This is a genomic window from Sphingomonas sp. S-NIH.Pt15_0812 (assembly GCF_003951315.1).
Taxonomy (GTDB): Bacteria; Pseudomonadota; Alphaproteobacteria; order Sphingomonadales; family Sphingomonadaceae; genus Sphingomonas.
In genome coordinates this window covers 1-56,557 of sequence record NZ_QLJH01000006.1, presented here as the reverse complement: position 1 = coordinate 56,557, position 56,557 = coordinate 1, and the positions used below count along the sequence as shown (strand labels likewise).

The window sequence follows — 56,557 nt, the reverse complement described above, 5'->3', positions numbered from 1 at the left end:
GATCGCGCCGCGCTGGCGATCATCGAGGATGCCGAGGAGCGCGGCGCGCTGTTGCCCGGCGGCACGATCGTCGAGGGCACGGCCGGCAATACCGGCATCGGCCTGGCCCTGGTCGCCAATGCCAAGGGCTATCGCACCGTCATCGTCATGCCGGAGACGCAGAGCCGCGAGAAGATGGACACGTTGCGCGCCCTGGGCGCGGAGCTGGTGCTGGTGCCGGCCGCGCCCTATTCCTCGCCCTGCCATTTCGTCCACACCTCGCGCCGGCTGGCGGAGGAGACGCCGGGTGCGATCTGGGCCAACCAGTTCGACAATATCGCCAATCGTCGCGCCCATATCACCGGCACTGCCGAGGAGATCTGGACGCAGATGGAGGGCCGCGTCGACGGCTTCACCTGCGCGGCGGGCACCGGCGGCACGCTGGCCGGCGTCGGCATGGGGCTGAAGGCGCATGACGAGGGTATCCGCATCGCGCTGACCGACCCGCATGGCGCCGCGCTCTACGAATATTACGCGTGCGGGGAGTTGAAGGCGGAGGGCGCGTCGGTGGCGGAGGGGATCGGGCAGGGCCGGATCACCGCCAATCTGGAAGGCGCGCCGATCGACACGCAGTTCCGCGTCTCCGACGCCGAGGGCTATCATTGGGTGCGGCGATTGCTGGACGAGGAGGGGCTGTGCCTGGGCCTGTCGTCGGGCATCAACGTCGCCGGTGCGATCCTGCTCGCCAGACAGATCGGGCCGGGCGCGCGAGTCGCGACGATCCTGTGCGACACCGGCTTCCGCTACCTGTCGACGCTCCACAACCCGGAGTGGCGCGCGGCCAAGGGTCTGGCTTAGGACGGAAACGGGGCATCCGGTCGCGGCGGGTTGAGAATTGTCGCGTGAGACACTAGGTTGCACCCACACGATGAATGGTGCTCCCGAACCCTCGCAGACGGTGCAGCGCGTCAAGGTCGGCATGATCGGCCTCGCTGCCGTCGTCCTGCTCATTGCGCTGGCCAGTGCGATCATCGGCTCGGTGACGCGCGAGCGGCCGGTGCCCGGTGCGGCGCAGGCCAATCTGGTCGCCGAGATGGCCGCCGGCAACAGCGTGCCGCCGGCGTCCTCGACGGGCGAGCCGCTTGCCGAAATGGGCGTCGCGCCGCCGACCGCCAATAGTCAGGCGACCGCACAATAGCTTAGGCCGGACGATCCCGACCGGGTCGTTTGGGGATTTTACGGGAACGCCCGCTCCGGCCAGACCGGAGCGGGCGTTTTGACATGGATTTCGCTGCGCCGCAGCGACCTACGCATTTTCCCGTAGTTCGTTTTATTTCAACGATATGCGGGTAGCTTCCCCGGATTTCCCCAAAAATCCCGTTGCGGCCCCGCCACCGGCTTGGTACGTCAAGGCTCATTCAGGGGCATGCTCACCGCCGATGCGGAAGCACTGGAAGAGGAAGTCGATCTTCCCCTTTCGGCGCGGCGGGGTCGTGCGCGCCAGAAGTGCGGAGTTGGCGTGTTGGACAGGGGGCGTTATCAGGGCGATGGCATCGGCCTTGTCGATGACAAGGGACGGGTAGCCATACCCGCCGCGCTCCGCGCCACGCTCGCCGCCAACGCGCCCAAGGCGGACGGCAAGACCGGCGGCACCGTCATCATCGGCGCCCATCAGAAGAACCGCTGCCTCGTCGCCTATGATCCGGGCTATGTCGACATCCTCGCCGCGCGCCTTGATGCGCGCGAGGCGGCGAATACCGGCCCCGACGGCGAATATGACTATAACATCAAGCGTCGCGCCGCCGCCGGCGAGGCCGTTCCGTTCGACGGCTCGGGCCGCTTCATCATGCCGGCCTTTCCGCGCTTCTATGCCGGCATCGGCGAACATGCCTTTTTCTATGGCGTGCTCGACTATATCGAGATCTGGGACCCCAAGACGCTGATCGACACCGAGGACATGCCCCCCGTCGTCAAGGAAATGGCGCGCTTCTACATGATGCAGAAGGGGGTGACGCTGTGACCGACGCCCCGCACATCCCCGTCCTGCTCGACGAGGTGCTCGCGGCGCTCGCCCCCGCGCCGGGCGATACGATGGTCGACGCGACCTTCGGGGCGGGCGGCTATACGCGCGCGCTGCTGGCGCAGGGGGCGAGCGTGATCGCCTTCGACCGCGACCCCGATGCGATCGCCGCCGGTCGCGCCTCTGCCATCGACGGGCTGACCCTGGTCCATGCCGACTTCTCGACCATGGAACAGGCGATCGAGACGCCGGTCGACGGCGTGACGATGGATATCGGCGTGTCGTCGATGCAGCTCGACCAGGCGGGGCGCGGCTTCTCCTTCCAGTCGGACGGTCCGCTCGACATGCGGATGAGCCAGGACGGGATGAGCGCGGCCGACTTCCTCAACACCGCCGAGGAGGACGCGATCGCCGACGTCATCTATCGCTATGGCGACGAGCCCAAGTCGCGCCGGGTCGCGCGGGCGATCGTCGCGGCGCGGCCCCTGTCGCGCACGGCGGAGCTGGCGACGGTGGTGCGCCGCGCGCTGGGCCACAAGCCGCACGACAAGAAGGACCCCGCCACGCGGACCTTCCAGGCGATCCGCATCCATGTGAACCGCGAGCTGCACGAGCTGGTCGAGGGACTGGCGGCGGCGGAGCGGATCCTGAAGCCCGGTGGCCGGCTGGCGGTCGTGACCTTCCACAGCCTGGAGGACCGGCTGGTCAAGCGCTTCCTGCGCGATCGGTCGGGCGGCGCGCCCGCGGGCTCGCGGCACCTGCCGCAGGCGGCGGCGGGGGCGGCGCCGAGCTTCGAGGCGGTCGGCCGCGCGATCCGTGCGGGCGAAGATGAATTGGCGCGCAACCCGCGCGCCCGATCGGCAACATTGCGGATAGCCAGGCGGACGGCGGCGCCCGCCTGGAAAGAGGAGATGAGCGTATGACGGCGGCCTATCGGTTGAAGGGCTTCGCCTGGTTCGGGGTCTCGGTCGCCGTGGTCCTGGGCTTCTACCTCGTGTCGCTGCAGGTGGCGAACGAGCGCAAGAAGCTGGAGCAGGTGAACCGCCGCATCGCCTCGGCCGAGCGGGACATCCGCGCGCTGGAGACCGAGTTCGACACGCGCGCCAATCTGGCGCAGCTCGAACGCTGGAACGGCGATACGCTGGCCCTGTCCGCGCCGACCGCGCAGCAGTTCGTCGGCGACGAGGCCGCGCTCGCCTCGATCGACGTCCATTCCGCGCCGGCGCCGGGCCCGGACGGCGCGCCGGTCCGCACCGCCGCGTTGCTCGTCCCCTCGGGCATGCCGCCGCAGCCGGCGATGACCCTGGTCGCCGCCAATGCGCCGGCCCCGGTCGCGCCCGCCGCCGCGCCGGTCCGCGCGACCGTCCGTACCGCGAGCGCCGGCAAGGGGCTGGACGTCGGCCTGGTCCGCACCGCGGCCGTGACCGCAGCGACCAGCGCCGCCGCCAAGGTGAAGCCGGACGCGGTGGCGCTGCTCGACCGCAAGCTGCTGTCCGAGCGGACGCTGGGTGACATCCTGTCGCGCGCACGCACCGAGGCGAGCGGCAAACGGTGACGGCACTGGTCGCCCGGACGTCGGCGCAACGCCGCAGCGCCAAGCAACGCCACCAGTTGGTGGCGACCGCGCATACGCGGCTGATGATGTTGCTGTTCCTGTTCGGGGCGGCGGTGCTGCTGGTGATCGGCCGGCTGGGAATGCTCGCCGCCTTCTCGGGGAGCGAGGCGCGCGCCGCCGTCGCCTCGCTGGCGGCGCGGGGGGATATCGTCGACCGCAACGGCGCGCCGCTCGCCCGGACGATCGACGCCTGGACGATCGGCGTCCATCCCAAGAAGATCATGGGCGACCGGATGGAGATCGCCGCGCGGCTCGCCGCGCTGATGCCGGATCGCGGCGACCAGGCCTGGTTCTACGCGCAGCTGACCAAGAACGCCTCCTTCGCCTATCTCCAGCGCCGCGCCTCGCCGGCGCTGGTCGAGCAGGTCAATGCGATCGGCGAGCCGGCCCTGGTCTTCGCGCGCGAGACGCAGCGGCTCTATCCGCAATCGACCATGGCGGCCCATGCGCTCGGCTTCCTGTCGACCGACGGCCATGGCATGAGCGGCATGGAGCGCGTGCTCGACACGCGGCTGACCGACCCGACGCTGGCCAAGACGCCGGTGGCGCTGTCGATCGACGCGCGGGTCCAGGCCGCGATGGAGAGCGAGCTGGGTCGCGCGATGACCACCTTCTCCGCGCGCGGCGGCGGCGGCATCGTGCTGGACGTCGCGACGGGCGAGGTGATCGCGATGGTGTCGCTGCCCACATTCAACCCCAACCGCGTCGGCATGGCGGGCAGCGAGGAGCTGCGCAACATCACCACGCAGAGCGTGTTCGAGCTGGGATCGACCTTTAAGCCGATCACCATGGCGACCGCGATCGATACGGGCGTCGTCACCTCGATGAACCGCCGGTTCGACGCGACGCATCCGCTGAAGGTCGGCGGCTATACGATCCATGACGAGCGCGGCGATCCCAAGCGCTGGCTGAACATGGCGGAGACGCTGATCTATTCGTCGAACATCGCTACCGCCCGCGTCGCCGACGAGGTCGGGCCGCAGCGGATGCAGGCGATGTTCAAGAAGCTCGGCTTCGACACCAAGCCCGATATCGAGCTGCGCGAAAAGGGCCGGCCGCTGCTGCCGACCTATTGGGCGCGGACCACGACGATGACGACCGCCTATGGCCATGGCATCGCGGTGACGCCGCTGCATCTGGCCAGCGCCTATGCCGCGCTGGTCAATGGCGGCATCTGGCGGCCGGCGACGCTCCTCAAGGTGGAGCCCGGCCATGCGGCCATCGGCCGCCGCGTCATCAGCGAGGCGACCAGCGCGCGGATGCGTCAGATGCTGCGGCTGATCGTGCTGCGCGGCACCGGCCGCAAGGGCGATGCGCCGGGCTATCGCGTCGGCGGCAAGACGGGTACGGCGGAGGCGGCGGTCGCGGGCGGCTATGACCATAGCCGCAACGTTGCCACCTTCGCCGCGGCCTTCCCGATGGATGCGCCGCGCTATGTCGTCCTGGCGATGCTCGATTCGCCGCTCGGTACCAAGGAGACCTACGGTTGGAAGACCGCTGCCTGGAACACTGCCCCGGTCGTCGGCCGCACGATCGCGCGCGTCGGGTCGATGCTGGGCGTGGTGCCCGACGAGCATCGGGATATCGACGTGTCCGATATCATACCGACGCTGTGGCAGGACCCGTCCGTGAAGACCGCGAGCGGCGGGCATTGAGGATCGGCCGATGAAGCTGGGCCAGTTGACCGGCGGGACGGAAGAGACGAGCGTCACCGGCTTCGCGATCGATCATCGCAAAGTGGCGCCGGGCACCATATTCGGCGCGTTCCAGGGCGCACGGGTGAATGGCGAGGATTATATCGCCGACGCGATCCGCTCGGGCGCGGTCGCGGTCGTCACCCGGCCGGGCGTCATCGTCGAGGGCGCGGTGCATATCGTCCATGAGGAGCCGCGCGCCTGTTTCGCGCGGCTGGCGGCGCGCTTCTTCGGGCCGTTCCCGGACGTCGTGGTCGCGGTCACGGGCACCAACGGCAAGACGTCGGTGGTGGAGATGACGCGGCAATTGTGGCGGATGGCGGGCGAACATGCCGCGTCGATCGGCACGCTGGGCGTCACCACGGCCGACGACCGCACCCATACCGGCCTGACCACGCCCGATGTCGTCACCTTCCTGTCGAACGTCGCCGGGCTGGCGCGCGAGGGGGTGACGCATGTCGCGTTCGAGGCGTCGAGCCACGGCCTCACCCAATATCGGACCGAGGGGCTGCGCGTGGCGGCGGCGGCCTTCACCAACTTGTCGCGCGACCATCTCGATTATCATGGCGACATGGCGGCCTATCTGACCGCCAAGCTGCGCCTCTTCTCCGAAGTGCTGTCGCCTGACGGCACGGCAGTGGTCTGGGCCGACGATCCCGAAAGCGCGCGGGTGATCGATCTGGCGCGCGAGCGGGGCAATGCGCTGATCACGGTCGGCGAACGCGGCGCGACGCTGCGGCTGGTCGGGCGCGACCCGACATTGCTGGGCCAGGGGCTGACGATCGAGGCGGAGGGGCAGGTCCACCACGTTCAGTTGCCGTTGATCGGCGGCTATCAGGCCGCGAACGCGCTGGTCGCGGCCGGGCTGATGATCGCCACCGGTGCGCCGGTCGGGCCGACGCTCCAGGCGCTGGCGCGGCTGCAGCCGGTGCGTGGGCGGCTGGAGCGGGCGGTGATCGCGCGCAGCGGCGCGCCCGTCTATGTCGATTATGCGCACACGCCCGACGCGCTGGAGGCGGCGATCGCCGCGCTCAAGCCCCATGCCGGCGGCCGCCTGATCGTGGTGTTCGGCGCGGGCGGGGACCGCGACATCGGCAAGCGCGAGCCGATGGGGCAGGTGGCGCAGCTCTATGCCGATCGCGTCATCGTGACCGACGACAATCCGCGAACCGAGGACCCGACGGCGATCCGTCGCGCGGTGCTGGCCGGCGCGCCGGGAGCGACCGAGATCGGTGACCGCCGCGCCGCCATCGCCGCCGCCATCGCCGAGGCCGGACCGGAGGACATCGTGCTGATCGCGGGCAAGGGCCATGAACAGGGCCAGATCGTCGGCGAGATGGAATTGCCGTTCGACGACGTGACGGTGGCGCGGGAGTGCGCGGCATGAAGCGTCGCATCGTGATCCCGCCGGAAAAGCGCTCCGTCGCACCCGGCCCCGCCGAAACGGCACCGCGCGAGCGGCGCAAGCTCGGCCTGAACTATGGTGGAGCGGGGCCGGCGACACCGCTCGAGGAGCATGCCTCGTGAGCCTGTGGACCGCAAGCGAGATCGCCGCCGCGACCGGCGGGACGACCAGCACCGATTTCGACGTGACGGGTGTCGCGTTCGACAGCCGCGAGGTCGGCTCCGGCGACCTGTTCGTGGCGCTGTCGGGCGAGGCGACGGATGGTCACCGCTTCCTCGACCAGGCCTATGCGCAGGGCGCGGCCGGAGCGCTGGTGTCCCGCGCCGAGGAACGATCCAGCGTCCGCGTCGCCGATACCTTCGCGGCGCTGGAGGATCTCGGCCGTGCGGCGCGGGCACGAACCGACGCGCGGATCGTCGGCGTCACCGGCTCGGTCGGCAAGACCAGCGCCAAGGAGGCGCTCTACGCCTGTCTGGAGCGCGGCTGGCGCGATGCGGTGCATCGTTCGGTCAAGAGCTACAACAACCATACCGGCGTGCCGCTCAGCCTGGCGCGGATGCCGCGCGCGGTGCGGGCCGGCGTGTTCGAGATGGGGATGAACCATGCGGGCGAGCTGGCGCATCTGACGACGCTGGTCCGCCCGCATGTCGCGCTGATCACCGCCATCGCGCCCGCGCATACCGAATTCTTCCCCGATGAGTCGGCGATCGCCGATGCCAAGGGCGAGATCTTCCAGGGCCTGGAGCCGGGCGGGGTGGCGATCGTCCCCCATGACAGCCCGCATCGCGACCGGCTGATCGCGGCGGCCCGACCCTATGCCGATCGGATCGTCACCTTCGGGCTCGACAAGGGCGCGGACGTCCAGGCGCTGGAGATGATGCGCGTCGCCGCCGGCACCTATGTCACCGCGCGGCTCGGCACGCGCGAGTTGAGCTTCACCCTGTCGCAACCGGGCCTCCACTGGGTGTCCAACGCGTTGGGCGTGCTGGCGGCGGTGGAGGCGGTCGGCGGCGACCTGGGGCTGGCGGGGCTGGCGCTTGCGGATCTGGGCGGCCTTGCGGGGCGCGGCGCGCGTTTCGACGTCGCGGCGGGCGAGGGCCACGCGCGCGTCATCGACGAAAGCTACAATGCCAACCCTGCCTCGATGCGGGCTACGCTGGCGGTGCTGGCGCAGGAGCCGGGCCGGCATCTGGCGGTGCTGGGCGAGATGCGCGAGCTGGGCGAAGGATCGGCCGACTATCATGCCGGGCTGGCCGAGCCGGTGCTGGCGGCGAAGGTCGAAACGGCCATATTGGTCGGCGAAGCGATGCGGCCGCTGGCCCAGGCCCTTGCCGCACAGGTTAACATCGTTCATGTGCCGGACGCTTCGACGGCCCTCGACACGCTGCGCGCGACGATCGCGCCGGGCGATGTGGTGCTGGTCAAGGGTTCCAACGGCGTAGGGCTGTCGCGACTGGTCGCGGCGCTCAGGGGCGGCTGAATGCTATACTGGCTTGCGGAGCAGCTTGGATTTCCCGGGCTGCTCAATCTTATCCGTTACCAGTCGTTCCGGACGGGCGCGACGGTGGCGACGGCGCTGTTCATCGGCCTGCTGATCGGCCCGCGCTTCATCGGCTGGCTCCGCGTCCGCCAGGGCAAGGGACAGCCGATCCGCGCCGACGGGCCGCAGACGCACCTCGCCAAGCGCGGCACCCCGACCATGGGCGGGCTGATGATCCTGACCAGCATGGTGCTGGCGGTCGTCATCTGGATGAACGTGTTCAACCCCTATGTCTGGGCGTGCCTGTTCGTGACCCTGGGCTTCGGCGCGATCGGTTTCCTCGACGATTACGACAAGGTGCGGAAGGCATCCACGGCGGGCGTCTCCGGGCGCACCCGGCTGCTGCTGGAGTTCGCCATCGCCGGCATCGCCGCCTGGATCATCATGGGGCAGAACGGGCCGCATCTCTACCTGCCCTTCACGTCGCGCATGTATATCGACCTGGGCTATTTCTATCCGGTCTTCGCCGCGTTCACGATCGTCGCCTTCGGCAATGCGGTGAACCTGACCGACGGGCTGGACGGCCTGGCGACGATGCCGGTCATCATCGCCAGCGTCGCGTTCATGGTGATCGTCTACCTGGTCGGCAATTTCAAATTCGCCGAATATCTGGGCATCGCGCACGTGCCGGGCGCCGGCGAGCTGGCGATCTTCTGCGGCGCGGTGGTCGGCGCGGGTCTCGCCTTCCTGTGGTTCAACGCGCCGCCGGCGGCGGTGTTCATGGGCGATACGGGCAGCCTGGCGCTGGGCGGCGCGCTCGGCACCATCGCGGTCGTCGCGCATCACGAGATCGTGCTGGGCATCATCGGCGGCCTGTTCGTGGTCGAGGCGATGTCGGTCATCATCCAGGTGTTCTTCTACAAGCGCACCGGCAAGCGGGTATTTCGCATGGCCCCCATCCATCACCATTTCGAACAGCTCGGCTGGTCGGAGCCGACCGTCGTGATCCGCTTCTGGATCATCGCCTTCGTGCTGGCGCTGGCCGGCCTGTCGACGTTGAAGCTGCGATGATCGTCGCGCGCGCCTGGGGCGGGAAGCGCTATGCGGTGCTGGGGCTGGCCCGGTCCGGCCTGGCGACCGTGCGGGCGCTGGCGGCGGCCGGCGCCCATGTCGTCGCCTGGGACCATGACGAAGCGGCGCGAGACGCGGCGGCGGCGATCGACGGCGTCATCGTCCACGACCCGATGCTGCTCGACCTGACCGGCGCGGCCGGGCTGGTCGTGTCGCCGGGCGTGCCGCTCAACGCCCATCCCCTGGTCGCACGCGCGCGCGAAGCGAACGTGCCGGTGATCGGCGATATCGAGCTGTTCGCCGAGGCGCGCGCCGAGCTGCCGCCGCACCGGGTCGTCGGCATCACCGGCACCAACGGCAAGTCGACCACCACCGCGCTGGTCCGCCATCTCTGCGAGACGGCGGGGCGGCCCAACCTGATGGGCGGCAATATCGGCCTGCCGATCCTGGGCCAGGCCCCGCTGCCGGACGGCGGCGTCTATGTGCTGGAACTGTCCAGCTACCAGATCGACCTGACGCTGAGCCTCGACTGCGACGTGGCGGTGCTGCTCAACATCACCCCCGACCATCTCGACCGGTATGACGGGTTCGAGGGCTATGCCGCGTCCAAGGCGCGGCTGTTCGCGATGCAGTCGGCCGGGCACGACGCGGTGATCGGTATCGGCGACGCGCCCTCGGCGGCGATCGCGCGGAGCCTGTCGGCCAGGGCTGAGCATCTGACCAAGATCGCGCCCGGCGTCTGCATGGACCAGTCGCGCTGGCCGTCGCTGCAAGGCCCGCACAACGCACAGAATGCGCTCGCCGCGATCGCGGTCGCGCGGTCGCTGGGGATCGGCGAGGCGGAGATCGATCGCGGGCTAGAGAGCTTCGCCGGACTGCCGCATCGCATGGAGCGGGTGGCGGAGCGCCACGGCGTCGCCTTTATCGACGACAGCAAGGCGACCAATCCCGAAAGCGCCGCACCGGCCCTGGGCGCATTCCCGCGCATCCACTGGATCGTCGGCGGCCGGGCCAAGGGCGACGAGCTCGACGCGTGTGCGCCGTGGTTCGGCCATGTCGTCCGCGCCTATACGATCGGCGAGGCGGGACCGCGTTTCGCGCAGGTGCTGGACGGCAAGGTCCCGGTCGAGGAGGCCGGGACGCTGGACGTGGCGGTCGCCCGGGCGGCGGCCCATGCGGAGGCCGGCGACGTCGTGCTGCTGTCGCCCGCCTGCGCCAGCTTCGACCAGTTTCGCGACTATGAGGATCGCGGCCGGGCCTTCCGCCGCGCAGTGGAGGCACTGGCATGACCGATGCCCGGGCGACCGAGGCGGGGGACGCCAAACGCTCCGCCAAGCTGATCGCGCAGATGAAGAAGCGGGGCGGGCGTGGCGACCGGTCGCCGCTCGGCACCTGGTTCTGGGACATCGACCGGATGCTGCTGCTGCTGACGCTGTGCCTGATCGCGATCGGGCTGATCGCGGTCGCGGCCGCCAGCCCGGCGACGGCGGTCCGCTATTCGGGCGAGCATCACAAGCTCACCCCGCTCTATTATTTCTGGCGGCAGGTGATGTGGGTCGGCGTGTCACTGCCCGTGCTGTTCGGCGTGTCGATGCTGCCGGTGCCGGTGGCGCGTCGGATGGCGCTGACCGGTGCGGCGGTGCTGGTCGTGCTGCTGGCGCTGACGCCGCTGATCGGCGTCAACGTCAATGGCGCGAAACGCTGGATCGGCTATGGCTTCGCGCAGTTCCAGCCGTCCGAGTTCCTCAAGCCCATGTTCATCGTGACGGTCGCCTGGCTGTTGTCGCTGAAGAGCAAGGACGAGAGCCTGCCGACCGTGCTGATCACCGGCGCGCTGACCGGCGGCATCGCGGTGCTGTTGATGCTGCAACCCGATTTCGGGCAGACGGTGATCTTCTGCACCGTCTGGATGGCGCTGCTGATGATCGCGGGCACGCCGATGCGCGTGCTGCTCGGGATCGTCGGCATGGTGCCGGTGGGGCTGGTCGCGGCCTATCTCTTCTACGGCACGGCGCGGGCGCGGATCGACGCCTTCCTGTTCCCCGATGTCGAGGGCGAGGGCGCGGCCGACCATTTCCAGGTCGACGCCGCGCACCGCACGCTGACCGCCGGCGGCTGGACCGGCACCGGTCCCGGCGGCGGTTCGGCCAAGTTCGGCCTGCCGGAAGCGCATACCGACTATATCTTCTCGGTGATCGGCGAGGAATTCGGCCTGATCGCCTGCATGATCATCGCGCTCGTCTTCCTGGCGATTGTGGTGCGGGTGTTCGTCAAGCTGCTCGACGAGCAGGACGAGTTCAAGCTGCTCGCCGCGTCCGGCCTGGCGGTGCAGTTCGGCGCGCAGGCGCTGGTGTCGATGGCGGTCAACACCGGCCTCGCCCCGTCCAAGGGGATGACGCTGCCGTTCATCAGCTATGGCGGATCGTCGATGATCGCCTTGTCGATCGGCATGGGCTTGCTCCTGGCGTTCACGCGGCGCAATCCGTTCCTGACGCGGAGCCCCTACGTCGTCCGCTGGAGCGGTGAGTGATGAAACATTACGTCCTGGCGGCCGGCGGCACCGGCGGCCATATGGTGCCCGCCGCCGCGCTGGCGGCCGAGCTGATGCGACGCGGCCACCGGGTCGCGTTGGTGTCGGATGCGCGCGGCGTGCGGTTTCCCGGCCTGTTCGACGGGGTGCAGACGCATGTCCTGCCCGCCGGCCGCTTCCAGGCGAAGAAGCCGCAGGGCTGGGTGCCGGCGGTGCGCGAGATGTGGCGGGGCCGGGCGATGGCGCGGCAGCTCTATCGCACCTTCAAGCCGGCGGCGGTGATCGGCTTCGGCGGTTACCCCGCCTTTCCGGCGCTGCTCGCCGCCTTCGCCGACCAGATCCCGACGGCGGTGCACGAACAGAATGCGGTGCTGGGCCGGGTCAATCGCGTCGTGGCGCGGCGGGTCGATGCGATCGCCACCTCCTATGACGAGACGGCGCGGCTGTCGCCGCGCCATGCCGGGAAGACGCATCTGGTCGGCAATCCGGTGCGCGAGGCGGTGCTGGCGCTGCGTGCGCGGCCCTATCCGCTGCTGGAGGAGGACGGCATCTTCCGCGTGCTGGTCACCGGCGGCAGCCAGGGCGCGAACATCCTGAGCCGCGTGGTGCCCGATGGCCTGGCGATGCTGCCTCCCAATTTCCGCCGCCGCCTGCAGGTGACGCATCAGGCGCGGGTCGAGGATATCGACGCGGCACGCGCGCAATATGCCGCGCACGACATTCCGGCCGAATTGGCCACCTATCTGCCCGACATGCCCGAGCAACTCGCCTGGGCACATCTGGTGATCGGCCGGGCCGGGGCCTCGACCATCGCCGAGCTGACCGCCGCCGGCCGCCCCGCGATCCTGGTGCCGCTGCCCAGCGCGACCGACGATCACCAGACGGCGAACGCGCGCGAGATGACCCGGGCGGGCGGCGCGCGGACGATCGCGCAGGCGGATTTCACCGCGGTCGAGCTCGCCAAGCAGATGCAGAAGCTGGGTCTCGACCCGGCGGCGATGGAGAATGCGGCGGGCCGCGCGCGCAGCGTCGGCCGGCCCAACGCGGTCAGCGACCTCGCCGATCTGGTCGAGAGCCTGGATGCGCCGCGCGTCCGCCTGCCCAAGGTGCAGAAGGCGCACAAACCGGCATTCGCATGACGATGAAGAGGGATTACCGCGCATGAAGGGTGTGGCCACCGATATCGGCACGATCCATTTCGTCGGCATCGGCGGGATCGGCATGTCGGGCATCGCCGAGGTGATGAAGAATCTGGGCTACCGGGTACAGGGCTCCGACGTGGCGGAGGGCTATGTCGTGCAGGGTCTGCGCGACAAGGGCATTCCGGTCGCGATCGGCCATGCGGCGGCCAATATCGGCGACGCGGCGGTGGTCGTCGTCTCGACCGCGATCACCCGCACCAATCCCGAGGTCGAGGCGGCGCTGGAGCGGCGCGTGCCGGTGGTGCGCCGCGCCGAGATGCTGGCCGAACTGATGCGGTTGAAATCGACCGTCGCGGTGGCGGGCACGCATGGCAAGACGACGACGACCTCGATGGTCGCGGCGCTGCTGGATGCCGGCGGGGTCGACCCCACCGTCATCAATGGCGGCATCATCAACAGCTACGGCTCCAATGCGCGGCTGGGGGCCAGCGACTGGATGGTCGTGGAGGCCGACGAGAGCGACGGCAGCTTCCTGCGGCTGGACGGGACGATCGCCGTCGTCACCAATATCGATCCCGAGCATCTCGACCATTACGGATCGTTCGAGGCGGTGAAGGATGCGTTCGTCGAGTTCGTCGAGAATGTGCCCTTCTACGGTGCGGCGCTGCTCTGCCTCGACCATCCGGAGGTGCAGAACGTCCTGCCGCGCGTGCGCGACCGGCGCGTCGTCACCTATGGCTTCTCGGCGCAGGCCGATGTGCGCGGCGTCAACGTCACGCCGATCCCCGGCGGCAATCGGTTCGAGTGCATCGTCCGCCAGCGCGACGGCGCGATCCGGTCGATCGAGGGGATCGAACTGCCGATGCCCGGCCGCCACAATGTCCAGAACGCGCTGGCCGCGATCGGCGTGGCGCTGGAACTGGGCATCCCGGACGTCACGATCCAGAAGGGGTTCGAGGCGTTCGGCGGCGTCAAGCGGCGCTTCACCAAGGTGGGCGAGGCGCCGGTCGAGGGCGGCGCGGCGACGATCATCGACGATTACGGCCATCACCCGGTCGAGATCCGTGCGGTGCTGGCGGCGGCGCGCGAGGGCGCGCGGGGGCGGGTGATCGCCGTCGTCCAGCCGCATCGCTATTCGCGGCTGGGCAATCTGATGGAGGATTTCCAGACCGCCTTCAACGATGCCGACCGGGTGCTGGTCACGCCGGTCTATGCGGCGGGCGAAGCGCCGGTCGAGGGCGTCGATGCGGATGCGCTGGTCGCCGGGCTCAAGCGGCGGGGCCATCGCCACGCGGCAACGGTCGCCGATGCCGGTGCGTTGGCGCAGGAGCTGGCCGGCGATCTGCGGCCGGACGACATGGTGGTCTGCCTGGGCGCGGGCGATATCACCAAATGGGCCGCCGGCCTGGCCAGCGCCATCGGAGAGGCACGATGACCGATTGGTTCAAGAGCTCGATCGATCTCCAGAAGCAGATGCTCGACGCGCAGCGCCAGGCGCTCGGCGTCGGCCAGAAGATGGTCGACTCGGGCGAGGCCTTCGCCAAGGCGCAGGACGCCTCGCTCAAGGCGGCGCAGGCCAATGCGGAGGCGTGGCAGGCCTGGATGCGGATCTGGGGCGTCGGTCCATGGTGACGGCGCCGGTCCTGGCCGGGATGCCGGCGGTGCGCGGACGGCTGACCCCGGCCGCGCCGCTGGCGCCCCTGGTCTGGTTCAAGAGCGGCGGCGCGGCGGAATGGCTGTTCGAGCCGGCCGATCGCGACGACCTGTCCGCCTTTCTGGCGGCGCTCGATCCCGCGATGCCGGTCTATCCGCTGGGGCTGGGCTCCAATCTGATCGTGCGCGACGGCGGGATGCCGGGCGTGGTGATCCGGCTGGGCAAGCCCTTCGCCAAGGTCGAGCGGGTGGACGACGTCACCTTGCGCTGCGGTGGCGGGGCGAGCGGCATCCTGGTCTCTTCCACGGCGCGTGACGCGGGGATAGCCGGGACCGAGTTCCTGCGTTCCATTCCCGGCACGGTCGGCGGCTTCGTGCGGATGAACGGCGGGGCCTACGGCCGCGAAGTACGCGACATCCTGGTCGAGGCGACGGTGGTGCGCCGCGACGGCAGCGTCGAGATCTGGCCGGCGGAGCGGCTGAACTATCGCTATCGCCATTCCGACCTGCCCGAGGGCGTGGTGGTGATCGAGGCGCTGTTCCGTGGCCGTCCCGGCGACTCCGCCGCGATCGGTGCGGAGATGGACCGGATCGCCGCCGAACGCGAGGCATCGCAGCCATTGCGCAGCCGCACCGGCGGCTCGACCTTCAAGAACCCGGAGGGGCACAAGGCCTGGGCGCTGGTCGATGCGGCGGGCTGTCGCGGCCTGACCCGGGGCGACGCGCAGGTGTCGGAGAAGCATTGCAATTTCCTGCTCAACCTGGGGCAGGCGACCAGCGCCGAGATCGAGGCGCTGGGGGAAGAGGTGAGAACGAGAGTGAAGGCGCAATCGGGCGTGACCCTGGAATGGGAAATCCAGCGCGTGGGAGTGGCGAAGTGACCGAGGCGATGACGCCGCTGCATATCGCGGTGCTGATGGGCGGGTGGTCGGCGGAGCGACCGGTGTCGCTGATGTCGGGCGCGGGCGTCGCGGACGCGCTCGAGTCGCTCGGCCACCGGGTGACGCGGATCGACATGGACCGCGACGTCGCCGCGCGGCTGGCGGCGGCGCGGCCGGACCTGGTGTTCAACGCGCTCCACGGCTCGCCCGGCGAGGATGGCACCGTGCAGGGGCTGATGGACCTGATGGGCCTGCGCTACACGCATAGCGGCCTCGCCACTTCGGTCATCGCGATCGACAAGGTGCTGACCAAGCAGGCGCTGGTGCCGCACGGCGTGCCGATGCCGGGGGGCCGCATCGTCCGCTCCGCCGACATTCATCAGGCGGACCCGCTGGCCCGCCCTTATGTGCTGAAGCCGGTCAACGAAGGATCGTCGGTCGGCGTCGCCATCGTCACCGAGGACGGCAATTACGGCAATCCGATCGCGCCCGATGCCAAGGGGCCGTGGCAGGAATTCGCGGAATTGCTCGCCGAACCCTATATCCGCGGGCGCGAGCTGACCACGGCGGTGCTGGGCGACCGGGCGCTGGGCGTGACCGAGCTGATCCCGAAGAACGGCTGGTATGATTTCGACGCCAAATATACCGACGGCCTGACCGAGCATGTCTGCCCGGCGCGCATCCCGGATGAGATCGCCGACGCGTGCAAGACGCTGGCGCTGGAGGCGCACCGGCTGCTGGGCTGCGAGGGGACCAGCCGTTCCGACTTCCGCTGGGACGACGAGCGCGGCGTCGACGGGCTGTTCCTGCTGGAGGTCAACACCCAGCCGGGCATGACCCCGCTCAGCCTGGTGCCCGAACAGGCGCGCCATATCGGCATGAGCTATGCCGAACTGGTCCAGGCGATCGTCGACGAGGCGATGCGGCGTCCGCATGGCGAGCGGCCGGGATGAGCCGCACGATCAAGCGCGGTCCGCCGCCCAAGCGACCGGCCCCGCGCCGCCGCCAGCCGGTCAAGTCGGTATCGCTCGGCGAACGCCTGGTCGCGCGGCTGCCGGTCAGCGAGGCGACGGTCAAGAAGGCGGTGACCTGGTCGATCACCGGGCTGGCGGGCGCGGCGATCATCGGCATCGCCACCTGGATCGGCGTGCCCGGCATGATCGGCGCGGCGGTGGCCAGCACGGCGGGCCAGGCGGGCCTGCGCGTCGAGCAGGTCGAGATCACCGGGCTGAAGCGGATGGACCGGATGACGGTCTATGCGATCGCCCTGGAGGACAAGCAGAACCGCACCTCGATGCTGGCGGTCGACCTGCCCGCGATCCGCGACCGGCTGCTCCGCTATGGCTGGATCGCCGATGCGCATGTCTCGCGCCGGCTGCCTGATACGCTGCTGATCGACATTGTCGAGCGCACGCCGGCGGCGGTGTGGCAGGATCGCGGCGAGCTGACGCTGATCGACAAGGACGGCGTGCTGCTGGAGCCGGTCCAGCCCAATGCCATCCCGAACCTGCCGCTGGTGATCGGGCCGGGCGCCGACCGGCAGGAGGCTGGCTATCAGGCGCTGCTCGCCGCCGCGCCCCAGCTTCGCCCGAAGATCAAGGCGGCGACCTGGATCGGCAATCGCCGCTGGGACCTGACCTTCGCCAGTGGGGAGGTGCTGGCTTTGCCCGAGGACGGGGCGGGCCGGGCGCTGGCGCGCTTCGCCGAACTGGATGCCAATCGGCCGCTCCTGGGGCGGGGCTGGATGCGGTTCGACATGCGCGACCCCGCGAAGCTGGTTGCGCGCAAGCCCGGCATGAACCAGAACCATGCACTGGCCGATCCCGCGCAGGTCGGGACGGCGACCGCGCCGGACACGGACGGCGCGGCGAACGCGGCGGCGGTCGACGGCGGCACGGGGTCCGAGAGCGGAGCCGATAACGCGCCGGCCGGGGGCGAGGGGTGAGATAATGGCGAAAGTGGCACCGGAAGGTCTGATCACCGCGCTCGACATCGGGTCGTCCAAGGTGTCGGCGATGATCGCGCAAAAGGGCGATGGCGGCGAGTTGATCGTGCTCGGCACCGGTCAGCGCGAGAGCCGGGGCGTGAAGCGCGGCTATATCGCCGATATGGGGGCGACCGAGGCGGCGGTGCGCGAGGCGGTGGAACAGGCCGAGCGGATCGCCGGGCTGAACATCGAGAATGTCTGGGTCGGCTTCTCGGCCGGCGGGCTGGTGTCCGACGTGGCGGAGGTCGAGTTCGAACTGGGCGGCCATCAGGTCGAGCAGCAGGATATCGACGCATTGCTGGCGGCGGGCCGCCAGTCGATCGATCCCCAGGGGCGGATGGTGCTGCACGCGCAGCCGGCGCTCTACACGCTGGACGGGCTGACCGGCGTGAAGAAGCCGCTCGGCCTCCATGCCGACAAATTGGGCGTGCACATCCATGTCGTCGCGGCCGATGGCTCGCCGGTGCGCAATCTGGACCTGTGCGTCCGTTCCGCGCATCTGGAGGTGAAATCGATCATCGCCGCGCCGGTCGCCACGGGCCTGGCCTGCCTGTCGGAGGAGGAGCGCGAGCTGGGCGTCGCGCTGGTCGAGATCGGCGCGGGCATCACCAATGTCTCGCTGTTCGCGGGCGGGATGCTGGTCGGCCTCTGCTCGATCCCCGTGGGGGCGCAGGACATCACCGACGACATCGCCTCCGCCTTCGGGACGCGACGCGCGCTGGCGGAGCGGATGAAATGCTTCCACGGATCGGCCAATGCATCGCCGCGTGATAATCACGATATGATCCCGGTCACGCCAGTCGGCGCGGAAGACGATGTCCATGGCGGCACCCAGATCACCAAGGCGCAATTGATCGCGGTGATTCGCCAAAGACTGGAACATCAAATGAACGAAGTCCGTAAGGCCTTGACGCATTTGAAGTTTGAAGGTCCGGTCGGGCGACAGGTCGTGCTGACAGGCGGCGGGGCCGAGTTGAAGGGGATTGCGGACTATGCGCAGCAGGCTCTAGGGCGGTCGGTAAGGCTTGGAAGACCACGCGGGCTGACGGGCTTGCCCGAGGCCCATTCCGGTCCGGCGTTCGCAACGCTGGCAGGACTGGCCTTCTATGCCGCGACCGATCCCATCGACCTGCGCGCCGTCGCCCCCAGCGGGCAAACGGTCCACCGGCCGAGCGGTCTGGGGCTGTTTCGCAAGCTTCTCCAGGCGGCGCGGGCAAACTATTGACGTTTTTAAGTGGCGGTCGGCGGATCGTCGCGTACATAACAATAATCGATACCTGGGCGGGCGGACACATGGCTCGGGTGCGGCGGAGTAAGAGTGGCGATGAGCATCGAATTTCTGGCACCCGAGGTGGATGAGCTGACCCCGCGAATCGCGGTGATCGGCGTGGGCGGCGCCGGCGGCAACGCCATCGCCAACATGATGCGGGCCGACGTGCAGGGCGTCGACTTCCTGGTCGCCAATACCGACGCGCAGGCGTTGAAGCAGTCGACCGCACCCAACCGCATCCAGCTGGGTGCGAAGATCACGCAAGGACTGGGCGCCGGCGCCCGGCCGGAGATCGGCCGCGCCGCCGCCGAAGAGACGATCGAGAGCCTCGCCAAGCAGCTTGAGGGCTGCCACATGGTGTTCATCGCCGCCGGCATGGGCGGCGGCACCGGCACCGGCGCCGCGCCCGTCATCGCCAAGGCCGCGCGCGACATGGGCATCCTGACCGTCGGCGTCGTCACCAAGCCCTTCGCTTTCGAGGGTAATCGCCGATCCAAGGCGGCCGATGGCGGTATCGAGGAACTGCAGAAGTTCGTCGACACGCTGATCGTGATCCCGAACCAGAACCTGTTCCTGATCGCCAATGCCAACACGACCTTCAAGGAAGCGTTCGCGATGGCGGACGAGGTGTTGCAGCAGGGCGTGCGCGGCATCACCGACCTGATGGTCATGCCCGGCCTCATCAATCTCGACTTCGCCGACGTCCGTTCGGTGATGCAGGAGATGGGCAAGGCGATGATGGGCACCGGCGAGGCGTCGGGCGACAATCGCGCGCTGGAAGCGGCGCAGAAGGCGATCGCCAACCCGCTGCTCGACGGCGTGTCGATGCAGGGCGCCAAGGGCGTCATCATCTCGATCACCGGCGGCGACGACATGCGCCTGCTGGAGGTGGACGAGGCGGCGAACCACATTCGCGACCTGGTCGATCCCGACGCCAACATCATCTGGGGTTCGGCGTTCAACCCGGAGCTGGAGGGCCGCATCCGCGTGTCGGTGGTCGCGACCGGTATAGAGGCGGTCGAGCGCGTGGTGCCCAGCCCGTCGCAAGGCGGTGATTCGGCGCGTTCCTTCTCCTTCGGCCTAGGTCGCAAGACCGACGACACCACGTCGTTCCGCCCGAGCGAGGCGCCCGCCGCTCAGCCCGCCCCGGCCGCCGCGCCGCAACAGGCGGCCCCCGCCGCGCCGCCCGTCGCCGCGCCGCAATATGTCGCGCCGCAGCCGGCCCCTCACCCGGTCGCCTCCGCGCCCGTCCCGCCGCAGGCGGCGGTGCCGCCGGCTCCCGCGTCCCATCCCGCCGATGACGAGCTGGTGCTCGGCGCGGACACGATGGTGAGCCCGCCGGCCGCACCGCGCGCGCCGGCACCGGCACAGCCGGCCGCCTATGCCGCGCCGACGCCCGCCCCCGCACCGGCGGCGGACGAAGGCGGTGCGCGTCGTCGCTGGCTGGCCCCGGGCAGCGACACCGGCGCGATCGAGCCGCCGGCTCCGGCCCCGCGCGTCAAGCTGGGCGGTACGCTGTTCGAGCGCATGTCGAACGCCGCGCGTGGCACGCCGCGCGAGGAGGAGGCCAAGCCGGCCGATCCGCTCGACATCCCGCGCTTCCTGCACCGCCAGAACAACCAGTAAGCACGGTCCACGGGGAGGGGGCGATCCTCTCCCCGTGCGGCCTTCTGCCCGTCGGGACGGTCCGTTCGCCCGGCCGGACCCATGGCCGGCGAGTTGTGCGTCGTCGGCTCATTGCCGCCCGCCCGTTGCCACCCGTCTTGTCGTCATCCCGGCCCGTTTGGTCGCACCGGCGGGCCTTGTGACATTGCCGGTTCATCCCGGCTGGGCTGTAGCCGGATCTATCCCATGAAGCCGCTTTTCCTCTCGACCGCCGCGCTCGCGCTTGTTGCCGCCCTGGCGCCCCTTCCTCTGGCCGCGCAGGCGGTGGTGCAGCCGCTCCACCGTACGCTCGCGGACGATCTCGGCGATGTGATGCGCCGGCTCGCCAGCAATCCGCGCGACCTGAACGCGCTGGTCGAGGCGGGCGACCTCTCGATCCGCATGGGCGACCTGTCCGCCGCCGCGTCGCTGTTCGCCCGCGCCGACAAGATCGCTCCGCGCGACGGTCGGGTGAAGGCGGGCATGGGATCGGTGCTGGTCCGCTCTGAACGGCCGGGCGAGGCGCTGCGCTTCTTCCAGCAGGCGGAAAGCTTCGGCGTCGCGCCGTCGCGATTCGCGGCGGATCGCGGGCTCGCCTATGACCTGATCGGCGAACAGGCGCGCGCGCAGGCGGATTACCGGCTGGCGCTGGCGCAGGACCGCGACGACGAGACGCTGCGCCGCTATGCGCTGTCGCTCGGCATTTCGGGCCAGCAGGCGCAGGCGCTGGAGCAGCTCGATCCGCTGGTCCGCCGGCAGGACCGCGCCGCCTGGCGCGCCCGCGCCTTCGTCATGGCGATGAGCGGCGACACGGCCGGCGCGAACAAGATCGCGACCACGATGATGCCGACGACGATGGCGCAGGGGCTGGGTGCGTTCTTCCAGCGCCTGCCGACGCTGTCGGCCGCCGACCGCGCCTTCGCGGTGCATTTCGGCGAGATCTTCGCGACGCCGGAGCGGGTCGCCGATGCGCGCCTGATCCCGCCGCTGCCGCCGCTGGCGCGCCAAGCCAGTGCGCCGGTGCAGGTCGCCGCCTCCAGCACGATCCAGCCGGTCGAGAACAGCCGCAGGCCGACCCGCCGCCGCGAACCCGTCGCTACCCGGCCGGTGGCCAGCCGCCCCGTCCAGGTCGCCGCCGCGCCGGTCGTGACCATGGCCCCGTCGCGCGAGGTGGTGCAGCCCGTGCCCGCACAGCCGGTCGCCACGCCTGCACCCACGGCGGTGGCGTCGGTTCAGCCGGTTACGGCTCCGGTGCCGAGGTTCGCGCCGCCGTCGCCGGTGGTGCAGCCGGTGCCGGTCCAGCCCTACCGCGTCGAGACGGCCGAGACGCCGCCCGCCCGCGTCGCACCGGTCGAATCCAGCGCATCGACGCGGCGGACCGATGCGGTGCTGGCGCGGATCGTCGCCAGCCTGTCGATCCCGGCGTCCGAACTGGGCGTCGAGGAGCCGGTCCGCGCCGTCACCCAGTCGCCGCGTCCGGAGGAGCCCGCCGGCCTCGCCACCGCGCCGGCTTCGGATATCGGGCACCGCGTCGTCACCGAGGCCACGGCCAAGGAAGCCCGCGATACCGCCGTCCGCCGCGTCGTCGCGGCGCGGCTGACCGGCGATGCCGCCGCGGATGACGCTGTCCCGGCCAAGCCGCGTACGGCGGCCGAACGCCGTGCCGCCGAGCGTCTTGCCAAGGCCGAGGCCGCGCCCAAGACCGCTGCCGAGCGCCGGGCGGCGGCGCGCCTCGCCAAGGCGGAGGCCGCAGCGGAGGCCGCGCCCAAGACGCCGGCCGAACGCCATGCGGCGGCCCGCAAGGCGGAGGCGGAGAAGAAGGCCGCCGCCGAGAAGAAGGCCTTGGCCGACAAGGAAGCGGCGGAGAAGAAGGCGGCCCGCGCCCACCCGTCGCGGATCTGGGTGCAGGTGGCGGGCGGCGCGAATGCCGACGACCTGCCCAAGGCGTGGAAGGGGGCGCAGGGCAAGGCGTCGGCGCTCAAGAGCCGGTCTGCCTATGCGACCAAGAATCGTGCCTCCAACCGCGTGCTGACCGGCCCCTTCAAGACCGATGCGGAGGCACGCGCCTTCGTCAATCAGCTTGCCAAGGAGGGCGTCTCGGCCTTCTCCTTCACCAGCGATGCCGGTCAGCCGGTGACCAAGCTGCCGGCGAAATAAGCGCCGATATCCAACGGGGGAATGGCAGAGTGACGATCGCACCCTGGGCGTCGGACCCGGCGCGAAGCCGGGGGCGGCGGCATGACGAGCAGCGTGACGGCCAGGTCCGGGGGCCGCGCGACGCGTTCCAGCGCGACCGCGACCGGATCATCCACTCGATCAGCTTCCGTCGCTTGCGCCACAAGACGCAGGTCTTCATGGCGCCGGACGGCGACCATTTCCGCGTCCGCCTGACCCATAGCATCGAAGTGGCGCAGATCGGCCGGACCATCGCGCGCGCGCTGGGCCTGAACGAGGACCTGACCGAGGCTTTGTGCCTGGCGCATGACATCGGCCATCCCCCCTTCGGCCATGCCGGCGAGGATGCGCTGAAGGCGGCGATGTCCGAAGCCGGCGGCTTCGACCATAATGGCCATACGCTCAGGGTGCTGACCGAGCTGGAAAGCCCCTATCCGCTGTGGAACGGGCTCAACCTCAGCTGGGAGACGCTGGAGGGGCTGGCCAAGCATAACGGCCCGGTCCGTCATCCCGGCTGGGCGCTGGCGCAGGCGGATGCGGAGTTTCCGCTCGAACTGGGGCACCATGCCTCGCTGGAGGCGCAGGTCGCGGCGATCGCCGACGATATCGCCTATGACAATCACGATATCGACGACGGCTTGCGCGCGGGCCTGTTGACGCTGGACCAGTTGCTGGCGGTGCCGGTGGTGGCGCAGACCTGGGACGGGGTGCGGCGGCGCTTCCCGGACGGCCATCCGGTGCGGCTGGCGCGCGAGCTGGTGCGGACGCAGATCGGGGCGATGGTCACCGACCTGCTCGCGGAAACGCAGGCGCGGATCGCCGATGGCGGGGTTCGGGATGCGGCCGATGTCCGGGCCGCCGGCCGGACCCTGGTCGGCTTTTCCGAGGAGATGCGGACGGCGGAGCGCGACCTCAAGCGCTTCATGTATGCCAATCTCTATCATCACCCGGTCCAGCTCGCGGCGGCGGACGCGGCGCGGGACGTGGTGAGCGGGCTGTTCGCGACCTATTCGGCCGATCCCGCCGCCATGCCGGTCGAATGGCGGGAGCGCCTGCCGCAGGCGGAGCCGGCGCGCAGCCGGCACATCGCGGATTTCATCGCGGGGATGACGGATCGCTATGCGATCACCCGGTACCGCGAACTGGTGGGGCCGATCGACTTGCCCGAAGGTTTCTGAGCGTTTCTTCGTTCATACGAGTCGGCGAAGAGAAAACGGATTTTAGGCGCAGGCGATGCCGAGGCCGTCCGTCCGGCGGCTCGCCGGTTTCCCTTATCGCTAGCTTGGAGCAGGACGAAATTGGCTTGGACCAAGCCGTTATTGCGAGCGCAGCGAAGCAATCCATGGCCGCGCGTGACGCCCTGAACTGCTTCGTTGCGCTCGCAATGACGATCCCAAGTCAAGGTTATGTCAGCGGGTTCCAAATGATGATTCCGCGCTAATGCCCGCCGGCTGTCCCTGCGCCTCTCCACGAACCCGATCCTCTTCGCGATCTCTCACGAACACAATCGTCCAGGCAAAAAAAGAGGCCGCCGGTCACCCGGCAGCCCCCTGTTACCCACGCCACCAGATAGGCTGGCGGCATGCAATATGAGATCGCGAAGATCAGAGGGCCGAATTGGCGTCCTTTGCCGCGCCCGCCGCATCGGCGACGCGGAAGGCGACCGGGGCTTCGCCCGAACGGCCGGTCACGCGACCGTTGCGCACGACCAGGCGGAACGACTTGCCGTCCTCGACGCGGTGGCCGGAGATGACCTTCGCGCCATGATCCTCGTCGGCGGTGTAGACATAGGTCTGACCCTCATGCGTGAAGCGGTGCTCCTGCGGCGCGGCGAAGGCGGCCGACGCGGTGAAGGTAGCCGCAACCGCGGCGAAGATGCTGATCTTGCGCATGATGTCTGTCCCGTTGGAGAAGGGCGGAAGAGCGTTTCGTCCGCCGCGTGACCGTTGAAGGCCAAATTATTGCAACGCAGCATATCCGCAACTGCAAAGGCTCCGCGCTTGGATGCAGGAAATGCAACAGCGTTTGAGCCTGCCGGGCTTTGGCGTTAAGGGCTTGGGCTCCACCCAGTATCGGACGACCATGACGCTCTACACCCGCTTCGCCGCCCATATCGATGCCGCGCTCGACACCCTGACCGCTGCTGGCGTGCTGCCGGGCGGGATCGACCGCCGCAACGTGACGGTGGAGCCGCCGCGCGACGCCTCGCATGGCGATCTCGCGACCAATGCGGCGATGGTGCTGGCCAAGGCGGCGGGCGCGAAGCCGCGCGACCTGGCGGAGGCGCTGGCGACCGCGCTGCGCAAGCTGCCCGAGGTGGCCCGCGTCGACATCGCCGGGCCGGGCTTCATCAACATGGTGCTGACCGACGACAGCTGGCGCGACGAACTCGCCGCCGTCCATGCGGGGGGCGCGGACTATGGCCGCTCGACCACGGGCGATGGCGTCACCGTCAATATCGAATATGTCTCCGCCAACCCGACCGGGCCGATGCACATGGGCCATTGCCGCGGCGCGGTGGTGGGCGACGCGCTTGCCAGCCTGCTGGAGTTCGCCGGGCATAAGGTGATCCGCGAATATTATGTCAACGATGCCGGCGGCCAGGTCGATGTGCTCGCCCGCTCGGTGCATTGCCGCTACCTGGAGGCACTGGGGCAGTCGGTGACGATCCCCGAAGGGCTTTATCCGGGCGACTATCTGGTCCCGGTCGGCGAGGCGTTGGCCGTCAAATTCGGCGATCGCTATGCCGCCGCGCCCGAGGGGGAATGGCTGGCGCTGTTCCGCACCCGCGCCGTCGCGGCAATGATGGACCTGATCAAGGCCGATCTGGCCTTGCTCGGCATCCATCACGACCTGTTCTCCTCCGAGGCCGAGTTGCAGGCCGCCGGCAAGCCCGAGGCGGCGGAGGCCGAGCTGCGCGCGCGCGATCTCGTCTATGACGGCGTGCTGGAAGCGCCCAAGGGCGAGACGCCCGAGGATTGGGAGCCGGTGGAACTGCCGCTGTTCCGCTCGACCGCGTTCGGCGACGACCAGGACCGGCCCATCAAGAAGTCGAACGGCAGCTGGACCTATTTCGGCGCCGACCTGGCCTATCATTATCAGAAGGCGCAATCCGCCGACCAGCTGATCGACATCTGGGGCGCGGACCATGCCGGCACCGTCAAGCGCATCCAGGCGGCGGTCGCGGCGCTGACCGGCGGGCAGACCCGCTTCGACGTCAAGCTGATCCAGATGGTGCGGCTGCTGCGCGGCGGCGAGCCGGTCAAGATGTCCAAGCGCGCCGGCAATTTCGTCACGCTCGCCGATGTGGTGCGCGAGGTCGGCAAGGACGTGGTGCGCTTCACCATGCTGACCCGGCGCGCCGATGCGCAGATGGACTTCGACTTCGCCAAGGTGGTCGAGGCGTCGAAGGACAATCCGGTCTTCTACGTGCAATATGCCCATGCCCGCATCGCCTCGTTGCATCGCCGCGCCGCCGAGGCGGGGATCACCGGCGGCGAAGCCGATCTTTCGCGGCTCGACGCGGAGGAACTGGCCCTGGTCAAGCTGGCCGCGCAATTCCCCCGCATCGTCGAGACGGCGGCGGCGACTCGCGAGCCGCACCGCATCGCCTTCTACCTCTACGACCTCGCCGCCGCCTTCCACGCGGCGTGGAATGTCGGCAACGATCGGCCGGACCGCCGCTTCCTGGTGGTGGAGGATGCCGAGGCGACGCGCGCGCGGCTTTTCCTGGCGGCCGGAATCGGGCAGATCATCCATAATGGCCTGGCGATCATGGGCGTCGAAGCCGTGTCGGAGATGAACTGATTTATGGTCGACCACTTATCGCTGCGCGACGAGGACCGGCTGCCCTGGCTGGAGACCGTCGATCCCGACGAGGAAGAGGGATCGTCGATCCTGCGCTTCGTCGCCTATGTGGTGCTGGTGCTGGTGGTGGTCGCGGGCATCGCCTTCGCCGTGGTCAATATCTGGCACCGCACGGCCGGCGGCAATGGCGAGCTGATCGCGGCCGAGCCCAATCCCTATAAGGTCAAGCCGGTCGAACCCGGCGGCCTGAAGGTGGAAGGCGAGGGCGATGCCGCGGTCGCGACCAGCGACGGCAAGGCGGCCGGCACCGGCGCGATCGACCTGAGCGCGATCCCCGAGGCCCCGGTGACGGCGACGCCCGCCGCGTCGGCAAGCCCGACCCAGGGCGTGGCAGCGGGTCGCAGCGCCAGCGCCGCCATTCCCGCGCCTGCCGGCAAGCTGGTCGCCGCCACGCCGATGAGCGAGCGTCCGGCCCCCGCCGGCCCCGTGCCGGGCGGATCGCTGGTGCAGCTCGGCGCCTATCCCTCGGAAAGCCTGACCAACGCAGCCTGGGACCGCTTCACCAAGCGGTTCAGCTATCTGGCGCCCCTGGGCAAGGTGGTGCAGCCGGTCGCGAAGGACGGCAAGACGCTCTATCGCCTGCGCGTCAATGCGGGCAGCGCCAACCAGGCGGCGCAGCTCTGCGGCCGGTTGAAGGTCGCGGGCGAAAGCTGCTTCGTCGCGAGCTGATCGGGGCCGGAGCGATGACGCCGATCATCGTCGGCTTGGCCGGTCCGCAGGTGACGCCGGCGGAGCGCGCGGCCGTCCGCCGGGTCGCGCCGGCCGGATTCATCCTGTTCGCGCGCAACATCGTCGATCCCGTGCAGCTTCGCGCGCTGACCGACGATCTGCGTGACCTGAGCGCGCGCGCCGACCTGGCGATCCTGATCGACCAGGAGGGCGGGCCGGTCGCGCGCCTGCGGCCGCCGCACTGGCCGGAGACGCTGGCGGCCGCCCGCTTCGCCGAAGCCTATGTCCGGGCGCCGATGACCGCGATCCGGGCGCTGCGTGCGCAGGGCCAGGCGGTCGGGCGGATGCTGGCGGAGGGCGGCATCACGATGAACGCCGCGCCGGTGCTCGATCTCGCCCGGCCCGGCACAACGGCGGCACTGGCCGATCGGTGCCTGGGCGCGGAGCCGATGCAGGTCGCCGCGCTCGGTCGCGCGATGCTCGACGGACTGGCGGCGGGCGGCGTCACCGGGATCGTCAAGCACTGGCCCGGCCATGGCCGCGCGACCTGCGATCCGCATCATGCGCTGCCGGTGGTGGAGGCCAATGACGAATCGCTGGCCGCCGACCTCTCACCCTTTCGCACGCTGGCCGGGATGGCCAGGGCCGGAATGACGGCCCATGCCCTTTACCCGGTCTGGGACGAAGCACGACCGGCGACGCTGTCGCCGACGATCGTCCGGACCGTCATTCGCGAGCGGCTGGGCTTTCAGGGCCTGTTGCTGTCGGACGATCTGCACATGGGCGCGCTGGACGGAGACCTGCGCGCGCGGGCCGGGGCGGCGATCGGGGCAGGGTGCGATCTGGCGCTGTGCTGCGCGGCGACACCGGAGCAATGGGAGGCTCTGGCCGAGGACCTTCCCCCCGCCGGGCCGGCAACGATGCGGCGTCTGGCCGAGGCGATGCCGGCTCCGGGACAAGGCGAGGTGGCCGCGCTGTTCGCCGAGCGCGACGCATTGCTTGCGGCGGCGTGACCGGGCGGTGGCCGAACCGGAGCAACTGACCCTCGACCTCGATGGCTGGGAGGGGCCGCTCGACCTGCTGCTCAATCTCGCGCGAAGCCAGAAGGTCGATCTGCGCCGCATCTCGATCCTCGCGCTGGTCGAGCAATATCTCGCCTTCGTCGCGCGGGCGGCGGCGTTGCGGCTGGAGCTGGCCGCCGATTATCTGGTGATGGCGGCCTGGCTGGCCTATCTCAAATCCGCGCTGCTGCTGCCCCGCGAGGCCGATCCGGACCCCGATCCGGAACTGCTGGCGCTGCAACTTCAGATGCGGCTCGAACGGCTGGACGCGATGCGCGAGGCGGGGGCGCGGCTGGTCGCGCGCGACCGGCTGGGTCGGGACGTCTTCGCGCGGGGGATGCCCGAGGGGCTGCGCACCGATCGCCGTGCCGACTGGCAGGTCGACCTCTATCAATTGATCGCTGCCTATGGCCGGATATCGGCGCGCACCCGGCCGGTCTTCCATGTCGTCGCCGACCGCCAGGTGATGACGCTGGAGGCGGCGTTGGAGCGAATTTCGGCGCTTCTCGGCGTGACGCTCGACTGGCGCGCGCTGGAAAGCTTCCTGCCGCCCTCCGCCGGGGTGTTGCGGCGATCGGCGATCGCATCGAGCTTCCTCGCAGCGCTCGAACTGGCGCGACAGGGGCGGATCGAGTTGCGCCAGGCCGGGCCGTTCGCGCCGCTCTTCCTCCGTGCGCCGGCATGACCCCGCCCGACGCTCTGGTCCGCGCCGTGGAGGCGGTGCTGTTCGCCGCCGAGACGCCGCTGACCGTCGAGGCGATCCGCGCCCATGTGGCGGCGGACCCCCGCCCGGCCCTGGCGCAATTGCAGGCCGATTATGCGGGACGCGGCATCCAGCTGGTCCGGCGCGGCGACCGCTGGCTGTTCCAGACGGCGGCCGATCTCGCGCATCTGCTCCGCCGCACCAGCGAGGAGCGGCGGTCGCTGTCGCGGGCGGGGGTCGAGACGCTGGCGATCATCGCCTATCACGAGCCGACCACCCGCGCGGAGATCGAGGCGATCCGCGGCGTGCAGATTTCCAAGGGGACGCTCGACGTGCTGCTGGAGGCGGGCTGGATTCGGCCCGCCGGCCGCCGCGAGGTGCCGGGCCGACCGCTGACCTATGCCACCACGCCGGCCTTCCTGACCCATTTCGGCCTGGCCAGCCGGCGCGATCTGCCGGGGATCGACGATCTGCGCGCGGCCGGTCTGCTCGATCCGGTCGATCTTTCCACGGAGCGGCTGGAAAAGCCCGGCGATAGCGCTTAGATGCAGGGTGTCTTCAGGAGTTAAGCCAATGGGCAGCTTCAGCCCGATCCATCTGCTCGTTCTCGCCGTCGTCGCCATCCTGCTCTTGGGCGGCGGGCGATTTTCGAACCTGATGGGCGATGTCGCCAAGGGTGTGAAGAATTTCAAGAAGGGCATGGCCGAGGAGGATGACACCTCCAAGCCCGCCAAGCGCATTGAGGCGCAAAGCAAGGCGGAGCCCGCCTTCGACCCGGACGGCAATCGCACCCGCGATACGCTGCGCGACGACCGCTGATATTGTCCTCTCCGCTGGGGCGCGGCTGAATGTTCGATATCGCGCCGACCGAGCTGATGCTCGTGGCCATCGTGGCGCTGGTGGTGATCGGTCCCAAGGACCTGCCCAAGGCGATGCGGGTGGTTGGCTATTGGGTGGGACGCGCGCGCGGCGTCGCCCGCCAGTTCCGCTCGGGCTTCGACCAGATGGTCCGCGAGGCCGAACTGGAGGAGATGGAGAAGCGCTGGGCGGCGGAGAATGAGCGCATCATGCGCGAACATCCCGCACCGCCCCCGGCCGATCCTATCCCCGACGCGTCGGCGGAGGCGGGGCACGCCGCTCCCCCACAGGACGACCCGCACGGCCATGCCGCGCCGGTGATGGTCGAAAAGCCCCAGGTCGCGCCGGCGGATACGCCCGCGCCCGGCAAGTCCGAAGGGGCCGCGTCGTGAGTGATACCGAACATCTCGACGAGGTCGATGCCAGCCGCGCGCCGCTCCTCGACCATCTGATCGAATTGCGCCGTCGACTGCTCTATTGCATCGCGGCGCTGGCGGTGGCCTTTGCCATCTCCTTCTATTTCGCCGACCGCATCTTCGCCTTCCTGGTCCAGCCGCTGCTGCGCGCGGGGCAGGGGACGGTGATCTATACCGAGATTTTCGAGGCCTTCTTCGTCCAGGTGAAGGTCGCCTTCTTCGCGGCGATGATGATCGCCTTTCCGATCATCGCCAACCAGCTTTGGCAGTTCGTCGCCCCGGGTCTGTATCGCAAGGAACGGCGCGCGCTGCTGCCCTTCCTGTTCGCGACGCCGCTGCTGTTCGCGCTGGGGGCCGCGCTGGCCTATTATGTCGCCATCCCGATGGCGCTGCACTTCCTGCTCGGCTTCGATGGCGTGGTCGGCGGCGTGAAGCGCGAGGCGCTGCCGGCGATCGGCAACTACCTGTCCTTCATCATGCAGTTCCTGTTCGGCTTCGGCCTGTCCTTCCTGCTGCCGGTGCTGCTGATGCTGCTGGAGCGGGCCGGGATCGTCTCGCGCCAGGGGCTGATCAAGGCGCGGCGCTATGCGATCGTCGGCGCGACGGCGATCGCGGCGGTGCTGACTCCGCCCGACCTGATGAGCCAGGTGCTGCTCGCCGTGCCGCTGATCCTGCTCTACGAACTGGCGATCATCGGCATCTGGTTCACCGAGCGCCGCCGCGCGCGGGAGGGGGCCACCCTACGCGCGGAGGATTGAAGGGCGGTGCGGCGATCAGCCGCCCGCCTCGCTATTCACCCGTACCGGCTCGGCGCGGCGGTCCTCGGTCAGGATCTGCCAGCCGGTCATGAACAGCGCGCCGGCCAGCGGCCCGACCACGATGCCGCTGAGGCCGATCAGGTCGATGCCGCCCAGCGTCGTCACCAGCACCATCCAGTCGGGCAGTCCCGTGTCGCGGCCGACCAGGATCGGGCGCAGGATATTGTCGGCCAGCCCGATCACGAAGACGCCCGACAGGATCACCACCACCGCCTGCCAGATCGCGCCGGTGGCGAGCAGATAGATGGCGACCGGCGTCCAGATGATCGCCGGGCCGACCGCCGGCAGCAGCGCCGTGATCGCCATCAGCACGCCCCAGAGCAAGGCCGCCGGCACGCCGACGATCCAGAAGGTCGCGGCGCCCAATGCGCCCTGCACCAGCGCGACGACGCCCGATCCCTTGATCGTGGCGCGCACCACGGCCACGAACTTGTCGCTCAGCCGCTCGGCGACGTCGCGGCGGAGTGGCAGGGCGCGGACCACCGCCGGGCCGATCGAATCGCCGTCCCGCAGCAGGAAGAAGGTGACGTAGAGGCCGACGCCGAACGCCAGCAGGAAGGAGGCGGCATTGGCCCCGATCGACAGCGCCTGGCGGGCAATGGTGCTGACGCTGCTGCTCACCGCCTGCGACAGCTTGGCCTGGACCCGTTCGAAACTGTCGAAGCCGGACCGGTCGACCAGATTCTGGATACGGTCGGGCAAGGCGTCGTGGACCTGGTGGAAGTAGAGCGCAAAATCGATATTGCCCGAGCGCATCTGCGCATAGACGCCGACCGACTGGTCGATGACGAGGCTGGCGACGATCAGCGCGGGGATGACGACCGCCACGGTGATGATGAGCAGCGATACCGCCGCCGCCATCGTCCGCCGTTCCGGCCAGCGGCGTAGAAGACGCTGGAACAACGGCTGGAACAGCAACGCTGCCAGCGCCGCCCAGAGCAGTGCGCCGATGAAGCTGGAGACGATCAGCAAGAGCCCGATGCTGGCAAGCACCAGGAACAGGATCAGTCCGCCCTGTTCGATCCGGCGTCCGTCGGTGGTCATTCGGCCTAGCCTTTCAAATATAATGTCGCGGGGGTGATGGAGCTGAGCCGGAAACGCAAGGAGCCTCCGAACCCTGGCGGGTTCGGAGGCTCCTGTCATGTCGCCTTAGCGTTTACTTGGCGTCGTCGGCCGTCTTGGCGACGGTCTTGCCCGCCGAACTCACATCCTTGCCGGCGCCCTCGATCGTGTTGCAGGCCGAAACGAGCAACGCGCTAGCGACGATGGCGAGACCAACCAGTTTACGCATAAGAACCTCCAGTATGTAGATGCCGATAACGCAATGATCCGCCGGCTTTTTCGTTCCGCAAACGATATGGCCGATGCGCTGACTGAAAGAAGATTGGGGATGCCCGAAAAGGTTAAAGGCCTGAAGGCGTCACCGGGGGGGGGGAGGGGTGACGCCTTCAGGCCTATGTCGTGGATCGCGAGAGCGGGGGGGCATAAGGTCGCGATCCGTGCTGTAAAACCCGCCTCCGCCCGGCCGGTTCCATGGTCGCGCGAAGTTTTTTCAGTCGCGCCCAGTGACGGAAAAGGCGATCTCATAGGCCCCGGTCAGCGGGTCGTGGTGGAGCTTCGATCGGAGCTGGCGCGAGAGCCCCTCCATCACCCGGCCATAGCGGGTGCTCGCCAGCTCGCGCAGCAGGTCGCCATCGACCAGTGCCCGCGACACAACGCGCAGCACGGCGCGCTCCGCCTGTTCGTCGGGCTTGATCGAGACACGGATCTGCGCGGCGGGGTCGCAGCTCGTCGCCAGCTCGATCATCTCGGTGATGAGGAAGGCCAGGGCGACCGCCACGTCCTGATTGACCAGAAAGGCGTCGACATCCAGCGTGATGCCAATCGCATGGGCCCGTTCCGACGCGGTGGCGCGGATGTTGGAGGCGAGTTCGCCCACCATGGTGCGGAGGTTCAGGCCGCGATTGACTTCCATCTCCGCGAAATGATGGCGATGGACGACCGCCAGCGCATCGACCCGGCGCTGGATCGAGGCATAGGCGCCAGTCGCGTCCGCACTCCGCGCGCCGCGCGCATGGAAGGCGATCAGGCTGGAGATCACCTGAAGATTGTTCTTCACCCGATGATGGACCTCGCGCGTCAGCTTGGTCTGGCGGCGCAATCCCTCCTCCAACCCCGCTTCGTGATCGGCCACCGTCTGGCTGATCGATCGGAAGGTCTCGCCGAGCTCGCGGATTTCCGGCGCGGGAAGGCTGGTCGCGCGCGAGTCGATCACCTCGCCCGGCACATAGGTGGCGACGCTGGCGCGCAATTGTCGCAAGGGGCGCAGCAACAGCCGGTCGACGACCAGCCAGGCGATCCCCGCCGCCGCCGCCCACATCAGCAGCGGCAGCAGCAATGCGACGATCAGCGAGGAGGTGACCGGCGCACTGGGCATCCGGGTTCGCAGTTCCAGGTCAGCTATGCCGAGCGGCGTGCGTAATTCCTCTCGCCGCTGAAACGCCCCGTCACCCGGCGCCGGTTCCAGCGCCAGCGTCTGGTCGTCGAGCAGCATCTCGCTGGAGAAGATGGTCGCGCGGCTGGTCGGCCGGCCGAGCTTGCGAAGGAAGCTTTGCGGGAAGAAGGCGCGGGCGGTGACGTCCGACCGGCCGCCGGTCAGCGACAGAATCAGCCCCTTGCCGGGCAGGACGGCGGCGTTGACGGGTTCGTCCGCCTCCATGTCGACGGGCTGCGGCATGTGCTCGCCGCAGAGCAAGCGGCCCTGGCGGTCGGCGATCTCGAACCGTGCACCAGCTGAGGCCTGTTGCGCGAAGACGCCTTGCGCCCTTGCGCAGCTTGGCGCGTCTGCCGGATCGGCGCCGAGCGCGTTCACCGCGACCCGCAACGCGTTCATGTCGCCGACCAGCTCGACGGCGATGGCGCGCGCGCTTTCGTTGGCGGCGATGCGCAGGCGCGAACGCGCCTCGGCATCCGTCAGCCGCGTGATCTGGAGCGTCGCGACGACCGCGATCAGCGCCAGCGGCAGCAACGCGCCGCTGAGGATCAGGAAGAGCTTCGCCCCGGTCGGCAACCGGCCGAATCGATACATCCCGCCGGGCAGAGCCGGTTCGGCGTTCAGGGCGTCGGCGGTGTCGGTTTGCGTCGGCGGGAGTGTCGAGACCGCAAGTGTGGGATCGGGCATCGCCCGGCGTTAGGACAGCTTGCCGAGCAGGTCGAGCAGGTCGTCCGGAATCTGTTCCTCGACGGTCCGCTGATAGACCGAGCGCAACGCCGTACCCATCTCGCGATCCTTGGTCTCGTCCGGCTGTGCGGCGCGACCGGTCGTCCGGCCGGTCGCGCGGGCATCGGCGGGGGTGCTGCGCACGCCCTCTTGCTGAATGGTGTCCCGCATCGCAGCCGGTTTCTCGCTATCCTGACCCAACCCGAAAACTTCCCCCTAAGCCCGCTCAAACCGAGGGGCGTGCAGCGACGTGCCGAAATGTCGGCAATGGTTCAACATCGCCGTGAAACCAAACATGCTCTCGATGGTTCCAACAGCGTTCCGAAAAATCGGACGTTCGCCCGACCATTGCCACAGCATACCCTTCGTACACAGAAGGGCCGATCAGTCTCCAGGGAGTTTTTAACGCTCATGTCGCTTGGACAGCAACTCGCACCGCACCTTCCTTTCCTGCGGCGCTACGGCCGGGCGCTGACCGGCAGCCAGACCCATGGCGACCAATATGTCCGCGCCACGCTGGAGGCGATCGTCGCGGCGCCTGACCAGTTTCCGCGCGATGTCGATCCGCGCCTCGGCCTGTACCGGATGTTCCAGGGCATCTGGTCCTCGGCCAATTATGACGAACTGGGCGACGAGCCGGAGGCGATCGGCGCCGAGGCGGTGACCCGCGCCCGCCTCTCCCGGATGACGCCGCTGTCGCGCCAGGCGCTGCTGCTGACCGCGATGGAGGGCTTCACGCCCGAGGACGCGGCCTATCTGATCGATGTCGAGACCGACGAGGTCGAGCGGCTCGTGTCCGAGGCGCTGGCCGAGATCGAGCAGCAGACCCGCGCCCGCGTGCTCATCATCGAGGACGAGCCCATCATCGCGATGGACATCGAGACGATCGTCCGCGACCTGGGTCATGACGTGACCGGCGTCGCCGTCACGCGTGACGAGGCGGTCGGCCTGGCGATGGAGGATCGGCCGGGCCTGGTGCTCGCCGACATCCAGCTGGCCGACGACAGCTCGGGCATCGACGCGGTGAAGGACATCCTAGCCGAGTTCGAGGTGCCAGTGATCTTCATCACCGCGTTCCCGGAGCGTCTGCTCACCGGCGAGCGGCCGGAGCCGACCTTCCTCATCACCAAGCCGTTCCAGCGCTCGACCGTCAAGGCGGCGATCAGCCAGGCGCTGTTCTTCGACCAGTCGACCGTGCCGGCCTGACCGTAATATCATCGGGGCGGGCGACGGCGTCCGCCCCGATGACGCGGAAAAGGTGGAAGGGTTACGGAGCCAAAACGATCCCAAGGGGTTTTATCATCATGGCCGATCCCGAAGACCCCATCCATGTCAGCACCGAAGAGGCGCGCGCCGGATCCACCCCGCATATGACGCGGTACATCCTGCCGATTTCGCTGGCGCTGGTGATCGTGATCTTCGCGGTGATCGTTTTCCGCTAAATATGGCTCCCGGCTGGTAAAGTCGGATCGTGATGACTATTTTCTGCCGGGGCGGGGAACCGTGCCGAGCTCTAAGATCGGATACGAATGACTCAAGCGATGCTGCGCGACGACGATGCTCCCGAGCCCATGGAGGCTCCGGTCGAGCATGTTTCGCTGTCCGACCCGGAATTCAAGACGCAGCTGGCGCAGGTCATTCCGCACCTGCGCGCCTTCGGACGGTCGCTGTCCGGCAGTCGCGACCTCGCGGATGACCTGGTGCAGGAAACGCTGCTCAAGGCCTGGGCGGCGCGCAAGCGCTTCCAGGCGGGCACCAATATGCGCGCTTGGACCTTCATCATCCTGCGCAATCTGTACCTGTCGCAGATGCGGCGCGCGCGCTTCAAGGGCGAGTGGGACGATCTGGTCGCCGACCGCATCCTCGCCGCGCCTGCCAGCCAGGATCGCCATGTCGAACTGGGCGATATGCAGCGCGCCCTGATGCATCTGCCGCAGCCGCAGCGCGAGGCGCTGATCCTGGTCGGCGCGGGCGGCTTCGCCTATGAGGAAGCGGCCGAGATCTGTCAGGTCGCGGTCGGCACGATCAAAAGTCGCGTCGCGCGTGGCCGCGTCGCGCTGGAGGCCCTGCTGAGCGAGGGTGCGCTCCCGTCGCGGCGGGATCATGAGACCGACCCGAACAAGACGGCGCTCGACTCGATCATGGGCGACGTAGACCACCTCAGCCGCGGACGCTGAAGGCGTAGGGCTGGTTGGGTTTCGCCGGCTGACTTCATCCAAGATAGCCGTCGCCTCCATTGCTCCTGCGAGAACAGGCGCTTGGTGGCGATGCGCGTGAACGCGTTTACAACGTCAAAAGTGGCGACCGTTAGGGGTAATCACTGCCCGTTGAAGCTGCTAACCCACACTGCGCTAGGCAGGTTGCGTCAGCTATTCAGCCGCGTGCTACCATTCAGCCGCCGCAACAGGCGCAGCATGTCCTCCGGCGTCGCGACCGTCCCACCATAGGCGTCGCGCAACGCGGCGCCGATCGCGTCGGCCGGACGGGGCCGCCGAACGATCTGTTCGCCACCGCTGGTCTCCGCGAGCAAGGAACTAGGGGACATCATGCCATCATAACGTGCGGAGTGGGTCTTCGTTGCGATCTGTGTCAGGTCGGGGGCGATGTTCGAATCGCTGCCGCTGATCGCCAACGATCCCCGCCTGCCGCTCGCCCTGGAGCGGGCGCGCCGTCACTCTCCCTTTCTGGCTCTATTGACCGATCGCGAGCCGGCGATCGCGGAGGCGGCGGCGTCCGGTCGGCTGGACCCGGCCTTGCTCGCCTACGACCCGGACCGGCCCGTCGCGCAGGCATTGCGGCGGCAGCGGCGGGCGCTGGCCTTGCAGGTGGCGCTCGGCGATCTGGCCGGCCTGTTCGACCTGACTTCGGTCACGGCCGCGCTGACCGATTTCGCGGATGCCGCGCTCGACCGGGCGATCCGTGCGGCGATCGCCGAACGCTATCCGGATGCCGAGCCGGTCGGCTTCGCCGCCATCGCCCTGGGCAAGCAGGGCAGCCGCGAGCTCAACTATTCCTCCGATATCGACCCGATCCTGATCTTCGACCCGGCGACGCTGCCCCGCCGCGCCCGTGAGGAGCCGGAAGAGGCGGCGGTGCGGATCGCGCGGCGTGCGGTGGAGCTGCTCCAGGCCCGCGACGGCGATGGCTATGTGCTGCGCGTCGATCTCCGGCTGCGGCCCTCGCCGGAGGTGACGCCGATCGCCATCCCGGTCGGCGGCGCGATCGCCTATTATGAGAGCCAGGCGCTGACCTGGGAGCGCGCCGCCTTCATCCGCGCCCGGGCGGCGGCGGGGGATGTGGCGCTGGGCCGGCGCTTCCTCGATTCGATCCGGCCGTTCGTCTGGCGGCGGACGCTCGACTTCGGCGCGGTCGGGGAGATTCGGGCGCTGTCGCACCGCATCCGGGATCATCATGCGCAGGGACAGGCCTTCGGTCCCGGCTATGACCTGAAGCGCGGCCGCGGCGGCATTCGCGAGATCGAGTTCTTCGCGCAGATCCATCAACTGATCCATGGCGGCCGCGACCCCGTACTCCGCGCGCCGGCGACGCGGGACGCGCTGACCGAACTGGCGATCGCCGGCTGGATCGAGGTGAGTGACGCCCAGGCGCTGGCCGAGGCCTATACGTTGCTCCGCACGATCGAGCACCGGGTCCAGATGATCGACGATCGGCAGACCCATCGCCTGCCCTCGGGCGAGGGCCTGGACGCGGTCGCACAGTTGCACGGGCTGGCGGATGGAGCCGCGCTGCTCGACCGGCTTCGTCCCTCGGTGCAGCGGGTCGGCCGGGTCTATGACGCGCTCGACGATGCCAAGCGTGCCGGCCTGTCGCGCGATCCGCAGGGATTGAGCGCGGCGCTGCCCGCGTACGGCTTCAGCGACGGCGCGGCGGCGGCGCAGCGCATCACGGCATGGCGGTCCGGTCTTTACCCGTCGCTGCGCAGCGCCGCGGCGCGCGACGCGCTGGAGGCAGTGCTGCCGACCCTGGTCGAGGCAATCGGCCATGCCCCCGATCCCAATGCGGCGCTCGGCAAGCTGGACGGTATGTTCGAACATATGTCGAGCGCCATCAACATCTTCCGACTGCTGGAGGCGCGGCCGGGGCTGGCCGACCTGCTCGCCCGCATCCTGGCCCATGCCGTGCCGCTGGCCGACGAACTGGCGCGCCGGCCAGCGCTGATCGACGGCCTGATCGACTCGTCCGCGCTGGACGAGGTCGGCGATGTCGCGGCCCTGGCCCAGGCGATGCGCGGCGGCGATGTCGGCGATTACCAGCAGCGGCTCGACCATGTCCGCCGCGTGGTCGGAGAGACCCGCTTCGCGCTTGGCGTACAGATCGTCGCGGGCGCGGCCGATCCGCTCGCGGTGGGCGCGGGCTATGCGCGCGTGGCCGAGGCGGCGGTCCAGGTCCTGGCCGAAGCGACCATCGCGGAGTTCGGCCGTGCGCATGGGGCGGTTCCGGACAGCGAGTTCGTGGTGCTGGCGCTCGGTCGTCTCGGCGGCGGCGTGCTGACCCATGCCTCCGACCTCGACCTGGTCTATCTGTTCACCGGCGATTTCCGGGCCGAATCCGATGGGCCCAAGCCGCTCGGCGCGACCCTCTATTACAATCGCCTGGCCAGCCGGATGACGGCGGCGCTGTCGGTGCCGACAGCGGCGGGGCCACTCTATCCGGTCGATACGCGCCTGCGGCCCTCGGGCGGGCAGGGGCCGCTGGCGGTGTCGCTCGACAGCTTCGCCCGGTACCAGCGCGAGGAAGCCTGGACCTGGGAGCATATGGCGCTGACCCGCGCGCGACCGGTGTTCGGTTCCCCTGCCGCCCGCGCCGCGACCCAGGCGATCATCGATGCCGTGCTGGCCGGGGATCGACCGACCCGCGACGTGGTCGACGAGGCCCGGTCGATGCGCGCGGAGATGGCACGGCACAAGCCGGCGGCGGGGCCGCTCGACGTCAAGCTGCTGCCGGGCGGGCTGGTCGACCTGGAATTCGCGCTCCATGCCCGCCAGTTGCTGCATCGTGACGGGTTCGACCCCAATCTGGGCCGCGCCGTGGAGCGGATGGTCGCGGCCAGCCTCGCGCCGGCGGACCTGCCGGCCGCCTATCGTCTGCTCGCCCGGCTGTTGATCACGATGCGACTGGTGGCGCCTGACGCGGCCGAGCCGGCGGAGGCGACTCGTGCGCTGATCGCCCGCGCGGTCGGCTGCGACGACTGGACGCACATGGTTGCGGAGCTGGCCGTCGCACGGCAGGAGGTCGCGACCTGGTGGGAGACGATCGCATGACCAAGATTCCGGCAGTGACGGTGGAGGGGCAGGACGGGCCGATCGCGCTCGGCCGGGTCGGCGTGCCGCTCGTCGTCTATTTCTATCCGAAGGACGATACGTCCGGCTGCACGCGTGAGGCGCAGGATTTCACCGCGCTGGCGGCGGACTTCGCCCAGGCGGGCGTCCGCGTGATCGGCGTGTCGAAGGACAGTCTGGCCGCTCATGGCAAGTTCACCGCCAAACATGGCTTGGCGGTGGAGCTGGCCAGCGATCCCGACGGTGTCGCCTGCGAGGCATTCGGCGTGTGGGGCGAGAAGAAGCTCTACGGCAGGACGTACATGGGCATCGAACGCGCGACCTTCCTGTACGACGCGGACGGCACGCTGGTGCGCGAATGGCGCAAGGTGAAGGTGCCCGGCCATGCCGAGGCGGTACTGGCAGCGGCGCGCGATCTGGCCGCTTCCGCATGACGACGATCGCCGCCGCCTGCCGCCAGGTGCTGGACGCGGCCGAACCGCGCGACAAGGTGCGGCTGGCACGCGCGGCGGCGCGGGCGTGGAAGCGCGGGGATTTGTTGGCGCGGTTCGACGTGGCGATGCCCGACCAGCCGGCGCGGCCCGCCCGGCCCGAACTGCTGCCGCCCAACCGGATGCCCAAGCGCGGGCGCGGCGGATCGGAGCGCGGGCGGATCGCGCTGCTCCACGCATTGGCCCATATTGAATTCTCCGCCATCGATCTGGCCTTCGACGCGGCGGGGCGGTTCGGCGCGCAGTTCCCGCGCACCTATGTCGACGACTGGCTGTCGGTCGGCGCGGACGAGGCGATGCATTTCGCCATTCTCGATCGCCGGCTGAAGGCGCTCGGCAGCCAGTACGGCGCGCTGCCGGCTCATGCCGGCCTGTGGGAGTCGGCGGCGGAAACGGCGCATGACCCGGCGGCGCGTCTGGCGGTGGTGCCGATGGTGCTGGAGGCGCGCGGCCTGGACGTGACGCCGGAAACGGTCGCCCGGTTCGAGGCGGCGGGGGACATGGCCTCGGCGCGAATCCTCCATCGCATCTATACCGACGAGATTCGCCATGTCGGATTCGGGGCGAAATGGTTCGGCTATCTCTGTGCGAATGCCGGCATTCCGCCCGCGCCGGAGTGGCAGAGGCTGGTAGGCAGATTTTTCCGCGGTGTGATTAAGCCTCCGTTCAACGACTCGGCGCGCCAGTCTGCCGGTCTGACGCGGGACTTCTACGGGCCTATTGCCGCGCGCTGATGCATCGGGTCACAAGGCGGGCGTTCGGCGAGCGGTGGGGCTGCAAGTCGTTCAGGTGTTCCGAGCCGGTTCGCGGGATGACGCGGACACGGCGCTTCGCATTGGGGTTCGATGACCAATTCGCTTCTGTCGGCCGCCGTCCTTCGCGCCGGCGCCCGCCGTTCGATGATGATCGCCACGCTGCTCGGCCTCGCCGCTACCGGCACCGCCCATGCCGCCGAAGCGCCCGCCGCGCCTCCGGCTCCGCCCTCGGGGGGCACCTTCATCCCCGCCGCCAGTGCCGAGGCGCTGGCCGACCTCAAGGCGGATGCGCAGTTCAAGTCGCTGTTCCAGACCTGGAAGAAGCTGGACCAGGGTGGCAACGGCGTCATCGCCATTCCCTCGGTCCAGCCGGTCACCAGCCTGAAGTTCACCAGCAATTTCGGCATTCGCAGCGACCCGTTCCGGGGCACCGCCGCGATGCATGCCGGCGTCGACATTCCGGGGCCCACCGGCACGCCGATCTACGCCACCGCCGACGGCATCGTCGACCATGCCGACCGCCTGGGCGGCTATGGCAACATGGTCGAGATCAACCATGGCAAGGGCATCGCCACCCGTTACGGCCATTTGTCCAAGATCATCGTCCAGAATGGCGCCCGCGTTCACCGTGGCCAGCTGATCGCGCTGATGGGCTCGACGGGCCGCTCGACCGGCCCGCACCTCCATTACGAGGTCCGCATCGATGGCCATGCGGTCAACCCGATCCCGTTCCTGACCACCGCCGACTATCTGCTCGCCTCGCAATCGGCGACCGTGCACCAGATCCCGGTGTCGACCGAGGGTCCGGCCGCGCAGGACTGAGCGACGCTCGATCGTCCTGCCCCGTCCGGGGCAATGTCGCGAAACCCAACTGATCGATCCCGCTATCGTCGGTGTGGAACGTAGGGATCGGGAGCGTCTCTCCGCCGAGCGGATCCAGGATGTGGCCCGGCAGCCTACCGCTGGTGATCCCGCCCGGATTCGAACCGGGGGCCTTCCGCTTAGGAGGCGGACGCTCTATCCTGCTGAGCTACGGGATCCGTGCCGGACATGGCTGGGATTAAGCATGCGCGGGGGTGAAATCAACCGGCTTGGAACGTTCGAGGCCCTACTCGTTACTCCTGCGGAACAGAAGTGATGCTCATGCCGTTTCAATGCCGGGCCGGCGGAGGCATGAGGATATTGGTGGACGGGCAGGTCACAGCGAAATTCCTTCTGGGTCGACGTCGCGACCAGATGGACAGCGACGACATCGCGGTACTCGAACGCTCGGCCAGCGCCATTCGCGACCTGCCGACCCGGCGGACGCTCGTCCGTGCGGGAGAGCCGGTGGCGGAAAGCACATTGCTGCTGGAGGGCATATTGTGCCGATACATGGACGACCGCGCCGGGCATCGACAGCTGGTCGCCATTCACGTTCCCGGCGACTTTGTTGACCTGCACGGCTTCCCGATGGGTCGGCTGGACCATGACATCGCGACGATCGGCCCGGCCAAGGTGGCGATCTGGAAACATGGCGTGCTGGAGGACATCCTCGCGCCCCGGCCGAAGCTGCAACGAATGCTGTGGTTCTCGACCCTGCTCGACGCGGCGATGCATCGCGAATGGATCTTCCGGCTGGGTCGATTGGGCGCGGACGGCCGAATCGCCCATCTGATCTGCGAGCTGGAGGAGCGACTGGCCATGGTCGGGCTGAGCAGCGGCGGCACCTATAGCCTGCCGCTCATCCAGGCGGACTTGGCGGAGGCGAGCGGGCTGACCAACGTCCATGTCAATCGCGTGCTGCGATCGTTGCGCGAACAGGAACTGATGCTGTTTCGTGACGGCACGGTGACCATCCTCGATCGTCCCCGGCTGCGCGCGCTGGGCGAGTTCGAGCCCGGCTATCTCTATGGCAATCATCCGGAAAAGGTGGCCGAGGCGCTGGCGAGAACAGCATAAGAGGCTTTCGCCCCGCCGTTCGTCGCCTATGCTGGTGCTTCCGTGATCCGGGAGTATCAGACCGATAATGCGTAGCTTTCTGACGGTGGCCGGTGCCGCCACCCTGCTGGCCTCTTCCGCCCTGGCCCAGGGGCCGGCGGCTCCGACCGCCAATGCCGCCGCCAATCCGCTGCTGGCCGACTGGACCGGTCCCTATGGCGGGGTGCCGCCCTGGGACAAGGTGAAGCCCGAGCTGTTCCCCGCCGCGTTCACCGCCGCGCTGGCCGAGCGCCGCGCCGACTATCGCCGCATCGCCGACGATCCGGCGGCACCGACCTTCGCCAACACCTTCGTGCCGATGCAGCTCGCCGGACAGCGGTTGGGCCGGGTAATGACGTTGTTCGGCGTGATGACCGGCAATATGAACACGCCCGCCTATCAGGCGCTGGACCGCGAATGGTCGCCCAGGCTGGCCGCGGCGTCCGACGAGATCACCTTCGATCCCAAGCTGTTCGCCCGGATCGAGACGATCTGGAAGGCGCGGGCGACCAGCGGCCTGACCGCCCAGCAGCAGCGGCTGGTGACCCGCACCTACGACAGCTTCGTCCGCCAGGGCGCAAAGCTGAACGCGGCGCAGAAGGCGGAACTGTCCGCCTTCAACCAGAATCTCGCGATCAACTTCTCCGAATTCTCGCAGCGTCTGCTCGCCGACGAGGGGACGGCGACGATCGTCACCGACGAGGCGCGGCTCGCCGGCCTGCCCGACAGCGTCAAGGCGGTGGCCCGGGCGGCGGCGCAGGAGCGTGGTCAACAGGGCTGGGCGATCGTCAATACCCGCTCGGCCGTCGATCCGGTGCTGACCTTCGCACAGGACCGCGCCTTGCGCGAACAGGTGTGGCGCGCCTTTGTCAAGCGCGGCGACAATGGCGACGTCAACGACACCAAGGCGACGATCGCGCGCATCGTCCGGCTCCGCGCCAACCGCGCGCACCTGCTCGGCTTCAAGACCCATGCCGACTGGCGGATGCAGGACACGATGGCCAAGACGCCGGCCGCCGCCATGGCGCTGATGATGCGCGTCTGGCCCTATGCCAAGGCGCGCGTCGCCGAGGAGGTCCGCGACATGCAGGCGATCGCGGACAAGGAGGGCGCGAAGATCCGCATCGAACCCTGGGACTATCGCTTCTATCAGGAGAAGGTGCGCAAGGCGCGCTACGACCTCGATCAGGCGCAATTGAAGCCCTATTTCGAACTCAACAACATCATCCAGGGTTCGCTCTACGCGGCCAACCGGCTGTATGGGCTGGAGTTCAAGGAGATTACCGGCACCGTGCCGGTGTTCGAGCCCAACATGCGCGTCTGGCACGTCACGCGGAACGGGCAGGAGGTCGGCCTGTTCTACCGCGACGATTTCGCGCGGACCGGCAAGCGGTCGGGCGCCTGGGCCAATACCTATCGCGGGCAGCGCGGCCTGCCGCCGGCGCAGATGGTGCTGTCGTCCAACAACAACAACTTCGCCAAGGGCGCGCCCGGCGAGCCGATCCTGATCAGCCTGGACGATGCGCAGACGCTGTTCCACGAATTCGGCCATGCCATCCATGCGATGCTGCAGAATGTCTATTATCCCGGCTTGGCCGGCACGCCCCGCGACTTCGTGGAATATCCCAGCCAGGTGAACGAGCATTGGCTGCTGACCCGCGACGTGCTCGACAAATATGCCCGCCATTACCAGACCAAGCAGCCGATGCCGCAGGCGCTGCTCGACAAGATCGAGGCGTCGAAGACCTTCAACCAGGGCTTCGCCACGACCGAATATCTGTCCTCGGCGATCGTCGACATGAAGCTGCACACGCTGCCCGACGGAATCGTCGATCCCGCCGCCTTCGAGGCGGCGACGCTGAAGGAGATCGGGATGCCGGCGCAGTTGGTGATGCGGCACCGCCTGCCGCAGTTCAATCACCTCTTCTCGTCCGACGCCTATTCGGCGGGCTATTACAGCTATCTGTGGTCGGAGACGATGGACGCGGACACCTTCGCCGCGTTCGAGGAGGCGGGCAGTCCGTGGGACAAGGCGACGGCGGACCGTTTCGCGCGCATCCTGCTGTCGACCGGCAACGAAACCGACCGGGCCGAGGCGTATCGCGCCTTCCGGGGCCGAGACCCGGACATCAAGGCGCTGCTGGCGAAGCGGGGCTTCCAGGCCAAGTGATGTGTCGGCTCCTCTTCCATATGGGAGAGGAGCCGCTCGGTCCTTAGCGGGAGGGGGAGGCCGAACACACCGCATAGCCGAAGGCGGGCAGTGTCATGGTCAGGCTGCCCGGCGCGGCGGCGGTCGCCGGACAGGTGCCGGCAAGCGTCGTGAAACGCTCTGATTTCGCTTCCACCTGCACCGCCTGGGTGATGGGCGTGGCGGCGGTGTTGAAGGCGATCACCACCTCACGCCCGTCCGTGGGATCGAAGCGCGAGACGGCGAACAGGCCGGGGCCATCGCCGCGCTGGCGCGTCACCTGGCGGCCGCGGGTCAAGGCCGGCGTGGCGGTGCGCAGGCGGGCGAGGCTGGCGATCGTCCGATAGAGCGGATGGTCGGGTTGGAAATTGTCCTGAGCCGTGGTGCGGGTCGTGCCGACCAGACGGTTGTCGTTATAGCTGACGACGCGGCTGGCGAAGAGATCCTCGCGCGCGTCCTGGTCGTTGCCGTCGCCGGCGAAACCCTGCTCGTCGCCCGAATAGAGCGTCGGCACGCCGCGCAGCGTCAGCAGCATGGCATGGGCCAGTGCGACGCGCTTCAGCACCTCCGCGTCCGGGGCATCGGGATTGCCCAGCCGCACCCAGCGGGCGAAGCGGCCCTGGTCGTGATTGCCGAGGAAGGTCGGCAGAATATCGGCGGTCGCCTCGCCCTGGGCGTAGAGCACGTCGCCTTCGAACAGGTCGGCCATGACGCTGGTCGGCTTGTTCTCCGCCACCACCTGCATCACCGCATTCTGGAAGGCGAAGTCGAGCACCGCCGGATAGCCGGCGATCTTCGTCCAGCGCGCCAGATAGCCCGGCTCCATCCCCGCCGTCACCTCGCCGAAGATGTGGAAATGGGGGATGCCGCGCGCGGCGGCACGCGCCTGCATCGCCGGAACGAATGCGCGCCAGAATTCCGGATTCACGTGCTTGGCGGTGTCGATGCGGAAGCCGTCGACGCCGAACCGGTCGATCCAGCCGCCATAGATGTCGATCATCCCGGCGATGACGCGCGGGTTCTCGGTCATCAGATCGTCCAGCCCGGAAAAGTCGCCGGTCTGCGAGCTTTCGTTGCGGAACAGCGTGTCGCCGCGATTGTGATAGTAGATCGGGTCGTTGAGCCAGGCCGGCACCTTCACCTGTCGCTCGGCGGCGGGGACATAGGGGGTATAGGCATAGGTCGGATCGGTCAGCCGCGCGAAATTCCCCGCCGTCTGCACATCGTCGCCCAGAAAGCCGGGATTGATCGCCTCGCCGGTCAGGCCGCCCTTGCGTCGATAGGGATAGGTGGCGCGGTCGCGATACGGGCAGGGCCTGCCTTCGCCGCATTCCCGGTACTGGATCACATCGGCGGTATGGTTGGCGATGATGTCCATATAGACCTTCATCCCGCGAGCATGCGCCGCATCGACCAGCGCGCGGAAATCGGCATCGGTGCCGAAATGCGGATCGACCCGGGTGAAGTCGGTGATCCAATAGCCGTGATAGCCGGCGGACTCCTGCCCCTTGCCACCCTGAACCGGCTTGTTCTTGAAGATCGGCCCGACCCAGAGCGCGGTCGCGCCCAGGCCCTGGATGTAGTCAAGCCGGCGGATCAGCCCCTTCAAGTCGCCGCCATGGTAGAAGCCCTTGGCGCTCGGGTCGAAGCCGGTCGCCAGCCGATCGCCGGTCAGACCGCCGCGATCATTGGCGGTGTCGCCATTGTCGAACCGGTCGGGCAGGACGAAATAGATCACCTCGTCCTGCGGCGGGCGCTGGCGATAGTCCTGCGCGGCGGCGGGGACGGCCCAGCTTGCGAGGGTGGCGACGGCGGCGAGCAGGGCGGTCTTCATGCGGTTCGGCTTTCGGTCGGGGGCGGGGCGGCGCAATGGCGCGCGACGAATTCGGCATGGTCGGGCAGACGGGCGGCCACCGCTTCGGCATGGCGGGCGGCGATCGCGACCAGCGCCTCGCGCTCGGCCGGGGGCAGGGCGGCGACCAGGGGCGCATGGTCCAGCGGCACGATGCCCTGGCCGATGAGGATCTGGAGCCAGCCGACCTCGGCGAACAGTTCGTCGCCCTGGCGGAGGATGCGGCCGGACTCGCGGAACAGGTCGATCCGCTCCGCCAGGCTGTCGGGGATCGGTGCCGCGCGCCGCTCGCACCAGAAAGGTTCGTCGCGCGCGTTGGCATGGTAATGGAGGATCAGCGCGTCGCGGATCGCCAGCCACTCCGCCTCGCTGCGCCGGTTGAAGGCGGCGATGCCGGCGGGGGCTAAGCGGCGGTCGGGCCAGAATTCCAGCAACCGCGCGATGCCCGACTGGACCAGATGGATGCTGGTCGATTCGAGCGGCTCCATGAAACCGGCGGCCAGCCCCAGGCTGACGCAATTGCCGATCCAGGGCCGGCGGCGGCGACCGGTGGTGAAGCGCAAGGGCCGGGGGTCGGCCAGCGGCGGGCCGTCCAGATGCCCGACCAGCAGCTCCGCCGCCGCATCGTCGGACAGGTGGCTGGAGGCATAGACCAGCCCGTTGCCGGTGCGATGCTGGAGCGGGATGCGCCATTGCCAACCCGCCGCACGCGCGGTGGCGCAGGTGAAGGGATGGAGCGGCCTGGTCCGCCCGGTCGGCACCGCCAGCGCGCGGTCGCAGGGCAGGTGCGCCGACCAGTCGTCGAAGCCGCTGGCCAGCGTCTCCTCGATCAACAGGCCGCGAAAGCCGGAGCAGTCGATGAACAGGTCGCCCGCGACCCGGCGCTCACCCTCCAGCCGGACGGCGGCGACATGGCCGGTGTGGCCATCGCGCTCAACGCCGACGATGCGTCCCTCGATGCGCTCCACGCCACGCGCCTCGGCATAGTGGTGCAGATAGGCGGCATAGAGGCCCGCATCGAAATGATAGGCCCAGGCAAGGCCGCTCGGCAGGTCGGGGCGGCCGGGATCGGGGGCGAACCGGTCGGCCGCCGCCGCACGGGCGCTCGCCGAACAGTCCCACAGGTCGGTCGTGCCGCCGGCCTGACGATGCGCCAGCCAGTAATGGTGGAAGGGCAACAGCCCCGCGCCGCGACCGATCGTGCCGAAGGCGTGGATGTAGCGGCTGTCCGGCCCGGACCAGCCGTCGAAGCGGATGCCGAGCTTGAAACTGCCGCCGGTCGCGCGGACGAACGCGTCTTCGTCGATCCCCAGCGACTGGTTGAACAGGCGAAGCTGCGGGATGGTCGCCTCGCCGACGCCGACCGTGCCAATCGCGTCGGACTCGATCAGCCGGATCGCGGTGCCCGGCGGCAGGAATCGCGAAAGCGCCGCCGCCGCCATCCAGCCGGCACTGCCGCCACCGACGATGACGACGCTGCGGATGGCGGCGGCGGTCATGGCCTGTCCCGTCCGGTGACCGCCCGAGGGGTATGTCGGGCGGTCGCCATGGATCAGAACTTCATCGTGAAGCCGGCGAGATAGCGGCGGCCATAACGCTGATAGTCGATGATCTGCAGGTCCTGGCCCGGGTTCTGCGTCACGAACGGCGTGTTGGTCAGGTTCTGCCCCTGGAGATAGACGGACAGGCCCTGGAGAAAGCCGTTGCTGAAGTCATAGCCGATCTGGCCATCGACGATCAGCTCGCCGCGCGCATTGCGGTTGACCCGGTTGGCGGCCAGGCCCGACACCTCGCCGATGAAGCTCGACCGGTAGCGGACCGAGCCGCGCGCCGAGAAGCCCCATTTCTCGAAATAGGCGGTGCCGTTCGCCACCCAGCGCGAATAGCCGGGCAGGTCGGCGGCGGTCGCGCCCGGATAGGCCACGATCTCCGACTTGGTATAGGAGCCGCCGCCGGTCACGCCGAAGCCGTTGAGGAAGCCGACCACCTCGCCCAGCGGCAGCGTGCCCGCCAGCTCGACGCCGTAGAGCTGCCCGCCCTTGACGTTATAGGGCTGGGTGATGACGCCGATCGGCGAGACATAGTTGGGGGCGTTGGGATTGGTGGTCTGGAACCCGCCGCTCGCGCTCAGCGGCAGGCCGGTATAGTCATAGACCTGGTCCTGGAGATTGCGGTCGACGACATAGTTGATCAGCTTCTTGTAGAAGAACTGCGCCGCCAGATAGCCCTTGTTGCCGAAATACTTCTCGAACGTCAGGTCGGCGGCATTGGCGCGGAACGGGCGGAGGAAGGGGTTGCCGCTGCTGCCCGCGATGATCCCGCGGGTCTGGTCGACGCCATAGGACAGGCCGAGGCGCATCGAGTCCATGCGCGGGCGCATCACCTGCCGCGCCAGCGCGGCGCGGATGACGAAGTCGTTGGCGGTGCGCAGCGACAGGTTGAGCGACGGCATCACGTCCCAATAGTCCGCGCCCTGCCGGATCGGCACGATGCCGGTATTGGTCGGATCGATATAATAGCCGCTGGTATGCTGCGAGGTGTTGACCGCCTGCACGCCGATATTGCCGGTCAGCTGCGCGCTGCCGATGTCCTGCCGGATATTGGTCTGCAGGTACATCGTCATCAGGTCTTCGCTGATCGAATAGGCCTTGGCGCGGACGTCGTTGTTCGCGTTGTTCGACACCAGCCGATAGACGCCGCCGTCGAGCAGGTCATAGGGATTGTAGCTGATCACCGGCCCCAGCCCCAGATAGGTCTGGTCGCTGGGCGTCTTCAGATACTGGCTGGGCACCGGCTCGATCACATTGCCGCTGGCGAGCTGGACCAGGGCCTCGTTCGGGGTCAGCGACTTGTCGTGGTTGGTGTAGTTCACGCCCGCCTGGACGCTGGAGAAGAAGCTGTCCTCGATCTCCTTCTCCACCTCGGCGCGATATTGCCAGATGCGGTCGGATACGGCGCGGTCGTTGAAATAGCCGGCCTGGACGTTCGATCCGCCCCAGCCGAGCGGGTCGGTGAGCTGGATCAGGTTGGGGTCGGAATAGTTGAGCGTCGGGCTGAACACCGTGCCCTTGGTCGAGGAGACGAATCCGATCGTGTCGGTCGCGCCCAATGCGCGGCCATAGCCGGTCCCGGAATAGGTCTCGAAGATCGTCTCGTTGCGCTTGGTCTTGGAATAGCTGAGGTCGAAGGTCGCGTTCCAGCCGTCATCGCCCTTATACTGGTTGTTCCAGCCAAAGGCGTAGAGCTTGGCGTCGCGATCCTCGCGATTGTTGCGGATCACGCCCTGCACATTAGTGAAGGTGCCCGACACATAGGTGCCGTTGGCGATCTGGCCAGTGGCGGGATTGAAGCGCGCGCCGGTGTTCGCCGGATCGGTGACGCCCAGGCCGTTCTGCCCGTCGAAGCCGAGCGGCAGTTCGATGCCGCGCTTGATCGCGTGATCCTGGAAGTCGGAATAGAAGCCGTCGATGGTCGTGGTGAAATTCTCGACCGGGCGGAATTCCACCGTACCGGTCAGGCCCAGGCGGCGCAGCCTGTTGGACGTGATGTACGACTTCGACCCGCCGATCAGCGCGGCGTTGCTGGGGCCGGCGGCACCATAGCCCCAGGCGTTGAACTCCTGCGTCTGGTACGGTTCGTCGGTATAGCTGGCGGCCAGCGCGACACCCAGCCGCTTGTCGAGGAACTGGTCCACATAGGTGCCGTTGACGCGGTAGCCATATTGCTTGGAATCGGCGTTGAGCTTGCCGATGTCCGCATCGACGCCGCGCGCGCCGATCGAGATGACGCGCCGGCCGAATTCCAGCGGACGGATGGTGCGCAGGTCTACCGTGCCCGACAGGCCCTGGCCGATCACCGAGGCGGTGCCGGTCTTGTAGACGACGACCTGGTTCACGACCTCGGCCGGATACTGGTCATATTCCACCGCGCGATTGTCGCCGGTCGAGGTCTGCTCGCGGCCGTTGAGCAGGGTGGTCGAGAAATCGGGCGCGAAGCCGCGGATCGAGATCGAGTTGGAGCGGCCCTGGATGCGCTGCGAAGTCAGGCCGGGCAGACGCGCGATCGACTCCGCGATCGAGGCGTCGGGCAGCTTGCCGATATCCTCGGCCGAGACGGACTCAACGATCTGGTCGCGGTTCTTCTTCTCGGCGACGGCATTTTCCAGGCTGCGGCGGAAACCGGTGACGACGATGTCGGCCTGTTCGGGCGAGGCGCCCGCATCGGTCGCGGCGGCGCCAGCGGCCTGGGCGACCGCCTCGTTGGTCGCGGGGGTAATGTCGCCGGTCTGGGCGGCGTTGGCGGCCTTGCGATCCTCGGCGCCGCCGGCCTCATTGGGATTGGCGGCGGTGGAGGAACTGGCGGCAGGATCGGGCACCTTGCTGCCGGCGGACACCTGCGCCGCGTCGGGCAGGCTGGTCTGCGCCATCGCGCCGGTGGTGCCGATCAGCAACAGGCCTGCGCCCAGCGCCGCGCCGCTCACCGACAGCTTCAGGATCGTGCGCGCCGACGCTGTCGGCGCACGGTGGGAACCGTACATGGAATCTCTCCCCAAAAGCCCCGTTTGCGTCTGACGCGCCGTGGGCCGGATTTCTGTTTCCGTAATGAAATCAATTGCGCGCTTCGCCAATCGATCGACATACGTATTCAAATCGTGAACAAATCGATTGTGGCTTTCCGGTGACAATGATCCTGGCCGCACCACTGCCGTTGACGCTGGCGCGTGATTGGAGTTTGTCGTTTCCGGGCATCCGCCATGATGGCGTGGCCGATGCGGGAGAGGGAAGGCACGTGGCGGGGCAGCGCAAGGCGACTTCGTTCGATATCGCCCATCTCGCCGGCGTGTCGCAGCCGACCGTGTCGCGCGCGCTACGCGGCAGCCCGACCGTCAGCCCGGCGACGCGCCAGCGGATCGAGGCGATCGCCAAGCAGCTCAACTATACGGTCGACCGCGCCGCCTCCGGCCTGCGCTCGGGCCATTCGCGGACGCTGGCGCTGCTGCTGTTCCGCGATCCCAGTCCCGACGACACGCTGATCAACCCCTTCTTCCTGGCGATGCTGGGATCGATGATGAGCAGCTGCGCCGAGGCCGGCTACGACCTGCTCGTCTCCTTCCAGCAGCCCTCGTCCAACTGGCAGGCCGATTACGAGCAGAGCCACCGCGCCGACGGGCTGATCCTGCTCGGCTATGGCGATTATGCCGACTATCGTCAGCGGTTGGTCGATATGGTCGAACGCGGCACGCATTTCGTCCGCTGGGGCCATGTCCAGGCGGGGCAGCCGGGGCTGACGATCGGGTGCGACAATGTCGCGGGCGGTCGGTCGGCGGCCGAGCATCTGGTCGCGCAGGGCCGTCGCCGCATCGCCTTCCTGGGCGACGCCACCGATCATTATCCCGAGTTCCACGATCGCTATCTGGGCTATGTCGCGGCGCTGGAGGCGGCGGGCCTGCCGATCGATCCGCGCCTGCAGGTGCCGGCGATCTCGACCGAGGAGGCGGGGACGCGCGCGGCGGAGGATCTGCTCGACCGGGGTGATCCGTTCGACGCGATCGTCGCCGCCAGCGACCTGATCGCGCTGGCGGCGATGCGGGTGTTCGTCAATGTCGGGCTGCGCGTGCCGGAGGATGTCGCCATCGTCGGCTTCGACGATATCCCCGCCGCCAGCCTGGCCAATCCCCCGCTGACGACGGTGGTGCAGGATGCCGGCGCGGCGGGGCGTCGCCTGATCGACACGCTGCTCGCGCGCATTCGCGGCGAGCCGACGCAAAGCGTGGTCCTTCCCACCCGTTTGGTGGTACGCCGCTCCTCGGTCTGACCCGCGACAGGCCCGGAAACAACGACATGCGGGCGAGAGAGGATTGCGGATGAGGGACAAGCCCCGCCAGGGTTTCGCCGGTTTGTGGAACATCTCCTTCGGCTTCTTCGGCATCCAGATCGGCTTCGCGCTTCAGAACGCCAATATGAGCCGCATCTTCCAGTCGCTGGGCGAGCGGCTGGACGACCTCGCCATCCTGTGGATCGCCGCGCCGCTGACCGGGCTGCTGGTGCAGCCGGTGATCGGCTATTTCTCCGACCGGACCTGGGGACGGTTCGGGCGGCGGCGGCCCTATTTCTTCGCGGGCGCGGTGCTGGCGACGCTGGCGCTGGTCGGGATGCCCAATGCGCCGGGTCTGCTGGCGGCGGCGATGCTGCTGTGGATGCTCGACGCCTCGCTCAACATCGCGATGGAGCCGTTCCGTGCGTTCGTGGGCGACATGCTGCGCAAGGACCAGCATACCGCCGGCTATGCGCTCCAGACCGCGTTCATCGGCGCGGGCGCGGTGATCGGATCGGCCACGCCCTTCCTGCTCGACCGGATCGGCATCGCCAATGTGGCGAGCGGCGGCGGCGTGCCGGATACGGTGCGCTATTCCTTCTATCTCGGCGGCGCGGTGCTGTTCGCGGCCGTGGCCTGGACCGTGGTGACGACGCGCGAATACAGCCCGGCCGAACTGGCGGCGTTCGACGGGCTGGCCGTCGAGCCGCATGATCCGCCGCCGGTGCCGCCCGCCTCGACGCTGGGCGGCCTGGCCTGGATCGGCGCGGGCGCGGGGATCGCCCTGTTCGTGCTGCTGCTCGGGCTCGAAAAGGAGCTGGCGCTGCTCGGCGTGCTGGTCGCGCTCTACGGCATCGCGCGGCTGGCGGCGGGATGGCTGCACGCGCGGGGGCGGAGCGACAATGTCCTGACCCATATCGTCGGCGACTTCGCGGGGATGCCGCCGATCATGAAGCGGCTGGCGCTGACCCAGTTCTTCACCTGGTCGGCGTTGTTCATCATGTGGATCTACACGACGCCGGTGGTCGCCCAATATGCCTTCGGCTCGGCGGACCCGGCGAGCGCGGCCTATAATGCCGGCGGCAACTGGGTCGGCATCCTGTTCGCCATGTACAATCTGGTCGCCGCGCTGACCGCCGCCTTCCTGCTCCAGCCGATGGCGCGCCGCTTCGGCAAGGTGCGGACCCATGCCGGCGCGCTGGTGATCGGGGCGATCGGCTTCCTGTCCTTCTTCGTGCTTCGCGACCCCTATACGCTGCTGCTGGCGGAGGTGGCGATCGGCATCGCCTGGGCGTCGATCCTGGCCATGCCCTATGCCATCCTGGCGTCCAGCCTGCCGCAGCGGAAGCTGGGCATCTATATGGGCCTGTTCAACATCTTCATCGTCGTACCGCAATTGCTGGTGGCGACGGTGATGGGCACGATCGTCCGCCATGTCTTCCCGACCGAGCCGATCTGGACCATGGCCTTCGCCGCCGCGGTGATGCTGCTTGCGGCGCTGTCGATGCTGCGCGTGCGCGAAGGGGAGGGCGTCAGCGCGGCAGGGTGATGGTCGCGACCAGCCCGCCGCGCGGCCGGTTGGCGAGCGTCACCTCGCCGCCCGCCTCGTTGACGATAGCGCGGGCCAGCGCCAGTCCCAAGCCGATGCCGCCCGTGTCGCGGTTGCGCGAATGCTCCAGCCGGGTGAAGGCATCGAAGACATCGTCCAGCCGCTCCTCCGGGATGCCCGGCCCGTGATCCTCGACCAGGATGGCGACCTGCGGGCCCAGATGGGCGATCCGCACCGTCGCCGATACGCCGTATTTCACCGCATTCTCGATCAGGTTGCGCACCGCCCGGCGCATCAGCGACGGCCGCAGCTTCAGCGTGATCCGCTCTCCCTCTATATAGTCGACCGGCGCGCCGAGATCGCGGAAATCCTCCACCACCGCATCGACCAGCGCCCCCAGATCGACCTCGACGCGCGGTTCGGACGGGCGGCCGAGCCGGGCGAGCGACAATATGTCGTCCAGCGTCCGGTTCATCTCGGCGACGGTGTCCGCCATGCGCTGGCGATCGACCTCGTCCTCGACCGACTCGATCCGCACGCGCAGCGCCGCCAGCGGCGTGCGCAGGTCATGGCCGATCGCGCCCAGCATCCGGTCCTTCTCGTCCAGCATCGCCGACACGCGCAGGCTGAGCCGCTGGAAGGCGGTGATCAGCCCCGCGACATCCTCCGGCCCCTCCGCCGACAGCGGCACCGGCTCGGCGCCGGGCCGGAACTGTTCGGCCGCGCGGGTCAGGTCGCGCAACGGGCGCAGCATCCGCCGCACCGCCCACAGCACCGGCAACAGCACGACGATGTAGAGGATCAGCGTCTGGCTGACGAGCGCCCAGAAGATGCGCTTCTCCGGCCGGGGCCAGGGCGCGACGATGGTCAGCCAGCCGCGGCCCGGCTGCTCGACCGCGATCAGCAGCGTCTCGAAGCTGGGCGGATCGCGGAACCGCTCGGCCCGGCCGCCGCGCGGCATTTCGGGATCGCCGACCCGCAGGCCGGTATCGATCCGCCCGACCCGAATGCCCAGTTCGGCGAGCTGCCGGCGCAACTCGCTCGCAACCTCGGGATGGTGTTCCGCCGAACTGGCGGCGATCGGATCGGCGGCCACGCGGCGCACCCGGCCGCGATCGGGGGCGAGCGCGCGCTTGCCCTGCACCTCGCGATCGAGCGCATCGGCGATCCGCACCGCCACCGGCCGGGTCGCCTGCTCCAGCCGGAACTGCGCCCGGTCGCGCAGCACCAGGCCGAAGTTGATCGCCTGCGCGACGAACAGCGCCAGCGCGATCAGCAACGCCATCTGCCCGGCGAAGCGACGCGGCCACATCCGCGTCAAAGCCGCGTGACCTCCGCCGCCAGCGTATAGCCGCCGCCCCAGACCGTCTTGATGATCTCGGGCGCCTTGGGGTCGGCCTCGATCTTCTTGCGCAACCGGCTGATCTGATTGTCGATCGCCCGGTCGAAGGCGGCGGCCTCGCGCCCCTGGGTCAGGTCGAGCAACTGGTCGCGGGTCAGCACCTGGCGCGGTCGCGCGACCAGGGCCTGGAGCAGGTTGAACTCGCCGCTCGACAGCGCGACCGAGACGCCGTCGCGGTCGACCAGCGCCCGTTCGCCCGCGCGCAGCACCCAGCCGGCAAAGGCATAGGAGCCGCCGTCCGGCGCATGATGGCGCGCCCCGCCGCCGCGCAATCGCCGCAGCACCACCTTGACCCGCGTCGCCAGCTCGCGGGGCGAGAAGGGCTTCACGACATAATCGTCCGCCCCCATCTCCAGCCCGACGATCCGGTCCGTCTCCTCCGCCTTGGCGGTCAGCAGGATGACCGGCACGTCGCTGGTCGCGGCGATATGGCGGCAGAGCGACAGCCCGTCCTCGCCCGGCATCATGATGTCGACGATCGCCAGGTCGATCGCATAGGCGGCCAGCCGCGTGCGCGCCGAGGCCGCATCGCCGACCTGGGTGACGCGAAACCCCTGGCGGACCAGATATTGGGCCAGCGGTTCGCGGATCGAGCGCTCGTCATCGACCAGCAGCAGGTGCGGCACATCTCCCATCGGCTGGGCTTCTAGCATGGCGGGCGGCGCGGGGAAGGGGGCCGGCGTCAGCGATCGACCGATGCGGGCGGCATAGCCGCCTCGGTCGGCGGCAGGTCGCGCTTCCACGCACGCCGCGCCTCGCGCATATGGGCGATCTCGGTCTTGTCGAGCCGGCCGTCGTGATCGCCATCCATCCGGTCGAACCGCGCGGCGGCGCGGGCGCGGAACTGGTCGAGCGTCATCACCTGATCCTCGCCATGACGGCGGGGCGGACCGCGCCGGCCGAGCCCGCGCGGATCGCGCGCCTGCGCGACATAGGCGCGGCGCTCGTCGGCGGTGACCCTGCCGTCATGATCGGCGTCCATTCTCGCGAATTCCAGGTCGGCGGCGGTCAGCGCCTCCCGACGGGTGACGATGCCGTCGCCATCCGCATTGGCGCGCATCATCTGCTGGACGGGTGGCGGCGGGGGCG

Annotated in this window: 52 protein-coding genes, 1 tRNA gene and 1 pseudogene (1 of these 54 cut by a window edge); 41 read left to right on the top strand and 13 right to left on the bottom strand. The window is 68.9% G+C overall.

The features are described 5' to 3' along the window. The 22 genes from BRX43_RS05850 to BRX43_RS05750 form a co-directional block, all read left to right on the top strand. On the top strand, nt 1-837 hold the 3' portion of the coding sequence (locus BRX43_RS05850; RefSeq protein WP_125993921.1) for a cysteine synthase A. The gene continues 132 nt to the left of window position 1, outside the view; 837 of the gene's 969 nt are visible here — the last part of the coding sequence; its start codon lies off the left edge, out of view; the stop codon is at nt 835-837. A 70-nt stretch (nt 838-907) separates the two neighbouring features. Beyond that, nucleotides 908-1,177, top strand: coding sequence for a hypothetical protein (locus tag BRX43_RS05845; protein WP_241214795.1), 270 nt, complete (start codon nt 908-910; stop codon nt 1,175-1,177). A 321-nt stretch (nt 1,178-1,498) separates the two neighbouring features. Then, on the top strand, nt 1,499-1,999 hold the full coding sequence (locus BRX43_RS05840; RefSeq protein ID WP_125994009.1) for a division/cell wall cluster transcriptional repressor MraZ: 501 nt from the start codon (nt 1,499-1,501) through the stop codon (nt 1,997-1,999). Beyond that, nucleotides 1,996-2,922 (top strand): 16S rRNA (cytosine(1402)-N(4))-methyltransferase RsmH, encoded by a 927-nt coding sequence (gene rsmH / locus BRX43_RS05835; protein WP_125993920.1) that lies wholly within the window; start codon nt 1,996-1,998, stop codon nt 2,920-2,922. Before BRX43_RS05840 ends, rsmH begins: the two co-directional genes overlap by 4 nt. After that, nucleotides 2,919-3,554, top strand: a complete 636-nt coding sequence (locus tag BRX43_RS05830; RefSeq protein WP_125993919.1) for a hypothetical protein — start codon at nt 2,919-2,921, stop codon at nt 3,552-3,554. The genes rsmH and BRX43_RS05830 overlap by 4 nt, the downstream gene beginning before the upstream one ends. After that, a complete protein-coding gene (locus BRX43_RS05825; protein ID WP_125993918.1) occupies nt 3,551-5,269 on the top strand; it encodes a penicillin-binding protein 2 in 1,719 nt (572 codons plus the stop codon). The genes BRX43_RS05830 and BRX43_RS05825 overlap by 4 nt, the downstream gene beginning before the upstream one ends. Nucleotides 5,270-5,279: 10 nt before the next feature. Then, a complete protein-coding gene (locus BRX43_RS05820; RefSeq protein ID WP_125993917.1) occupies nt 5,280-6,695 on the top strand; it encodes a UDP-N-acetylmuramoyl-L-alanyl-D-glutamate--2,6-diaminopimelate ligase in 1,416 nt (471 codons plus the stop codon). Next, nucleotides 6,692-6,835: a hypothetical protein gene (locus BRX43_RS20220; RefSeq protein ID WP_164523542.1), complete on the top strand. Its 144-nt coding sequence runs from the start codon at nt 6,692-6,694 to the stop codon at nt 6,833-6,835. The genes BRX43_RS05820 and BRX43_RS20220 overlap by 4 nt, the downstream gene beginning before the upstream one ends. Next, entirely contained in the window at nt 6,832-8,193 is a 1,362-nt protein-coding gene (murF, locus tag BRX43_RS05815) for a UDP-N-acetylmuramoyl-tripeptide--D-alanyl-D-alanine ligase (protein ID WP_125993916.1), read from the top strand. Before BRX43_RS20220 ends, murF begins: the two co-directional genes overlap by 4 nt. Continuing rightward, complete coding sequence (mraY, locus tag BRX43_RS05810; protein ID WP_125993915.1) at nt 8,194-9,264, top strand: phospho-N-acetylmuramoyl-pentapeptide-transferase; 1,071 nt, start codon at nt 8,194-8,196, stop codon at nt 9,262-9,264. Continuing rightward, nucleotides 9,261-10,553, top strand: coding sequence for a UDP-N-acetylmuramoyl-L-alanine--D-glutamate ligase (gene murD, locus BRX43_RS05805; RefSeq protein WP_125993914.1), 1,293 nt, complete (start codon nt 9,261-9,263; stop codon nt 10,551-10,553). Before mraY ends, murD begins: the two co-directional genes overlap by 4 nt. Nucleotides 10,554-10,612: 59 nt before the next feature. Next, complete coding sequence (locus BRX43_RS05800; RefSeq protein ID WP_125994008.1) at nt 10,613-11,794, top strand: FtsW/RodA/SpoVE family cell cycle protein; 1,182 nt, start codon at nt 10,613-10,615, stop codon at nt 11,792-11,794. Beyond that, nucleotides 11,794-12,933: an undecaprenyldiphospho-muramoylpentapeptide beta-N-acetylglucosaminyltransferase gene (gene murG, locus BRX43_RS05795; RefSeq protein WP_125993913.1), complete on the top strand. Its 1,140-nt coding sequence runs from the start codon at nt 11,794-11,796 to the stop codon at nt 12,931-12,933. The genes BRX43_RS05800 and murG overlap by 1 nt, the downstream gene beginning before the upstream one ends. Nucleotides 12,934-12,955: 22 nt before the next feature. Then, a complete protein-coding gene (gene murC / locus BRX43_RS05790) occupies nt 12,956-14,371 on the top strand; it encodes a UDP-N-acetylmuramate--L-alanine ligase (RefSeq protein ID WP_125993912.1) in 1,416 nt (471 codons plus the stop codon). After that, nucleotides 14,368-14,568 (top strand): hypothetical protein, encoded by a 201-nt coding sequence (locus BRX43_RS05785; RefSeq protein ID WP_164523541.1) that lies wholly within the window; start codon nt 14,368-14,370, stop codon nt 14,566-14,568. The genes murC and BRX43_RS05785 overlap by 4 nt, the downstream gene beginning before the upstream one ends. Next, nucleotides 14,562-15,470 (top strand): UDP-N-acetylmuramate dehydrogenase, encoded by a 909-nt coding sequence (gene murB, locus BRX43_RS05780; RefSeq protein ID WP_206433121.1) that lies wholly within the window; start codon nt 14,562-14,564, stop codon nt 15,468-15,470. Before BRX43_RS05785 ends, murB begins: the two co-directional genes overlap by 7 nt. 8 nt (nt 15,471-15,478) lie before the next feature. Then, nucleotides 15,479-16,423, top strand: coding sequence for a D-alanine--D-alanine ligase (locus tag BRX43_RS05775; protein WP_206433126.1), 945 nt, complete (start codon nt 15,479-15,481; stop codon nt 16,421-16,423). Next, on the top strand, nt 16,420-17,415 hold the full coding sequence (locus BRX43_RS05770; protein ID WP_125993910.1) for a cell division protein FtsQ/DivIB: 996 nt from the start codon (nt 16,420-16,422) through the stop codon (nt 17,413-17,415). Before BRX43_RS05775 ends, BRX43_RS05770 begins: the two co-directional genes overlap by 4 nt. A 4-nt stretch (nt 17,416-17,419) precedes the next feature. Then, nucleotides 17,420-18,682 carry a cell division protein FtsA gene (ftsA, locus tag BRX43_RS05765; RefSeq protein WP_125993909.1) on the top strand — a complete coding sequence of 421 codons (1,263 nt, stop codon included), beginning with the start codon at nt 17,420-17,422 and terminating at the stop codon, nt 18,680-18,682. A gap of 99 nt (nt 18,683-18,781) precedes the next feature. Next, entirely contained in the window at nt 18,782-20,353 is a 1,572-nt protein-coding gene (gene ftsZ / locus BRX43_RS05760; protein ID WP_125993908.1) for a cell division protein FtsZ, read from the top strand. Nucleotides 20,354-20,578: 225 nt separating this feature from the next. After that, complete coding sequence (locus BRX43_RS05755) at nt 20,579-22,528, top strand: SPOR domain-containing protein (protein WP_125993907.1); 1,950 nt, start codon at nt 20,579-20,581, stop codon at nt 22,526-22,528. A gap of 29 nt (nt 22,529-22,557) precedes the next feature. Then, a complete protein-coding gene (locus BRX43_RS05750) occupies nt 22,558-23,724 on the top strand; it encodes a deoxyguanosinetriphosphate triphosphohydrolase (protein ID WP_125993906.1) in 1,167 nt (388 codons plus the stop codon). A 426-nt stretch (nt 23,725-24,150) separates the two neighbouring features. On the opposite strand, the gene BRX43_RS05745 is transcribed toward BRX43_RS05750, so the two are convergent. After that, nucleotides 24,151-24,438: a hypothetical protein gene (locus tag BRX43_RS05745; protein WP_125993905.1), complete on the bottom strand. Its 288-nt coding sequence runs from the start codon at nt 24,436-24,438 to the stop codon at nt 24,151-24,153. 190 nt (nt 24,439-24,628) lie between these two features. Between BRX43_RS05745 and argS the strand changes: the two genes are divergently transcribed. From argS to tatC, 8 genes are read left to right on the top strand one after another with little or no spacing between them, the layout of a single operon-like run. Next, nucleotides 24,629-26,353 carry an arginine--tRNA ligase gene (gene argS, locus BRX43_RS05740; RefSeq protein WP_125993904.1) on the top strand — a complete coding sequence of 575 codons (1,725 nt, stop codon included), beginning with the start codon at nt 24,629-24,631 and terminating at the stop codon, nt 26,351-26,353. A 3-nt stretch (nt 26,354-26,356) separates the two neighbouring features. Beyond that, nucleotides 26,357-27,082: an SPOR domain-containing protein gene (locus tag BRX43_RS05735; protein WP_125993903.1), complete on the top strand. Its 726-nt coding sequence runs from the start codon at nt 26,357-26,359 to the stop codon at nt 27,080-27,082. Nucleotides 27,083-27,096: 14 nt separating this feature from the next. Then, a complete protein-coding gene (nagZ, locus tag BRX43_RS05730) occupies nt 27,097-28,095 on the top strand; it encodes a beta-N-acetylhexosaminidase (RefSeq protein WP_125993902.1) in 999 nt (332 codons plus the stop codon). Between the two features lie 7 nt (nt 28,096-28,102). After that, the gene (locus BRX43_RS05725; protein WP_125994005.1) at nt 28,103-28,828 is read left to right on the top strand and encodes a ScpA family protein; all 726 of its coding nucleotides are present in this window, start codon (nt 28,103-28,105) and stop codon (nt 28,826-28,828) included. Then, nucleotides 28,825-29,391, top strand: a complete 567-nt coding sequence (gene scpB, locus BRX43_RS05720; RefSeq protein ID WP_125993901.1) for an SMC-Scp complex subunit ScpB — start codon at nt 28,825-28,827, stop codon at nt 29,389-29,391. Before BRX43_RS05725 ends, scpB begins: the two co-directional genes overlap by 4 nt. Before the next feature lie 28 nt (nt 29,392-29,419). Further along, entirely contained in the window at nt 29,420-29,665 is a 246-nt protein-coding gene (locus BRX43_RS05715; RefSeq protein WP_125993900.1) for a twin-arginine translocase TatA/TatE family subunit, read from the top strand. Nucleotides 29,666-29,694: 29 nt separating this feature from the next. Further along, on the top strand, nt 29,695-30,096 hold the full coding sequence (tatB, locus tag BRX43_RS05710) for a Sec-independent protein translocase protein TatB (RefSeq protein ID WP_125993899.1): 402 nt from the start codon (nt 29,695-29,697) through the stop codon (nt 30,094-30,096). After that, nucleotides 30,093-30,878 carry a twin-arginine translocase subunit TatC gene (gene tatC, locus BRX43_RS05705; protein WP_125993898.1) on the top strand — a complete coding sequence of 262 codons (786 nt, stop codon included), beginning with the start codon at nt 30,093-30,095 and terminating at the stop codon, nt 30,876-30,878. Before tatB ends, tatC begins: the two co-directional genes overlap by 4 nt. A gap of 15 nt (nt 30,879-30,893) precedes the next feature. Here tatC and BRX43_RS05700 read toward each other — a convergent pair whose 3' ends face one another. The 4 genes from BRX43_RS05700 to BRX43_RS05685 all read right to left on the bottom strand — a co-directional run bounded on the left by BRX43_RS05700 (nt 30,894) and on the right by BRX43_RS05685 (nt 34,329). Then, complete coding sequence (locus tag BRX43_RS05700) at nt 30,894-31,982, bottom strand: AI-2E family transporter (protein ID WP_125993897.1); 1,089 nt, start codon at nt 31,980-31,982, stop codon at nt 30,894-30,896. Nucleotides 31,983-32,094: 112 nt separating this feature from the next. Beyond that, nucleotides 32,095-32,229 carry an entericidin A/B family lipoprotein gene (locus tag BRX43_RS05695; RefSeq protein WP_125993896.1) on the bottom strand — a complete coding sequence of 45 codons (135 nt, stop codon included), beginning with the start codon at nt 32,227-32,229 and terminating at the stop codon, nt 32,095-32,097. A 261-nt stretch (nt 32,230-32,490) separates the two neighbouring features. Then, nucleotides 32,491-34,026 (bottom strand): sensor histidine kinase, encoded by a 1,536-nt coding sequence (locus BRX43_RS05690; RefSeq protein ID WP_125994004.1) that lies wholly within the window; start codon nt 34,024-34,026, stop codon nt 32,491-32,493. A 102-nt stretch (nt 34,027-34,128) separates the two neighbouring features. Continuing rightward, on the bottom strand, nt 34,129-34,329 hold the full coding sequence (locus BRX43_RS05685) for a NepR family anti-sigma factor (RefSeq protein WP_164523540.1): 201 nt from the start codon (nt 34,327-34,329) through the stop codon (nt 34,129-34,131). A gap of 240 nt (nt 34,330-34,569) precedes the next feature. Here BRX43_RS05685 and BRX43_RS05680 point away from each other — a divergent pair, with 240 nt between their 5' ends. The 3 genes from BRX43_RS05680 to BRX43_RS05675 all read left to right on the top strand — a co-directional run bounded on the left by BRX43_RS05680 (nt 34,570) and on the right by BRX43_RS05675 (nt 36,335). After that, entirely contained in the window at nt 34,570-35,364 is a 795-nt protein-coding gene (locus tag BRX43_RS05680) for a response regulator (protein WP_125993895.1), read from the top strand. 98 nt (nt 35,365-35,462) lie between these two features. Next, entirely contained in the window at nt 35,463-35,600 is a 138-nt protein-coding gene (locus tag BRX43_RS20215) for a hypothetical protein (protein ID WP_164523539.1), read from the top strand. Between the two features lie 87 nt (nt 35,601-35,687). Then, nucleotides 35,688-36,335 carry a sigma-70 family RNA polymerase sigma factor gene (locus BRX43_RS05675; RefSeq protein ID WP_125993894.1) on the top strand — a complete coding sequence of 216 codons (648 nt, stop codon included), beginning with the start codon at nt 35,688-35,690 and terminating at the stop codon, nt 36,333-36,335. A gap of 188 nt (nt 36,336-36,523) precedes the next feature. Here the strand turns inward: BRX43_RS05675 and BRX43_RS05670 are convergent, their stop codons facing one another. Then, on the bottom strand, nt 36,524-36,703 hold the full coding sequence (locus tag BRX43_RS05670; protein WP_206433120.1) for a hypothetical protein: 180 nt from the start codon (nt 36,701-36,703) through the stop codon (nt 36,524-36,526). A gap of 58 nt (nt 36,704-36,761) precedes the next feature. Here BRX43_RS05670 and BRX43_RS05665 point away from each other — a divergent pair, with 58 nt between their 5' ends. The 4 genes and pseudogenes from BRX43_RS05665 to BRX43_RS05650 form a co-directional block, all read left to right on the top strand. Then, a complete protein-coding gene (locus tag BRX43_RS05665) occupies nt 36,762-39,440 on the top strand; it encodes a bifunctional [glutamine synthetase] adenylyltransferase/[glutamine synthetase]-adenylyl-L-tyrosine phosphorylase (protein ID WP_125993892.1) in 2,679 nt (892 codons plus the stop codon). Continuing rightward, entirely contained in the window at nt 39,437-39,892 is a 456-nt protein-coding gene (locus BRX43_RS05660; RefSeq protein ID WP_125993891.1) for a peroxiredoxin, read from the top strand. The genes BRX43_RS05665 and BRX43_RS05660 overlap by 4 nt, the downstream gene beginning before the upstream one ends. After that, nucleotides 39,889-40,683 carry a ferritin-like domain-containing protein gene (locus BRX43_RS05655; protein ID WP_125993890.1) on the top strand — a complete coding sequence of 265 codons (795 nt, stop codon included), beginning with the start codon at nt 39,889-39,891 and terminating at the stop codon, nt 40,681-40,683. The genes BRX43_RS05660 and BRX43_RS05655 overlap by 4 nt, the downstream gene beginning before the upstream one ends. A 273-nt stretch (nt 40,684-40,956) precedes the next feature. After that, nucleotides 40,957-41,526: pseudogene (locus BRX43_RS05650) on the top strand (M23 family metallopeptidase); the annotation flags it as partial. 141 nt (nt 41,527-41,667) lie between these two features. Here the strand turns inward: BRX43_RS05650 and BRX43_RS05645 are convergent. Next, nucleotides 41,668-41,744 (bottom strand) — tRNA-Arg (locus BRX43_RS05645). A gap of 196 nt (nt 41,745-41,940) precedes the next feature. Between BRX43_RS05645 and BRX43_RS05640 the strand changes: the two genes are divergently transcribed. Continuing rightward, on the top strand, nt 41,941-42,645 hold the full coding sequence (locus BRX43_RS05640; RefSeq protein WP_241214794.1) for a Crp/Fnr family transcriptional regulator: 705 nt from the start codon (nt 41,941-41,943) through the stop codon (nt 42,643-42,645). Nucleotides 42,646-42,712: 67 nt separating this feature from the next. After that, on the top strand, nt 42,713-44,833 hold the full coding sequence (locus tag BRX43_RS05635; RefSeq protein WP_125993887.1) for a M3 family metallopeptidase: 2,121 nt from the start codon (nt 42,713-42,715) through the stop codon (nt 44,831-44,833). Between the two features lie 43 nt (nt 44,834-44,876). Here the strand turns inward: BRX43_RS05635 and BRX43_RS05630 are convergent, their stop codons facing one another. Genes BRX43_RS05630 through BRX43_RS05620 form a run of 3 tightly spaced genes read right to left on the bottom strand, consistent with a single transcriptional unit; the run spans nt 44,877 to nt 51,240 of the window. Next, complete coding sequence (locus BRX43_RS05630; protein ID WP_125993886.1) at nt 44,877-46,685, bottom strand: alpha-amylase family glycosyl hydrolase; 1,809 nt, start codon at nt 46,683-46,685, stop codon at nt 44,877-44,879. Next, nucleotides 46,682-48,202 (bottom strand): tryptophan halogenase family protein, encoded by a 1,521-nt coding sequence (locus BRX43_RS05625; RefSeq protein WP_125993885.1) that lies wholly within the window; start codon nt 48,200-48,202, stop codon nt 46,682-46,684. Before BRX43_RS05625 ends, BRX43_RS05630 begins: the two co-directional genes overlap by 4 nt. Nucleotides 48,203-48,255: 53 nt before the next feature. Next, nucleotides 48,256-51,240 (bottom strand): TonB-dependent receptor, encoded by a 2,985-nt coding sequence (locus tag BRX43_RS05620; RefSeq protein ID WP_125993884.1) that lies wholly within the window; start codon nt 51,238-51,240, stop codon nt 48,256-48,258. A gap of 251 nt (nt 51,241-51,491) precedes the next feature. Here BRX43_RS05620 and BRX43_RS05615 point away from each other — a divergent pair, with 251 nt between their 5' ends. Together BRX43_RS05615 and BRX43_RS05610 are read left to right on the top strand one after the other, a co-directional pair. Next, a complete protein-coding gene (locus BRX43_RS05615) occupies nt 51,492-52,517 on the top strand; it encodes a LacI family DNA-binding transcriptional regulator (RefSeq protein ID WP_125994002.1) in 1,026 nt (341 codons plus the stop codon). Nucleotides 52,518-52,566: 49 nt separating this feature from the next. After that, nucleotides 52,567-54,066: an MFS transporter gene (locus BRX43_RS05610; protein ID WP_125993883.1), complete on the top strand. Its 1,500-nt coding sequence runs from the start codon at nt 52,567-52,569 to the stop codon at nt 54,064-54,066. On the opposite strand, the gene BRX43_RS05605 is transcribed toward BRX43_RS05610, so the two are convergent. The 3 genes from BRX43_RS05605 to BRX43_RS05595 form a co-directional block, all read right to left on the bottom strand. After that, a complete protein-coding gene (locus tag BRX43_RS05605; RefSeq protein WP_241214808.1) occupies nt 54,050-55,378 on the bottom strand; it encodes a HAMP domain-containing sensor histidine kinase in 1,329 nt (442 codons plus the stop codon). The genes BRX43_RS05610 and BRX43_RS05605 overlap by 17 nt on opposite strands. A 5-nt stretch (nt 55,379-55,383) precedes the next feature. Further along, nucleotides 55,384-56,103 carry a response regulator gene (locus tag BRX43_RS05600; protein WP_125994000.1) on the bottom strand — a complete coding sequence of 240 codons (720 nt, stop codon included), beginning with the start codon at nt 56,101-56,103 and terminating at the stop codon, nt 55,384-55,386. 47 nt (nt 56,104-56,150) lie between these two features. Beyond that, a partial coding sequence (locus BRX43_RS05595; protein ID WP_125993882.1) for a hypothetical protein occupies nt 56,151-56,557 on the bottom strand: 407 nt, incomplete at its 5' end.

Bases quoted from the DNA above. Each gene is read 5' to 3' on its own strand.
- nagZ (WP_125993902.1), top strand. From the start codon at position 27,097: ATGACGCCGATCATCGTCGGCTTGGCCGGTCCGCAGGTGACGCCGGCG.
- BRX43_RS05735 (WP_125993903.1), top strand. From the start codon at position 26,357: ATGGTCGACCACTTATCGCTGCGCGACGAGGACCGGCTGCCCTGGCTG.
- BRX43_RS05690 (WP_125994004.1), bottom strand. From the start codon at position 34,026: ATGTATCGATTCGGCCGGTTGCCGACCGGGGCGAAGCTCTTCCTGATC.
- BRX43_RS05715 (WP_125993900.1), top strand. From the start codon at position 29,420: ATGGGCAGCTTCAGCCCGATCCATCTGCTCGTTCTCGCCGTCGTCGCC.
- BRX43_RS05600 (WP_125994000.1), bottom strand. From the start codon at position 56,103: ATGGGAGATGTGCCGCACCTGCTGCTGGTCGATGACGAGCGCTCGATC.
- BRX43_RS05620 (WP_125993884.1), bottom strand. From the start codon at position 51,240: ATGTACGGTTCCCACCGTGCGCCGACAGCGTCGGCGCGCACGATCCTG.
- BRX43_RS05755 (WP_125993907.1), top strand. From the start codon at position 20,579: ATGAAGCCGCTTTTCCTCTCGACCGCCGCGCTCGCGCTTGTTGCCGCC.
- murD (WP_125993914.1), top strand. From the start codon at position 9,261: ATGATCGTCGCGCGCGCCTGGGGCGGGAAGCGCTATGCGGTGCTGGGG.
- BRX43_RS05655 (WP_125993890.1), top strand. From the start codon at position 39,889: ATGACGACGATCGCCGCCGCCTGCCGCCAGGTGCTGGACGCGGCCGAA.
- ftsZ (WP_125993908.1), top strand. From the start codon at position 18,782: ATGAGCATCGAATTTCTGGCACCCGAGGTGGATGAGCTGACCCCGCGA.
- BRX43_RS05670 (WP_206433120.1), bottom strand. From the start codon at position 36,703: ATGTCCCCTAGTTCCTTGCTCGCGGAGACCAGCGGTGGCGAACAGATC.
- BRX43_RS05630 (WP_125993886.1), bottom strand. From the start codon at position 46,685: ATGAAGACCGCCCTGCTCGCCGCCGTCGCCACCCTCGCAAGCTGGGCC.
- BRX43_RS05700 (WP_125993897.1), bottom strand. From the start codon at position 31,982: ATGACCACCGACGGACGCCGGATCGAACAGGGCGGACTGATCCTGTTC.
- BRX43_RS05830 (WP_125993919.1), top strand. From the start codon at position 2,919: ATGACGGCGGCCTATCGGTTGAAGGGCTTCGCCTGGTTCGGGGTCTCG.
- BRX43_RS05785 (WP_164523541.1), top strand. From the start codon at position 14,368: ATGACCGATTGGTTCAAGAGCTCGATCGATCTCCAGAAGCAGATGCTC.
- BRX43_RS05695 (WP_125993896.1), bottom strand. From the start codon at position 32,229: ATGCGTAAACTGGTTGGTCTCGCCATCGTCGCTAGCGCGTTGCTCGTT.
- BRX43_RS05680 (WP_125993895.1), top strand. From the start codon at position 34,570: ATGTCGCTTGGACAGCAACTCGCACCGCACCTTCCTTTCCTGCGGCGC.
- scpB (WP_125993901.1), top strand. From the start codon at position 28,825: ATGACCCCGCCCGACGCTCTGGTCCGCGCCGTGGAGGCGGTGCTGTTC.
- mraY (WP_125993915.1), top strand. From the start codon at position 8,194: ATGCTATACTGGCTTGCGGAGCAGCTTGGATTTCCCGGGCTGCTCAAT.
- BRX43_RS05660 (WP_125993891.1), top strand. From the start codon at position 39,437: ATGACCAAGATTCCGGCAGTGACGGTGGAGGGGCAGGACGGGCCGATC.
- BRX43_RS05770 (WP_125993910.1), top strand. From the start codon at position 16,420: ATGAGCCGCACGATCAAGCGCGGTCCGCCGCCCAAGCGACCGGCCCCG.
- murB (WP_206433121.1), top strand. From the start codon at position 14,562: ATGGTGACGGCGCCGGTCCTGGCCGGGATGCCGGCGGTGCGCGGACGG.
- ftsA (WP_125993909.1), top strand. From the start codon at position 17,420: ATGGCGAAAGTGGCACCGGAAGGTCTGATCACCGCGCTCGACATCGGG.
- BRX43_RS05775 (WP_206433126.1), top strand. From the start codon at position 15,479: ATGACGCCGCTGCATATCGCGGTGCTGATGGGCGGGTGGTCGGCGGAG.
- BRX43_RS05685 (WP_164523540.1), bottom strand. From the start codon at position 34,329: ATGCGGGACACCATTCAGCAAGAGGGCGTGCGCAGCACCCCCGCCGAT.
- BRX43_RS05845 (WP_241214795.1), top strand. From the start codon at position 908: ATGAATGGTGCTCCCGAACCCTCGCAGACGGTGCAGCGCGTCAAGGTC.
- argS (WP_125993904.1), top strand. From the start codon at position 24,629: ATGACGCTCTACACCCGCTTCGCCGCCCATATCGATGCCGCGCTCGAC.
- BRX43_RS05800 (WP_125994008.1), top strand. From the start codon at position 10,613: ATGAAGAAGCGGGGCGGGCGTGGCGACCGGTCGCCGCTCGGCACCTGG.
- BRX43_RS05820 (WP_125993917.1), top strand. From the start codon at position 5,280: ATGAAGCTGGGCCAGTTGACCGGCGGGACGGAAGAGACGAGCGTCACC.
- murG (WP_125993913.1), top strand. From the start codon at position 11,794: ATGAAACATTACGTCCTGGCGGCCGGCGGCACCGGCGGCCATATGGTG.
- tatB (WP_125993899.1), top strand. From the start codon at position 29,695: ATGTTCGATATCGCGCCGACCGAGCTGATGCTCGTGGCCATCGTGGCG.
- BRX43_RS05635 (WP_125993887.1), top strand. From the start codon at position 42,713: ATGCGTAGCTTTCTGACGGTGGCCGGTGCCGCCACCCTGCTGGCCTCT.
- BRX43_RS05640 (WP_241214794.1), top strand. From the start codon at position 41,941: ATGGACAGCGACGACATCGCGGTACTCGAACGCTCGGCCAGCGCCATT.
- BRX43_RS05605 (WP_241214808.1), bottom strand. From the start codon at position 55,378: ATGTGGCCGCGTCGCTTCGCCGGGCAGATGGCGTTGCTGATCGCGCTG.
- BRX43_RS05610 (WP_125993883.1), top strand. From the start codon at position 52,567: ATGAGGGACAAGCCCCGCCAGGGTTTCGCCGGTTTGTGGAACATCTCC.
- BRX43_RS20215 (WP_164523539.1), top strand. From the start codon at position 35,463: ATGGCCGATCCCGAAGACCCCATCCATGTCAGCACCGAAGAGGCGCGC.
- BRX43_RS05625 (WP_125993885.1), bottom strand. From the start codon at position 48,202: ATGACCGCCGCCGCCATCCGCAGCGTCGTCATCGTCGGTGGCGGCAGT.
- BRX43_RS20220 (WP_164523542.1), top strand. From the start codon at position 6,692: ATGAAGCGTCGCATCGTGATCCCGCCGGAAAAGCGCTCCGTCGCACCC.
- murC (WP_125993912.1), top strand. From the start codon at position 12,956: ATGAAGGGTGTGGCCACCGATATCGGCACGATCCATTTCGTCGGCATC.
- BRX43_RS05665 (WP_125993892.1), top strand. From the start codon at position 36,762: ATGTTCGAATCGCTGCCGCTGATCGCCAACGATCCCCGCCTGCCGCTC.
- BRX43_RS05745 (WP_125993905.1), bottom strand. From the start codon at position 24,438: ATGCGCAAGATCAGCATCTTCGCCGCGGTTGCGGCTACCTTCACCGCG.
- BRX43_RS05675 (WP_125993894.1), top strand. From the start codon at position 35,688: ATGACTCAAGCGATGCTGCGCGACGACGATGCTCCCGAGCCCATGGAG.